Below are 57,671 nucleotides of genomic sequence, written 5' to 3'. Positions count from 1 at the left end.
GGGTCAGCGCCGGCAGCGGCTGGCCGTAGACCGGATCATAGAGGTCGATCGGGAAGTCGCTGGTCGCACCACCCGAGCGATCGATCTGGGAGTCGTAGTTGAAGTCGTCGAATTCCACACCGAGCAGCAGTGTGTGGGCCAGACCCGCGGCATCGAAGCGACCTTTCAGATTGGCCTGCACAGCCAGGTCGTTCCAGTTCAGCCAGCGCTCGCTGTAGTTGCGTCCGACCGTGCGGCCATCGGCGGCCAGGCCATTGTTCTCCACCGCGCCGCCGTCCAGGCTACCGTCGAGGTACTGGATGCCGCCGCGCAGCATCCACTGGCTATCCAGCTGGTGCTCCAGGCGCAGTTGCGTGGTGGCGTTCTGGTTGGTCAGCTTGCCGGCACTTTCCTCCCCGAGGAAGCGATCGCGCGACAGGTCGCCGGCCTGGTTGGGGTAGCGGGTAAGACCACGGTCCATGGGGTGGCGGTTGTGCAGATAGTCGCCTTCGAGGATCAGCGCGGTGTCGTCGCTGAGCTGCCAGCGCAGCACTGGCGCGATGTTGTAGCGCTCACTTTCGACGTGATCGCGGAAGCTGTCGCTGCCTTCGGCGACCAGGTTGAGGCGATAGGTAAACGCGGCGCTCTCGTCCAGTGCGCCGGTGGTGTCCAGTGTGCCGCGGCGCAGGCCGTCGGTGTTCACCTGACTGCCGAGTACCGTGCGCCGCTCCGCCTGCGGCTGCTTGCTGACGATGTTGAAGGTGCCACCCGGATCGCCGCGACCGTACAGCATCGAGGCCGGGCCGCGTAGCACTTCGATGCGTTCCAGCGTGTTGGCGTCGGGCATGTTGGGGTAGCCACGGTTCACCGCGAAGCCGTTGCGGTAGAACTCCCGGGTGCTGAAGCCGCGCACCAGGAATTCGGTCAGGCCCTGGCCGCCGAAGTTGTTGCCGCGCTCCACGCCGCCGGCGTAGTCGAGCGCATCTTCCAGGCGCGTTGCGCCGATGTCTTCGACGACCTGCGCTGGGACCACGCTGATCGACTGCGGGGTTTCGTGGATCGCGGTGTCGGTGCGGGTGGCGCTGGCCGAGCGGGTTGCCCGGTAGCCCTGCACAGGCCCGTCGGCGCGCTCGGCCGATGCGGTGACCTGCATCTCCTCCAGTGCCAGCGGTTCAGCAGGCGGTTCGTCGTTGGCTGAAACCACGGCAGGGCAAGTGAGGGCGGGAATCGCGAGCATCGGGAGGAGAAGGCGCCGCATCGAATGATCCTTGAGGGAAGGGAGCGAGGGCGGGCATCCTAATCTCAACGAAAACTATTATCAAATAGAAGGTAATCTCAACTGCTGTGCGCTACGGCTGGTTGCGACAGGGCGCAGTGGGCGCAGATCGAGCGCGTGGCGACAGGCACCCAGCGTGCCGCGCAGCGCAGGTGAGCGGCGGCTGCCAAGCGGCTCGGGGGTCACATCTGGCGGCTGCTCGGCGCTCAGTTGGAAGCGAGGACGACGCGGTCGCGGCCGGCTCTCTTCGCTTGGTACAGCGCTTCGTCCGCGGCTTTGAACGTCGCGTCGGGCGACGCATAGCGGTCACTGCAGGCGATGCCGATGGAGGCCGTCACCGGTACGCCAGTCGGGCTTGCGGTTTGCCGCAGGCGGGCGAGCAGGCGTTCTGCCGCAATGCTGGCGCCGGCGGCGTCCGTCTCGGGCAGCAGCATGAGGAATTCTTCACCACCCATGCGGCACAGCACGTCAGTGGGGCGCGAGCATTCCTTCATGATCTCGGCAAGAAAACGCAGCACCGCATCGCCCACGTCATGGCCGTGCTGGTCGTTGACCTGTTTGAAGTGATCGATATCCAGCGTCACTGCCGCGTAGTGCTGGTCGAGCAGGTCGAACTGCTTGAGTGCCAGCTCGAGGCCGCGGCGGTTACGCAGGCCGGTCAGCGGGTCAGTCATGGACGCCGCTTCCAGCGCGCCCATCTTCTGCTGCAATAGCGACACGCCTGCGAGCATCGCGACCTTCAATCGCGAGACCTCGAAGTACCAGGAATTGACTGTCGAGATACGGGCGGCGGCTTCCGGTGCACCCCAGTGTTCGGCGGTGTCGGCCAGGGCGCGAATGGGCCTGGAGATGAGTCTGGACAGCCACCAGAACACCGCGAGCGAGATAAGCGTGAACGGCACTGCGTTGAGCAGCGTGGTCCGTGCCAGCTGTTCGAGCTTCGCGGTGATGGCAGCGGTCGGGCGCTGGGCGATGATGCCCCAGCCGGTGCTCTGCATGGGCGCGAAGCCGGCGAGCATGTCCACGCCGAGCGTATTGATGACGCGCTGGCTGCCCTCCTGGCCCGACAGCACCTGCCGGACCACCACATTGCTCGATACGTTCTGGCCGACCCGCTTGCCGTCTTCGTGGAAGATCAGTCTGCCCTGGGTGTCGACCACGTACAGGTAGGAGCCGTCGCGGTAGTAATGCACACCTAGCAGGCCGTGCAGTGCGTTGCGCTCGCGCAGGAACAGCGAGGCGCTGATATAGCCGAGGTAGCTGCCATCGGGGGCGAAGATGGGATGGGTTACCGCGATAAGGTAGGTGCCGTCGGTGGCGACGTAAGGATCGCTGATCAGCGGCTTGCGCTCTTGCAGCGCACGCATCGCGCCTGTGCTGTTGACCTTGAGCCCGACCAGGCCGGCGCTTTCCGGTGACGCCGAGACGATCTCCCCGGCGGCGCTGACGATTACAGTCCGGCTGAACTGCTCGCTCTTGAGCTTGAGTCGTTCGGTCTCGTTGTCACGCGCGATCGGGTCGGCGAAGCGCGTCGACAGCTCTTCTGCGGCATAGGCGAGCTCGCGACGGCTATTAAGGAAGAACTGATCGGTGGTGTCGGCGAGCTTGCGCGCATAGGCTCGGTTTGCTTCGAGCGTCTGCTCGAACAGTTGGTCGCGCTGTGAGCTGTAGCCGGCAAAGAAGCTGTTACCGAAGGTCAGCAACCCCGCGACGAGCGCTAGCAGCAGCGTGAGTTTCTGTAGATCCAGCCGGGGCATGAAACGCGATTCTCCGATGCGTGCTTGGCATGCGCCAATGGAGGTTGCTGTCGGGCTTCAGGGCAAGCGGAAGCCAAAGGGCCAGGAATGATACAGGCAGCGTGCGGCGGCGAGTGGCTTCTCATACACATAGTGCTGGCGGCCTGCTCTGGGTCAATCGCCTGTTGCCGTTACAACTATCGCAGTGTGGCAAATGAGAGGTGCGGGTGTTCTTCCTGATCTGGGCGGCAGCTCGGGCCCCATGTGCTGTGACGGCCAGCGCAGCTTGGCGGAGCCGATAACTGGCGCTGCCTTGCCTGGCTCTGCCTGTGCTGAACATGATGGTTGTTGCTCTGGGCGGTGGTGAGCTGACTACGAAACAGGCCCGCTGATGCGGGCCTGTTTCATTCGAGCTGGCCGATGTGGCTTCAGCCCTGGTGATAGCTCGGCGCAAGCTTGTAGACCGAGGTATCCAGCCCCTCGAAACGCGCTTTCAGTTGCAGTGCCAGGTAAAGCGAGTAGTGCCGTGACTGGTGCAGGTTACCGCCGTGGAACCAGAGGTTCTGCTGCTGGGTGGGCTTCCACATGTTGCGCAGCTCGCCTTCGTACGGGCCCGGGTCCTTGGTGGTGCCGGAGCCGAGGCCCCAGCAGCGCCCGACCTTGTCCGCGACGTCCTGGGAGATCAGCCGCGCCGCCCAGCCGTTCATGGAACCGTAGCCGGTGGCGTAGACGATCAGGTCGGCCGGCAGGCGGCTGCCATCGTTGAGTACCACGGCATCCGGCTCGATGTGATCGACGCCGAGGCCGGGTCCGCTTTTCAGCTTGATGGTGCCGTCGGCGATCAGCTCGCAGGCGCCGACGTCGATGTAGTACCCCGACCCGCGGCGCACGTACTTGAGGAACAGACCGGATTCGTCATCGCCGAAGTCGAGCATGAAGCCCGCCGCGGCCAGGCGATCGTAGAAGGCCTTGTCGCGTTCCTTGACCTGCTCGAAGGCCTGGCGATGGAACTGCGGCAGCACCTTGTAGGGGATCGAGGCGAACAGCATGTCGGCCTTGTCGGTGGTCAGTCCGCTCTCGAGCGCATCCTCCGAATAGAGTGGGCCGAAGACCACCTCCATCAAGGTGTCGGAGCGCACGATATGGGTGCTGGAGCGCTGCACCATGGTGACGTCCGCGCCGTTTTCCACCAGGTCTGCACAGATGTCGTGAGCCGAATTGTTGGCACCGATGACCACCGCGCGCTTGCCGCGCCAGGCGTCGCCGCCGGGATGCTGGCTGGAATGGTGCTGCTGGCCGGCAAAGGTTTCCGCACCCGGATAGACCGGCACGTTGGGCACACCGGACATGCCGGTGGCGAGGATCAGCTGCGCGGGCCTGAGGGTCATCGGTTTGCCATCGCGCAGCACTTCGACCGTCCAGCGGCCCTCGGCTTCGTCGAAGCTGGCCTTCACGCATTCGGTTTTCGCCCAGTAATTCAGCTCCATGACCTTGGCGTACATCTCCAGCCAGTCGCCGATCTGGTCTTTGGGTGTGAAGATTGGCCAATGGTCGGGGAAGGGCAGGTAGGGCATGTGGTCGTACCAGACCGGGTCGTGCAGGCACAGCGACTTGTAGCGTCCGCGCCATTGATCGCCGGGGCGCTCGGCCTTGTCGACGATCAGCGTCGGCACGCCGAGGCACTTGAGCCGCGCGCCGAGGCCGAGGCCGCCCTGGCCGCCGCCGATGACCAGGCAATAGGGCTGTTCCGTGATGCCCAGCGCGGCTTCCTCGTCGCGGCGCTTTTCCAGCCAGTTGCGCTTGTCGGCCAGGCCGTGGCCGTGTTCGGCGCCCAGTGGCCGGCGGCGTCCGAGCGGTTCCTCGTGCCCCTTCAGCTCGCGCATGGTGGTCAGCAGCGTCCAGCACAGGCCGTCCTTCAGACGCACATAACCTTTGCCGCGGGCGACGTCGGTTTCCAGGCTGATCCAGCCTTCGAGCACGCCGTCGGTCAGGCTCGCCTCGCCTTCGAGCTTCCAGTTGTCCGGCTGGGTGGCTTGCAGGCGGCTTTCCAGCATGTCGCGAATGTCGGTCTTGCCTTCGAGGGTGATCAGGTTCCAGCTGAACAGCACTAGGTCACGCCAGTGGCAGTCGTCGGCGAATAGCTCAAGCGTGCCATCGACGTCGCGTTGCGCCAGGCGCTGGCCGAGGCGTTCGACCCAGGCGGCCAGTTGTTCGGTAGGTGAGCGGGTGTCGGTGGTCTGGCGGTCACCGCCGAGGTCGCTGCCGTTATCGGTTTTCAGATCGAAGGGAACGTCGTTGCTGGGACGCATGGTGGTTCTCCTGGTCATTGTTGTTATTCACGGGGATACCGTGCTTGCAGCAGAGCAAGCGGCGGGCCAGTAAGCGGCGCGCCGCGTCGTATCTGGCTTGGAGTCGTATCGGGACTGCCCGGTCGAGGCTGCGCTGTGCCATCCCTGGCGCGGCGGGGGTGACACTCTGTACCAGTCGTGGCACAGCATGCGGCGGCCGGGCGATTGGCCTATGCTGGGCGCGAAACCGCCTCGAAACATCGCGGAGAACAACAAGAATGACCTCTCGCCTCAGTCAGCACGCGCATCAGGTCTTGAGCTTCGGTGACGGCACGTCCGCCAGCCAGGGCCCGGCTGCCGATCCCGCCATTGCGCGTTCCTGGCGTCGCTGCCTGGAGCAGCATCAGCTCGACCCCACCAGCCCGCGCGCGCCCTGCGTGATCGAGAGTCCGCGGCTCAATGAGCATCGCGAGCGGCTGGACCGAGTTATCGCCGTCGCCCACTGGCAAATGAACAGCCTGCACCAGCAGCTGGGCAGCAGCGGCCACGCGGTACTGCTGACCGACGCCAGCGGCGTGGTGATCGACAGCGTGGCGGATCAGGCCGAGCGCGCGGAATTCCAGCGCGCCGGGCTCTGGCTCGGGGCGGTGTGGAACGAGGCGACCGAGGGCACCAATGGCGTCGGCCTGTGCCTGCTGGAGCGCCAGGCGCTGACCATTCGGCGTGACGAGCACTTCCGTGGCCGGCACGCAGCGCTGACCTGTTCGGCGAGCCCGGTGTTCGATGCCGAAGGCGGTTTGCTTGCCGTACTCAATGTGTCGTCGGCGCGCGAAGACCTGTCGCGCCAGCGGCGCTTTCACACCATGGCGCTGACCAACCTGTCGGCCAAGCTCATCGAAAGCTGTTTCTTCCTGCAGCACTGCGAGGGCAACTACCTGCTGCGCTTCCATGCCCAGCCCGAATACATCGGCCTGCTCAGTGAAGGCCTGCTGGCGTTCGATGGCGAGGGACGGATCACCGCGATCAACGAAACCGCGCTCAACCTGCTCGCCAGTAGCCGCGAGGCGCTATTAGGCCGGCCCTTGGAAACTGTGCTCGATGTGCGTCTGGATCAGTTGCTGGAGCGTGCGCGACCGCAGCCGGGGGCTTGCTGGCCCTTGCATACCCATGACGGTCAGCGGCTGTTCTGCCAGCTGCGCGGGCCGCAGCTGCGCGTGGTTGCTGCGCCGCGCCAGGAGCCGGCCGATGTGCCGGGCCTGTGTCTGCTCGATCCGTCAATTCGCACCGGTTTCAGCCGTGCGCTGAAGGTGCTCGAGCGGGACGTGCCGGTGTTGCTGCAAGGTGAGACCGGCACCGGCAAGGAGGCATTCGCCTGCGCACTGCATCGCGCCAGCAGCCGCGCCGGTCGGCCGTTCGTGGCACTCAATTGCGCGGCGATTCCCGAGACGCTGATCGAAAGCGAACTGTTCGGCTATCGCGGCGGCAGTTTCACCGGCGCGCGGCGCGAGGGCATGGTCGGCAAGCTGGAGCAGGCCAACGGCGGGATTCTCTTTCTCGACGAGATTGGCGACATGCCGCTGGCGCTGCAGACGCGCTTGTTGCGGGTGCTGGAGGAACGCGCGGTCACTGCGCTGGGGGCTGCCGCGTCGACCGAACTGAATATCCGCCTGATCAGCGCCAGTCATCACGACCTGCGCGCGCTGGTTGCCAGCGGCGCGTTCCGCGAAGACCTGTATTACCGCCTTGGCGGGCTGATGATTGCGTTGCCACCGTTGCGCGAGCGCAGCGACAAGGCTGCGCTGCTCGATCACCTACTGGCGGAAGAAGCGCAAGGCGAATCGATCTGTCTCGAGCCGGCCGCGCGGCAAGCCTTGCTGCGCTACAGCTGGCCGGGCAACGTGCGGCAGCTGCGCAATCTGCTGCGCACGTTGGTCGCGCTGAGCGAGCAGGGGCGCATTGGGCTGGACGACGTGCTTGCCGTGCTGCCGGCCGAAATGGGCGAGGTCGAGGCACCTCGTGACCCGTTGCAGTCGGCCGAGCGCGAGGCCCTGCTCACGGTGCTACGCGAGCGGCACTGGCAGGTCAGTCGGGTGGCGGAACAGCTGGGGATCAGTCGCAATACGCTATATCGCAAGCTGCGCAAGCACGGCATCTCGCGTAACTGAACCGGCGGGCGCGATGCCCGCCGTCAGTGGGTCAGAGCGCGGTGGAGAGGGTGATCGAACCGAACTGGTCGTGTTCCTGCTGGCCTTGGAATTCGCGAGTGCGCCAGACGCTGGCGAGCGCCAGCTGCCAGCGGCTCCAGGTCAGTGCCACGCCGAGCTTGGCGTCGCCGACCCACTCGCGGCGGTCCACCGAATGGCTGTCCTCGAAGGTGTTGCCGTCCAGCAGCATGTTGTGCGCCATATAGCGGCCTTCGAGATTGGCGAAGCCGTACCAGGCGAAGTCGCCGCCGGGGCGGAAGAACTGGCTGCCGCTTTGCGCCGGCGTCACCGCGGGGATGCTGAAGCTGCGCTGCAGGTTCTGACCCAGGCGCAGACCCAGCCCGGCCGAGCCATAGCTGTATAGGTTGCCGAGGGCGAAACCGAGACTCGGGCCGTATTCCAGCTCCAGCCCGGCGAAGCGCTCCTGCAGCCACCAGCGATGCTGATAGCCCAGATTGACGAAGGGTTCGTTCTCCAGCTGGTTATCCCAGCCGTTGGGCTCGTCGCTGTCGGTTGCCTTGTGCACGGCGCGCTGCAAACGCTTGCCGCCCGCGGCCGGGCCAACGATGCCGACATCCAGGTGCAGCCCTTGCGCGGCGCGCCAGCCTTCGTACTGGGTGTCGGAAAACATCGACATGCCGGCGAACAGCAGGCCGGCGTAAGGGCGGTCGTCTTCGATCAGATTTCGGGTTTCTATTTCCTCCGGCGTGTAGATCTGATGGCCGAAGCGATAGGCGACGTTGTCGATTGCCGCTCCCGACCAGCCGGGCAGCAGATCGGCGAAGCGCCGCGTCCAGCTCTGGTCGTCCGGTTCGAAACCCCAGATGACTTCCAGGCCGTTGGTGTAGTGACCATCGCTGCCCGAGGCGATGATGTCGTTCTCCGCCTTGATGGCGAGGATGTCCGCATGGCTGACGGCGGGGGCGGTGACGGATGCGGCGAGCAGGCACAAGCACGGCAAAGAACGAGAATGCATGATTCAACTCCTGGCTTACGTTCTTGTTTGTATGTTCTTTCTCGGACCATCACCGCTTCCAGCGGTTCGCTTGTCGATCAGGGCGCGTCGTACCCGCCGTTTCTGGCCAGTCCCGCCTTGCTGACCATCTCCTGCCTGGCTTCCTGTAGCTGCTCGGCCAGCGCCACGGAAAAGCCCTGCACGGCCGACCAGCGCAGGTGGATGGCATCGACGAAGGCGGCCGGTGGGGCAACCCATTCGCGATCGGCGTTCCAGTACTGCGCTCCGGCATTCCCGGCGATGGCGGCGTTCAGCTTGGCGTCGAAGCGGCCGAGAAAGCTGCCATCGGCATCGACCTTGGCTTTCCACTGCGGGTGCAGGGGCGTGGAAACCACCAGCAGCTGGCGTTGCTCGTTCTTCAGGCGTTTCGACAGTTCGCCCAGGGCGACAAAGCAGCTGTCATCCAGCGCATCCGGTTTGTCGTAGAACAGGCCGCGATCACCCTGCGGCTCCAGCGGCCCGTCGCCGTGGCGGGTGAACACCAACGGGTCCCATTCGATTTCGTTGGCCCGCTGCGCCTTGACCGTCTGCGCATTGCGCAACAGTGAACGCGGCGAGAAGTAGCGCATGTAGTAACCCCAGCGTGAGGCCTGCTGATAAACGTAGTGATCGGCATCCTCGCGGTCGAATACCGCATCCGGCACTTTCCAGCAGCCGGCGAAGTCCAGCGGATCGACGATCATCACCACCTGGCGGACGCTCGGTTCACGATCCAGCAGCCAGTTGGCGACATAGGTCGACTGGTTGGCGTGCAGGCCGCAGAACGCACCGTTGAGCGGACGCAAGCCGGGCGTCTGCTCGATCAGCACGTCACCATCGACATGGCGCCAGGCGACCGAGGAACCGACGATCAGCAGGTTCGGATCGGCGATGGGGTTGTGCCGCAGAAAGTGCAGCTTTTCGTCCACACACAGGCTGTTGGAGAAGGCCGGTGGCGGCAGGTTGTCGGTGTGATTGAGCCAGGCGAGCAGGGCGGCAAAGCCGCCGAGCATCCCGAACAGCCCGGCGAACATGCCCAGCAGGTAGCCGGCACGTATCCGCCGCTGGTCTGCTTCGGCCCGGGCGGCAACGCCGCCCGGGCATGTATCGACGGATCTGGCCATGACTCAACGCCCTCCGAGTTTGGTCTGGATCAGTTGCGCGAAGTGGCCAACGTTCTTCAGCGATTCCAGTTCGGCGGTGCGGAACTTGATGCCGAAGCGTTGCTCGGCGGCCACGATCAGCAGCACATGGGTCTGGCTGTCCCAGCCATCGATGTCGTCGGCGGTGGTTTCGGAGGTGAGGACGATATCGTCATCGTCGAACACGTCTTGGAAGACCTGGGTCAGCGCCTGGAGAATTTCCTTTTCGTTCATGCTTGCACCTGGATGTGATGGTTGATGGGAGCGCGCGAGGCCAGCTCGTAGCGCCAGAAACTTGCATCGGCGATGGCGTTGGCAGGGGCGGGACGCTGCTCGAAGCCCAACCGCGGATAGTGTTCGGCAACCATGCCGTTGCGTTCGGTGGGGCGATATTCGCCGACCAGTGCACCCCAGCCGGCAGCCGCGGCCGCATCGGCCAGCACCTCCAGCACGGCCATCTCGACTTCACGCCCCAGCACGCGGCAGCTCATCAGCCAGCTGTCGATCAGCAGTTCGTCAGCCTCGATGGCTGCATCCGGTCGCGCCAGCACCACGCTGATCAGGCCGTTATCACCGAACTTGTCTTCCAGCCGCAGGGCCAACGCGATGGTTTGCGGATCGCTGGCCATGCGTTCGACTTCGGCTTCGGTATAGCGGCGGGTGGTGAGATTGAACTGGTTGGTCTTGTTGATCAGCTGGGTGGCGCGCGCCAGCTCGGCGGCGCCGATGCGGCTGACGTGCAGCACCATTTGCAGCCCGCGCAGGTAGCCTTCCATGTCCGTGGCCTGGTTCAGCGCGGCCTTGCGTTCGGCATTCAGCGCATAGCTGCGGCCACGCTCGGCGTCATCGGAGGTAAAGGAAACGGCCTCGAAGTAACCCGCCGCGGCGATGCGCGCGGCGTAATCGGCGACATCGTCGGGCAGTTCCGGTACGGCGACTTCCGGCAGCTCGCGGCGCACGATGTCGCGCTCGGCGGGGTTGTCGTCGACGAACACCAGGCTGTCCAGACCGATATCGAGCATGCTCGCGATGCGCCGCAGGTTGCCGGCCTTGTCTTCCCAGTTGGCGACGAAAGCTGCGATATCGCTGCGCTTGAGCGCCATTTCCGGATGTGCGAATGCCGCCTCGGCAACGTGCAGGTCGTTTTTGCTGCACACCGCGAGAATCACCCCGCGGCGCGCCAATTGCGCGGCATAACGCTGGAAGGCGAGAAACGCCTCGCCGCTGGGGCTGCCCTGGCCGAGCTGGATACCGTCGATGCCGTCATCGCCGATCACTCCGCCCCAGAGGGTGTTGTCCAGATCCAGTACCAGGCATTTGCGCGACAGCCCGGCAGTGGCCGCTGCGATACGCGCAAAGTCCTCGCCATATAGCGGTGCCAGAGTCGGGCTGATCAGCTGCTTGGCCTGGTGCCAGCGCACCGGCTCGGCCAGGCCGTCGCCATAGGCGGCTGCGTGCCAGGCCAGATCGAGCAGCAGCACGCCTTCCTCGCGGGCAGCGGCTCGGATGGCGCCATTCAACCGTTCGATGACTGCCCGTGGCGAAGCCGGCACCAGTGCTTCGTAAGAGCCGAACAATGGCGGCGTGACCGGCACCAGCGTTTGCTGCACCACCTGCGCGGCATATCGCTCGCGGGCCCGGCGCCAGAGCATGCGCAGCTCATCGACGCGTTCCGCCACGGCGGCATCCACCTCCGCCTGGCTTGTCTGCAAGGGCAGTTGCAGCGGCGCGTCATGGGCGTCTAGCGCCAGCAGTACCAGTTGTGGGGCGAAGGCGTTCAGCGCCGGGTCATCGGCCAGCAGCGCCTGGCGATACATGCCGTAGGGCGCAACATGCAGCGACAGCGCCAGGCGCCGTTGCAGTCCGGCCACGCGAATGGCCGGCAACAGGTGATCGACCGTATGCGAGGACAGCAATGCCACCCGCAGTGGCGTCAGGCGTGCCGCCGCGGCGTGCTGCGCGATGCCGACGGCAGCCAGCTTGTCCAGTCGCGTGGTGAGGGTGAAATCCCGTTGATGAGCGGCCAGCTTGACGGCTTCATGCAGCCGCTGCAGCGGATCTTCGATGCGTTTGGCTTGGCCGATGGCACCGGATAGGTCCGGGTGTGTCGGCAGCCAGGAGAGCTGTTGCATACCTGGGACTCCTTGTCGTGGTCAGAACTGGAAGTAGAGGAACTCCGTCGGTGCCATGGAGAAGGCGATCGCCAGGGCGAAGAAACCAAGCACGCCTACTGCCATGCCGTGGATCGCCGTCGGCCGCCAGGCGCTGACCGGCAGCAGCCGTTCGGTCCAGTGCGGCTGGGGCTGGAAGTTGAGCGCGGTGCGGAAGTGGCCCATCCACTGCTGCACGTTGGGCATGCCCCAGACGAACACCAGCAGCGCCGCGATATAGACGAAGTCGGAGCGATCCATCGCCGTGCTGGTCGGGCTCAGGCCGAGCATGCCGGCAAGGATCGCCATGGCGGTCGGCACGTCGCTGGCGCGGAAGAACACCATCGCCACCACCACGCAGCCAAAGGTCAGCGCGACGGCCGCGGCCTTGTGCCACCAGATTTCGCTGTCCAGCTTCCAGCCCTGACGGGCCTTCCAGGCACGCCAGCCGTGGGCGACCACAAGATAGAAGCCGTGCAGCAGGCCGAAGGCGACGAAGCGCCAGCCGGCGCCGTGCCAGATGCCGGAAATGAACATGGTGAAGACGGTGGGGTAGGCGACCAGCGCAAAGAAAGTGCCGGCGGTCATCTTGCCCCGCCGCGGCTGCGGCTTGCCGGCCGCCATGCGCGCGCGGGTCACGCGCAGCACGATGGGGTTGTAGATGTAGGCGGTGAGAAAACGCGTCAGCGTCATGTGCCAGCGCGCCCAGTAGTCGATGACGTTGCGCGCCTTGAACGGGCTGTTGAAGTTGGCGGGTAGGCTGATGCCGAACAGCAGCGCCAGCCCGATGGCCATGTCGCTGTAGCCGGAGAAGTCGAAATAGATCTGCAGCGTGTAGGTCAGCGCGCCGGTCCAGGCATCGTAGAACGCCGGGATGGTGCCGTCGGCGGCCAGGCTGAAGACCGGCGTGGCTTTCAGCGCGAGGGTGTCGGCGATCACCACCTTCTTGAACAGACCGAGCAGAAACACCGTGGCACCCAGCGACAGGTTGTCGATGCGCGCGCGGAAGCTGTCGCGGTCGTTGAACTGCGCAAGCATTTCAGCGTGGTGGGTGATCGGTCCGGCGATCAGCTGCGGAAAGAAGCTGATGAACAGGCAGTAGTTGGCGAAGTCGTGTTCTTCCACCACGCCGTCATGGGCATCGACCAGGTAGGCGATCTGCTGGAAGGTGAAGAAGGAGATCGCCAGCGGCAGGATGATGTCTTCCACCCGCCAACCGAGATCCAGCGCCGCGTCCAGCGTGCCGAGCAGGAAGCCGGTGTATTTGTAGTAGACCAGCAGCAACACGTTGGCCGCGACCGCCAGCCCGAGCACCAGACGTGAGGGGTGCCGGCGCAGGTAGCCACCGAGCAGATAGTTGACCAGCATGCTGCCGACCAGCAGCGGTACGTAGACCGGGTTCCACCAGCCGTAGAACACCAACGAGACGACGGTCAGCCAGATCACCGCGAGCCGCTGTCGGCCCGATCCGGTCAGCACAAAGAATCCAATCAGCACCACCGGAAGAAAGCCGGCGATGAATTCCACCGAATTGAAAAGCATCTTCCCTATTCCCTGCTCAGCGTTCGTGCATTGCTGCTCAGGCCGCCGGCGAGGCGGGGCGAGTCATCCATTCAGTCCTGGCGCCACGCGACCGACGATCCATCCTGGTCGGCGTTGCGACACCTTCGGTCCATCAGTGGCTGCTCGCTCGGGTCTCGGCCACCTTGGCCGGCTTCCCCTGAGCTCCTATGGCTCGGACGTGAAGGTGTAAAAAAAGTTTCAGCGCTTGTTGCACCGCCGAGCGCTTTATTGCCGCAGGTCAAAAGGTCCCCGGCAGGCGTGGCCTGCAGCCCCTTTCCGTCGGTCGGGAAGGTTCCCGGAATTCTTTAAAGGCTCTGAAGGTTCGAGCGCGAACGAGCTGCTGGCGTAGTTGACCGAGCGTGGACAGGTGCCGGCCCGCTTAGCGGACGCTGCTCAACCCTGCGCTGCTGCGCGCGCGCTGAACGCTTCTCGACGCGGCGGCAGGCGGTTCGACCTTGCGTTGCAGGTGGCGCACGGTGCGCTTGAGGCGCTGCACCTTGTCTTCCAGCTGGAAGACCTTGCGGTTGTTATAGAACATGCCCAGCACGAACCCCACCGAAGTGAAGACCAGGCCATAGATGAGTGCGGCTTCATAGAGATAGCTGGAAAACATCCTGTCGTCCTCTGCGGGTAGTGGCCTACGCTCGTCGAGCGAATCAACCCGGAATGGGCTGATGCCAATCTGCCTTTATGTGACAGGGCGCACATTGAAAACGTTCCCGCTGCGATGGCTGCGTCAGATGTCTAGCAGCGAACTCTCCAGCAGAGCGGTCGTCCCATTTTCTAGACCGCACATTTCACTGATTGGGGAAACATCGATGGCCATGCTGGACACCCGCGGTATCGGGGCCGTGACCTTGCTCAAGCGTACGTTCAAGGAATTCGGCAACGACGACATGTCGACCTATGCCTCGGCGCTGGCATACCGCGGCCTGTTCTCGATGTTTCCGTTCCTGCTGTTTCTTATCGCCTTGCTCGGCTTTCTCGATCTGCAGAATTTCTTCGACTGGTTGCGCATGCAGGCCGAGCTGGCCTTGCCGCCGATGGCGATGGAGCAGATCAATCCGGTCATTGACCAGTTGCAGGAACAGAAGGCGGGGCTGCTGTCGTTCGGTATCGTCGTGGCGCTGTGGACGGCCTCGGTCGGTTTTCGCTCGCTGATGAATGCGATGAACCGCGCCTACGACGTGGAGGAGGGGCGACCGAGCTGGAAGCTGATCCTGCTTTCGTTGGCCTATACCGTGGGCATCGCCGTGCTGCTGCTGTTGTCGGCCGGGCTGATGATCGTCGGGCCGCAGGTGATGGAGTGGCTGGCTTCGCAGGTCGGCCTGAAGGACGTCGTCGTGCTGCTCTGGACCTGGCTGCGCTGGCCGGTGATTGTGCTCATGCTGATGCTGGTGGTGGCGCTGCTGTACTACGTGGCGCCGGATGTGAAGCAGGAGTTTCGCTTCATCACGCCGGGCTCGGTGCTAGCCGTGCTGGTGTGGATTCTGGCCTCGATCGCGTTCGGCATCTATGTGCAGAACTTCGCCGACTACAACGCGACCTACGGCAGCATCGGCGCCATCATCGTCTTGCTGCTTTATCTGTACATCTCATCGGCAGTGCTGCTGTTCGGTGCCGAACTCAATGCGGTGATCGAACACGCTTCGGTCGAAGGCAAGGACCCGGGCGAGAAGGCGCCGGACGCCTGAGACGCCGTCTGGCGCTCCGCTGCGAACAACCCTTCTACGTAACGGTCATCTATTTCATTACAGAATTATTCCGCAGGGATTGCGGAGCATGCCGCTGACGCGCGACGTGCCCGGCGAGGCCGGAGTTCTGCTATGGGACCGACGGAGAAGTACCTTGCATATCGCGGATATGACCATGTTCTACGCGCCCGCCAGTGGTGGCGTGCGCACCTACCTCGAGGCGAAGCATCGCAGGCTGCAGCTTTACTCCGGCGTGCGGCACAGCATTCTGGTGCCGGGCGGTGACTACAGTCACAACGACGGCCTCTATGAGGTGCCGGCGCCGATCCTGCCTTTCGGCAAGGGCTACCGCTTTCCGATCCGCCGCGCGCCCTGGCGCAATCTGCTGCGTTCGCTGCGTCCCGATCTGATCGAGGTCGGCGATCCCTACATGACCGCATGGGCGGCACTGGATGCGGGGCGTCGGCTCAATGTTCCGGTCATTGGTTTCTATCACTCCGACCTGCCACTGCTGGTCAGCAACCGCATTGGCAGCTGGCTGGGCACCAACCTCAATGGCTACGTTTCAAAGCTGTACGGCAGCTTCGATCGGGTGTTGGCACCCAGCGAAGTGATGGCCGACAAGCTCTTGCACCTCGGCGTGAAGAACGTCTTCGTGCAGCCCCTGGGGGTTGATCTGGACACCTTCTGCCCCGAGCGCCGCGACCCCGATCTGCGCCGCGAGCTGGGCCTGGCCGACGACACCCGGCTGATGATCTTTGCCGGGCGCGGTTCGCGGGAGAAGAACCTGCACGTTCTGCTGGAAACCGCGCGCCAGCTCGGCAAGCCGTACCACCTGTTGCTGGTGGGTTCGAGCATGCCGCAGCGGGTGCCGGACAACGTCACGGTGATCGACCGCTTCTGTTGTGCCAGCGAAGTGGCGCGCTACATGGCCAGTAGCGATGTGCTGTTGCATGCCGGTAATCAGGAGACCTTCGGCCTGGTGGCGCTCGAAGCCATGGCCAGCGGTATTCCGGTGATCGCCGCGCGTGCCGGTGCGTTGCCGGAGCTGGTGCCGTTCTACACCGGGCGCCTGTGTCGGCCGCTCGACCCGAGGGCCATGGCGCATGCCGTGCGCGAGCTGTTCGAAGACGATCCGCGACTGCTCGGACAGCAGGCGCGCCAGCATGTCGAGGCGCATCATGCCTGGGATGCCGTGGTGGCGGGGTTACTCGCCCATTATCACGCGGTGCTCGGCACAGCGGACCTGCCGGTAGCCGTACATGGCTGAGGCTGCTCTGACGCTGGTACTGCACGACGTGGCCGCGGAAACCTGGCCGGCCTACCGGCCCTTCGTCGAGGCGGTGGACGCCATCGGCGGTGTACCGATTACCTGGCTGGTGGTCCCGGACTTTCATCAGCGCAATCCGCTGGAGCGACAGCCGGAGTTTTGCCGGCTGCTGGACCAGCGTGTGCAGCGCGGTGACGAACTGGTGCTGCACGGCTGCTACCACGCCGATCTCGAGCCCGCGCCGAAGACGCCGCGGGACTGGTTCATGCGCCGGGTGTACACCCATGAAGGCGAGTTCTATGGCCTTGACGAACGGGCTGCTGGTGAACGGCTGGCGCATGGCCTGGAGCTGTTCCGGCGCCAGCGATGGCCGCTGAATGGCTTCGTCGCACCCGCCTGGCTGATGAGCGAGGGCACGCGGCGTGTACTGGCCGACAGCGGGCTGACCTATACCAGTGATCCAGGCCATCTTTACCTGTTGCCGGATTTCACTCCAATCGTCGCTCCTGGCTTGGTCTGGAGCGCTCGCAGCGCCTGGCGGCGCGGTGTGTCCTGGCTGGTCAGCGAACGTCAGTTGCGCCAGAGTCGACAGGCGCCATTGCTGCGATTGGGCCTGCATCCGGTGGATATGCGCCACGAGTTCTCCCGCCGCTATTGGCTCGATGTGCTCGAACGGATGCTGCGGGACGGCAGGACACCGCTGACCAAGATCGACTGGCTGCGCCAGTACCGCCAGACGAGCGCCGTGGCATGAACCGCCGCTGGTGGTTGCTGGGCGGTGCCTTGCTCGCGGCGGCCATGGTGCCGCTTCTGCTTGGCGGTACCGGCCTGTTCGAACGACTGCGCCACTTTCCGGGTAGCCTGTTGGCCACCATGCTCGGCATGGTGCTGGTCGGCTGGAATCTGAATGCGCTGCGCCTACGCCTGTTGCTCGGGCGTCGAAAGCTGGGCCAGCGCCGCGCATTCGGCATCGTCGTCGCCACCGAATTCGCCATCTGCGCGACCCCTGGTGGTGCCGGTGGGCCGCTGACCCTGATGGCGCTGCTCATGCGCCAGGGCGTGGCGCCGGCCAAGGGCACGGCGACCTATGCCGTGGAGCAGCTGAGCGATCTGCTGTTCTTCGCCTGCGCCCTGGTCGGCGTGCTGTTCTATGCACTGACCCACAAGCTCAACACGCATATCGCCAGCCTGCTGGGCTTCAGCGTCGCGCTATTGATCGGTGTGATGGTGCTGCTGGCGCTGCTCGGGCGTTTCCACCGGCAGGTATTTCTGCTCAATGGCTGGCTGGTTGGCCGGCTCGGCATGAAGCCGTCACGCAAGCGCCGTTGGGCACGCAAGGTGCTGGGCTTCCGTAATGCGCTGGTCGACTGTTTTCGCCTGCCGCGTCGTCTTCTGTTGGCGGTGTTCGGGTTGACCACACTGCACTGGCTGCTGCGCTTCAGCGTGCTCTATCTGACGCTGCGTGGTCTGGGCGGCGAGCTGGCGTGGGCCTGGACCTTTCTCGTCCAGCTGCTGGCGCTGACTGCGGGGCAGCTGAGCCTGCTGCCTGGGGGGGCGGGTAGTGCCGAACTGGCGTCGGCCGCGCTGCTGACGCCGATGGTGGGCAAGTCGACGACGGCAGCGGCGATTCTGATCTGGCGCTTCGTGACCTATTACTTCTACCTCATCGTGGGCGCGCCGGTGTTCCTGCACCTGGCAGGGCGACCGTTGCTGCGCCGCCTGGTCCCTTCGCGCCATGCGTGAGCCGCTCTGTTCCGATGGCCGGGGAAACTAACGCTTCGCGCGGGCGGTCCACCCTATGTCACCAATGAGAAGCCAGGAGTTCGCCATGAGCAGTACTGAAGACAAGGTCAAGGGCAACACCAACGAAGCCGTCGGCAAGATCAAGCAAGGCGTGGGTGAGGCGACCGATAACGAGCGCATGAAGGGCGAAGGCCAGCGCCAGGAAGTCAAGGGCGAGGCCCAGCAGGTCAAGGGTGATGTGAAAGACACCCTGAAGAAAGGCGTCGACAAGGCCTGATCTGCCGACGTTCTTGCGGCAGTACAAATGAAAATGCCCGCATCGCTGCGGGCATTTTTTTGTCTGGCTTCGGCTGGCGATCAGCGCTCCAGATACTGCAGTTTGTCCTTCACGCCGTCCCACTCTTCGGCATCGGCCAGGGCGTCTTTCTTCTCGGTGATGTTCGGCCAGACTTCCGCCAGATCTGCATTGAGCTCGATGAACTCCTGCTGATCCTCCGGTACCTCGTCTTCAGAGAAGATCGCCTGGGCCGGGCACTCCGGCTCGCACAGTGCGCAGTCGATGCACTCGTCCGGGTGAATCACCAGAAAGTTCGGGCCTTCGTAGAAGCAGTCCACCGGGCAGACTTCCACGCAATCGGTGTATTTGCACTTGATGCAGTTGTCGGTGACGACGAAGGTCATGTCTAGCTATCTCCTCAGGCGTGTCAGGTAGGCGTTACGGTGACGCCCCTGCGAGTAGGCGGCACAGGCAAATGCCGCTTATCAAAAAAATGCGCGCGATTCTAGCAGCTTTCGCGGCGTATCAAATGCGAGTTTTCAAGCTGTATAGCAGGTCCAGCGCCTGGCGCGGCGTCACATCATCGGGATTGATCCGTGCCAATTCCTCGAGCACCGGATGCGGCAGGCTGGCGAACAGGTCGCTCTGCATTGGCGGTGCCGGCTGGCCGGGCGCTATTCTCGGCGCTTCGTGGGGCAGGCTGGTGGTTTCCAGCCGCGACAGATGGTCGCGTGCACGCTGGATGACCTCGCCCGGCACGCCGGCCAGTTGCGCCACCGCCAGGCCGTAGCTCTGACTCGCCGGCCCTGGCAGCACATGGTGCAGGAAGACGATGCGCTCGTTGTGCTCGGTAGCGGAAAGGTGGACGTTGGCCACGACCGGCTCGCTTTCCGGCAGCACGGTCAGTTCGAAGTAGTGGGTGGCGAACAGGGTAAAGGCGCGCAGCTTGGCGAGGTGCTCGGCTGCCGCCCAGGCCAGCGAGAGGCCGTCGAAGGTGCTGGTGCCGCGACCGACTTCGTCCATCAGTACCAGACTGCGATCACTGGCGTTGTGCAGGATATTCGCGGTTTCGCTCATTTCCACCATGAAGGTGGAGCGCCCGCCGGCGAGATCGTCCGATGAGCCGATGCGGGTGAAGATGCGGTCCACCAGCGACAGCTCGCAAGCCGCGGCCGGGACGAAGCTGCCGATCTGTGCCAGCAGCACGATCAGCGCGGTCTGGCGCATGTAGGTCGATTTACCGCCCATGTTCGGCCCGGTGATGACCAGCATGCGGGTAGCGTCGTCGAGGCCCAGGTCGTTGGCGACGAAAGGCGTCTCCAATACCTGCTCGACCACCGGGTGGCGACCCTGCTCGATGCGCATGCACGGCTGCTCGACGAAGCGCGGGCGATTCAGATCGAGATTCAGCGCCCGCTCGGCGAGGTTGCTCAGCACGTCCAGTTCGGCCAGTGCGGCGGCGCTTTCCTGCAGCGGCGCCAGGTGGCCGATGAGCATTTCCAGCAGCTCGTCGTAGAGCAGTTTTTCGCGGGCGAGGGCGCGGCTCTTGGCCGACAGCGCCTTGTCCTCGAACTCCTTGAGCTCAGGGGTGATGAAGCGCTCGGCGCCCTTGAGCGTCTGCCGGCGGATGTAGTCGGCTGGCGCCGATTCGGCCTGTTTGCTCGGCAGCTCGATGAAGTAGCCGTGCACGCGGTTGTAGCCGACCTTGAGGTTGGCCAGTCCGGTACGGGCCTTCTCGCGGGTTTCCAGGTCCATCAGGTACTGTCCGGCGTTCTCGGAAAGCGACTGCAGCTCATCCAGCTCGGCGTCGTAGCCGGTCTTCAGTACGCCGCCGTCGCGGATCACCGCCGGCGGGTTGTCGATGATGGCGCGGGCCAGCAGTTCGGCCAGCTCCGGGTAGGTGCTGATGCTTTTCGCCAGTTCCAGCAGATGCGGTGCCACCAGGTCCTGCATGCCGGCCTGCAGCTGCGGCAGTGCGGCCAAGGCATCGCGCAGGCGCGCCAGGTCGCGCGGGCGGGCGTTGCGCAGGCCGATCCGGGCGAGGATGCGTTCCAGGTCGCCGATGTCCTTGAGCTGCGGCTGTAGCTGCTCGAAGCGGTAATGCTCGAGCAGGCAGGTGATCGAGTCCTGGCGCGCTTCGAGAGTCTCGCGGTTGCGCAGCGGGCGGTTCAGCCAGCGGGTCAGCAGGCGCGAGCCCATGGCGGTCTGGCAGCGGTCCATGACCGATTGCAGCGTGTTCTCGCGGCCGCCGGCCAGATTGACGTCTAGCTCCAGGTTGCGCCGGCTGGCGCCGTCGAGGATCACCGTGTCGTCGAGGCGCTCGTGACGCAGGCTGCGCAGGTGGGGCAGGGCGGTGCGCTGGGTTTCCTTAGCGTAGGCAAGCAGGCAGCCGGCGGCGCCGATGGCCAGCGTCAGGTTCTCGCAGCCGAAGCCCTTGAGGTCCTGGGTGGAGAACTGCTGGCAGAGGCTCTTGAATGCCGAATCGCGATCGAAATCCCAGGGCGCGCGACGGCGCACACCGCGGCGTTTTTCCAGTGGCAGACCCTGCGGCCAATCGTCGGGGATCAGCAGTTCCGCCGGGCTTAGGCGCTCCAGTTCCGCGAGCAGGGTTTCCCAGCCCTTGAGTTCCTGCACGCTGAAGCGGCCGCTGGCGATGTCCAGCACCGACAGGCCGAACAGGCGCTCATCACCGACCACCGCAGCCAGCAGGTTGTCGCGACGCTCGTCGAGCAATGCCTCGTCGCTCACCGTGCCAGGGGTGATGATGCGCACCACCTGGCGCTCCACCGGCCCTTTGCTGGTGGCCGGATCGCCGATCTGCTCGCAGATCACCACCGACTCGCCAAGCTTCACCAGCCGCGCCAGATAACCCTCGGCGGAATGGAACGGAATGCCTGCCATCGGGATCGCCGTGCCCGCCGACTGCCCACGCGCGGTCAGGGTGATGTCGAGCAGCGCGGCGGCTTTCTTGGCATCGTCGTAGAACAGCTCATAGAAGTCGCCCATGCGGTAGAACATCAGCTGGTCCGGATGCTCGCGCTTGAGTCTCCAATATTGCTGCATCATCGGCGTGTGCTTGGAGAGGTCAGAAATTTCTTTATTCATCAAAGACTTATGGCGGTACGGCAAAAGTAATGGGGCAAATTTGGGGCATGTCACGCTGCTTTTTGCATGCCTGCCCAGATGTGTTGAAGCTCGAACGGGGACTCGTCGTCCATCCATTTGGCGTACACCTGGACCAGCATTGTGAAGTCCTTGTGCCCCATCTGCTTGGCGATGAACGCAAGGTTACCACGCGCTACCAGGCACCAGCAGGCGTAGGTGTGGCGCGTCTGGTAGGGGCGGCGTGGGCGGATCTTGGCGCGACGCTGGATGTTGGTCCACTTCGAGTTCCAAGACGTCGGAATGAACCAAGGGTTTACGTTCTTCTTGCGTGCCTGCACAACGGGAGAAATCAGCGGCGTGACGGTTTCCCGTATCGATTCGTGGCGGGTGAGTTGCACAGTGATGGTCCGTGGCTCGATGCCGTGCTCGATAGCCAGCAGTTCCTTACACGCGTCCAGTGCTGGCGGAAATAACAGTACGACGCGTTTCTTGCCGGTCTTAGGCAGCTTGAACGTGCCCCTGCTTGTAATGGCTCGGTTTACATGGATCTGGCCTTTGATCAGGTCGATGTCTTCCCTGGCTAATGCGCCGAGTTCTCCAGGGCGCAGGCCGGTGTAAACGGCCAGTGTCACCGCAGCTCGATCCATTGGGTGCAAGCAACCTTTGGTCAGGAGGGCGTCCAGCTCGGCTTTGGTAAGCGGGTCTGGGTCACGCTCGGTCATCTCAAAGCGCGTGCAGGCATTGGCTAGGCCAGAACGGCAATAGCCGTTGGCCTCACACCATCCAAGAAATCCTGCGAGCGTGGCGAGGTAATGATTCACCGTCGAGGTGGCGCGCGTCTCGATCAGACTCACACGCAGCTTCTGAATGTCTTCGGGCAGCAGGACGCTGCCAAGACGGTCTCGACCTAGCATGTCAGTGCAGATGTCGAGCGCGATTCCGTATCGGCTCTCGGTTTCCTTGGTGATGTCGACCGCCTTAAGGGGCTTATACCTAGCCAACAGCGCATGCAGCCGCTCGTCGCGGGTGTTGCTGTAGTTTCCTGCCTGCTTGCTGTCCGGGAAGTGCTCGGCATAGTCGAACTTGCCCATCTTGATGTCATGAAGCACCGCCGCCCGGAGCTGGGCGGCGTGCTTGATGTTCGCCTTGGTCACCGGGAGGCCGAGCGTCTCCCGATAGCGGCGTTTGCGCCACATAAACACGATACGGATGCTGCTGCCGTGGATCTCGATGCCAGAGTGCCTGGCCAGCTCGGCTTCTAGACCGCATCCTGCGGCGCGCTCTCGACCCACTGGTTCACTTCCTCAATGTTGATAAAGATCCGTCCGTCCTGTGCCTTACGCCAGATGCGACCCTGCGCCCACGTTCCGTTTTTAACTTTGTGTTCGATGGCCGTCCGGCTGTAGCCGAACAGGTCGGCGGCTTTAGGGATAAGTACCCAACGAGGCGCGATCATGTGAGCTGCGCCTCGCGCTTGGTCTGGGGCATAGCTCGCCGGCGGAGAGAGCAGACGCTGATGAGGTGCTTGCGGTGCAACGCCTTGAGATGGCGCGACGGCAGTTCCCCCTTGCGTTCTGTATACGCACGGGGCCCGCTGTACATCTGGAGAAATGCGAGAGCGGGGGTGCTATACCGCACCATCAACAGGGCTTCTATAGGTGTTCGAGTGCTTGAGTTTGGTGTCGGCATGACTTGTCCTCCTGCTCATACCCGACACCCATTAGATAGCACCGCAAGCACATTTTGGGGCGCTATCTGACCAGATTCTGGTCAGCATTAAGATTTGGGGCCGCCTCGGTTATCGTTCTCCTCATCGTCCCCCATAAACCAACAAACCCAAGTTCTGCGGAAGCTCTGCTAGACCAAGATCTTTGCTTACCAAAATCTGGTCGAATTAGACTGCGGAATTGGATGGAAGCCAGACACGACGCGGATTTCCATCTCCTTCCGGCCGTTACGCGTAGTGAGCGATTTACCACCACTAACATGCCGGACGATTGGATGCCGGACCTCGGCGCTTCAACGTCGATTTGGATCATCGTCCTGGGCACAGCGCCGGCCATCCGCAGGCGCGCCATCAGAACGCTTTCTTGCACCCTTGCCGTCCGCACTCTGCGCCACTACCAGGCCAATCACCGTGGCAACCGCAATCACCGCCAGCGTCAGGCCGATGAAAAAGAGGATCGTGTAGGTTTTTGTATCCATGGTTATTCCTGTTGGTCCGTTGCCGTTGCCGCAGTGGAGGCAACACGGCAACGGTGACATCAGTCTGAGGATAAGGCAAAGCTGGTTGGTTATTATTTTAACGTTGCCAGTACTGTGAGGCTGTCTGCTGGAAAAGATCGCCGGAATAAAAATTTTCGGGCTCTATCTGGGGAGAAGTTTATTCCCATGGTGAAAGCTTTTTCCATGCGCGGGTTGCTGTCAAAGCTAATGTAATAACAGGGTCGGGCCCAATGCCTTGCTTGCGCTGTTTATTCAGTGTGAGCAAGGTTTTTTTATTTTAGCTGCCGGAAATCTCTAATGATTATAGTAAAAGATTTTACCGATTAACCACATATCGTTAATTGTGATCGGTGGTTAAAAAGCCAACCTCCAGGGAAGGCTTTACTAATCAGTTCTCTTCTTGGAGGTTGTGCATGAGCAGCAGAAATTCATATGCTGATTTGATGAGCATTGTTTGAGTGAAATCGGCGTTTCTCGGCCCACAGCGCTGCGTGTCGGGCTGAAAAATGGATGCCGGGAGTCGGTAGGATTGATGCTGTGGCCCCTGGTTGGGGTTCTCTCCAGTCTGTGATCCCATGTTCGCAGCCAGGGACTTTCCCCTGGCAGGGAACAGTTGTGGGAGCACACAATGCAAAAAGCAATTCTGGTAGCCGTCGTCGCGGTAGGCGCGCTGGTAGCCTTCAGCGGAAGGGTGTAAGCCTTACCGGCAATGCCTGTCTCGGCCAGAACAACGACTCGCTGGTTGAGTTCATAGGTCAGCATTGCAAGGCTGGCGATACCATTGCCACCAAGCATCCGGCCTAATTCTGCGACTTTAATTACGCGGTTGCCTACAACGGTTACAACTCAGCGGTTGAATCTACACCGGCAAGCAAGCCGGGGAGCGCATGCCTGCGAGCGATAAGGCACCAAGTGCCGGCAGCTGATTTACAAATCGTTGTGCCAATCTGAGTGCCGTTTACGAGTGCTTCCGGAGGTCCGTCGTCGCTCGTCAGGCCCTTTCCCTTCCAGGAGAAGCGGTACTCAATGCGTTCGAGGGCGGCTTCCGGGTGCGCTCCTTCGGTACTCACCCTCCGTGAAGCTCTGGAACATCTCCACGTGGCATGCGCCAGGAGGAAGCCGTTGGCAGCACGGCGGGCTGCGGCGCTTCAAGGTCGATCATCGTCCTGGGCAGAGCGCCCGCCGTGGGCAGGCGCGCCATCAGAGCGCCTTCTTGCACCCTTGCCGTCCGCACTCTGCGCCACTACCAGGCCAATCACCGTAGCAACCGCAATCACTGCCAGCGTCAGGCCGATGAAAAAGAGGATTGTGTAGGTTGTTGTATCCACGACTTTTCCTGTTGGTCCTTTGCCGTAGTGGATGTCCGATGGCAACGCGATGGTGCTGCCCGACTGCCAGAGTCCGCTAAAGCACGATCCCGTTGCCGCAGTGGCGGCCACACGGCAACGGTGGCATCAACCTTTGTCGCTGCCGAGGCCGACGCGGATGCAGTATGTTCCGGGTACGGCCAGTACGACGCAGACGATGGGTCCGGCGCCCATGATCTGGCCCCAGAGGTTTTTCAACAGCGGATAAGCGATGAATACCGCCGCCGCTTCAGCCGGCTGCATGGTGGCGAGTCGGCCGAGTATGGCTGCCCCGATACCGGCAAGCAGCACGAGCAAACTGCCTGTCATCGCCATCACTGGCCGGAGCCCGCGCGGTGATCGGCGATGGTGGTCCAGCGGTAAGGGGATCTGCCGAATCAACCGGCCGCGCGCCATGCGGGCGTCTACCGCCAAGGCCAGCCAGGAGATGCCGATGGCGAAGACGAGGATGAAGCTAACGAGCAGCGAAAGTGGCGACATGGTCAATTTCCTCGGGGGCAGTGGCGTCTGCGTTCAATCGAAACCGAACGACGAAAAGCTACTTTCGAAACTGCTTACGCCGTGATCAAACGACAGGCTATCGCTCAGCATGTCCGTACCGAACGCGTTCCCCATGACATCAAAACAATTGTCGAGCATGGGCATACCGTTGGCCGGATTGACCCAGCAGGTTTCAATTGGCTCGAAGGGCAAGGAGAAAATCGAGGAAATTTCCTCGGTCTGGATCGGCTGAACCGGATCGAATGAATCAGTCCAAGTGGTGTGAGCGTGCAGCAGGCTGTCGAAGGTCTCACCCGTGTCCAGGTCCTCGTCCAGCCAGGGGACCTGATACCACGGGCGCTCATGGCGAATGCCGAGGCCGTCATGCACCACGACTGCTTTTCCCTGGCTGGGATAAATGATGGTGGTGTACGCCGTGCTGGCGGGTTTGTAGAAGTGGGTCAGCAGTTGGGCGATGTTTTGGATCAGCTTCATGACGGGCTCCTTGAATGCAGGTGCCTTCAGCGTCTCCCGACTTCATAGAAACCCAACTCGATTTGCCCGGTTGCAGGTCGCACCTTGCCGGAACCAGCGGCATCATAAGCAGGTTTCGGGCGCCACCATGGTGGGAGAGCGGTTTGCGCAGCGGCGTTAGCGATGCAGTTTTTTCAGTACGCGCTCACCACCCTGGCCTGGGTACGGCAAGCGAGGACGATGATTTGGTGTTCAAAGAAGTTTTTCCCGGTGAGTATTTTCCGGCGATTCTTCGCAACGGTCGGTTTTTCGCTCAGCCGGTCGGCGGGACGCAGACGCAGGAAATCCTGACGGTCACGGACGCCGGGTTGGAGTGCGGCGGCGTCAGTTTCATGTGGTCGGACATCAAAGGGTTATCGATCCAGGGAGAGACAGCGCACCTGCTGAGCGACAAGTACCCCTCGGGCGGTCTGAGGTTTTATGTAGGCACGTGTTATTTCGTGGGAAGCAACTTGTTGCGTGACAAGCACCAACAGGGCTACCCGGTGGAATACTGCCTGATGAACCGGATCACGTTCGAGCAACAGCGGCTGTCGATGCCCGTCAGCTGAATGAATGCGGTAATAGGCCGGACTCGCCACTGCTCCTGGTAGGGGTTTGGCCTGCTCGTATGGCGACTGACTGCAAGCGGGCCGGTGCGCCCACCTTGCGTCTCCCTTGGCCGCGTTTCTGCTGCTCAAGGCCTTTTCCCTTCCAGGAGAAGCGGTATAGCTGCGACGGCTACCGCGCGGAAACCTTCCACAATTGATCCACCCGCGTCGTGAAGCTCTGGCTGTGTTCGGCAAGGAGGACTGGATGGCGCCGCCGGCGGTGAGGAAGGGACGCATACCCCGTCAGATGGGGTATGCGTCAATCAGGCTCGGGCGTTGGCGACCGGCGCAACCTGCTCCAGCAGGCTGACGATTTCTTCCAGCTCCCGTTTCGAGGCGCAGCGCCTGCCGTTGTGCCTGAGTTCCTCGGCCAGCATCTGCAGGGCTTGCGGGTTTTCGATCAGGTACTCGACCCGCTCCAGGGGCGTCATTCCCTGGGAGTTGCGCTGCCAGGCAAGCTCGGGGGCCAGCTGTAGCAGACGCCGGGTCGCATGCAGGTTCCCGGTCCAGGCCGCGGTATGGAGTGGCGACTGGCCGTCGAAGGTGAGTTTGTCCAGGCGGCAGGGATGATCGAGCAGGGCATCGACACAACTATCAACGCGGGACTTGATTGCGGAGTGCAGGGCAGTCATGGCCTGCCAGTCCTGCATTTCCGGGTCGGCTCCAGCCTGCAGCATGATCCTGACCAGCTCGGTATCCCCGGCCTCGGCCATCAGCATAAGTGGTGTCTGGCTCTTGAAGTCGGCAATGTTCAGCTGTTTCGGTGCTTGCTGTGCCAGCAGGCCGAAGAATTGTCTCCAGTGCTCCAGCATGACCTCGAAGCTCTGTTGCTCCCCCTCAAGCATGGCGGCGGGAAGCTTGTGCAGTCCTTGCGCAAAGCTCGTGCGCATCTTGATCAGGAGCATCAATACCGAATTGCCGTCGACGTCCGGCAGGCTTGATTTCAGCAGCTGGCGATTGGCCTTGATCCAGGCCAGCAGGCCGTCCTGATCGCCGGTAAATAGCAGCGGCGGCAGTTCATCGAATATTTTTTTGGCCGCGTCTCTGGCGCGGCGCTTCTGGGGCGGGACTCCTGGGTAGGGCTTGTACAGAGTGTCCCAGAAGTATTCGGAAGCCCAACGAGCCGTTTCCTCGATGCTGGGTATTTCCTCGCACTCGGCCATCATGCCGCCAGCCAGCATCTCCCTGTAGTACTTCTCGTGGTTGTTCAATATCAGCTTCTGGTTGGCGACCTCTACAGCGAGGCAGTCCCGCGCCACTTCTCCGCGCAGTGAGCCGTAGCAGCGCTTGCGCCCCGCTTCCAAGGCTTCCTTGAACAGCTTGCCGGCACCCTCGAAGTCATTGCAGGCCAGCAGGTGTTTGGCCTTGTATTGCAGGATGGCGGCTTCCCAAAGCTCGTAGGCAGGACTGGACTCTGCCTCCTCGAGCAGTACCTGTACGAGGTCACGGGCATCCTTCGGCCTGTTGCTGCGTTCGTTATTCAGGTAGCCGTCCAGTTCGTAGAGAGCGGCTTGCAGGGTTTCTGAAGGAGTGGCCGCCAGTTCACGCAGGCGCTGGATGGCCGCCTGACTGACCTTGGAGCCAAGATCCCTCCGCTGGGCAATCTGGCTGACTACCCAGTAGCGGTTTTCTCCCTGCAGAGTCCGCCAAGGCGATGCGGTTTTCAGGCGCTCGGTCAGTTCCAGCTCTGCCTTGAACTCCTCGGCAGTCGCTTTCATCCGTTCGATATTGCGCTGGATGATCGGGGCGGCTGATTCCGCGTCCAGCCCGACATGATCTTCGAGGGTTGCGCCGGGTTGCATCTCGGCGAAGTGACGGGTCAAAAGCTCTGCCAGCGCGGAGTTGGCAGTCTTCCGTTGTGAGGGCAAAATCGAAAGGAACAACCCGTGCCTGTCCCATGGCGGCAGGTGTTCCTCGAACCAGGCATTTTCAGCTGCCTCGCCCTGATCCCTGCCGTTGCGCCAACCACCAATGGTCATGTTGTAGGCAAACTTGTAGATGGCGAACAGCTGCAGCAGCTTGTTCTGCTGGGCATCGGCACATTGTGAGTCAACACCCGGGCACAGGAGCTTGAGCAAGCGCTCATAGCCACCCTGTACTGTGCGGGCAAACAGCAGGCGTTGGCGGATGGTATGCGGTGAGGGGGCGGCGTAACGCCTGGCCAGACACGCCACGAAAGCAGCCTTTTCGTCTTCATCCGCACTGCCATCCAGAATCGCCTCAAGGCGGCCTGGCTGGGTCATCGGGATTTCCAGGCGCAGTTGGTCAGCGGTCAGTTGCTTGCGCGTCACGAACTTCAGGGCATCAGCGAATTGCTCGGCAGGCGAGCGGTTGCTGTCGAGAACGAATGCCCCCTTGAAGTCCAGCACCGTGTTGTCCGAGAAGTACTTGCGGAAGGTGTCGGGGCGGATATTGGTGTCCTTGCGCCAGTTGTACAGCGAACGCCGCAGGCCATCATGTCCACCTCGCGTGATCTCGCTGCGCACGTCGGCAAACTCCTCCAGCGGCATCCCCAGCAGGTCCAGCAGCCAGTCCACTACCTGGGCCACCGGCAGATACAGGCTCGGCTTGCCGTCCACCTCGCGAGGCTCGGGCAGATACCAGAACCGTCCACCCGGCATACCCTTGTCCAGTGCTTCCTCGAGGTTCCAGAAAGCTGCGCGGCGAGCAATGCCGGGAACATAGAAGTACCCCAGCAACTGCCAGAGCACTTGGCGCTGGTCGGCGGCGAAGGTCCAGATATTCAGCTCGAGATATTTGTAAGCATCCCCGAACTCCATAAGGTTCTTCAGCACATCCGCTCGCGCCAGTGGATCCATATCCAGCGCATCGAAAATGGCGTCGAAGACTTCTTCAGCCATTTCCCTGTGATGGGACAGCTGCATTTGCCCAGTGGCAAAGTTGCGCTTCGGCTTGGTTTGGTAGGGTGTGCATCCCAGGCTCTGATGAACCTGCAGCAGGATGGACTCGATCGAGGGTAGGGTGCTCATGGCGCCTGTCCTTGGTGTTGTTGACGGTGCGTTAATCCTTGCAAAGCCCGGTCACCTTACCACTGAAAAATCCCGTACCCCCCCCTCGCAGGCCAGCGATGGAGGAGGGGGTACGCGGTTCTTCATACCGGGCAATCCGGCCGCCTGACACCCTGCGCGGACACCAACCCACGGAGTCCGCGTCATGCACAACCCCACCCCGCTGGTCCTCAACTGGCACCTCACCGAAGCCTGCAACTACCGTTGCCAGTACTGCTACGCCACCTGGAACGACTCCGCCTGCCCGCGCGAGCTGATCCACGACCCCGAACGAAGCGCGGCGCTGTTGAGCGAGCTGTACCGATTCTTCCGGCCGGGCAACCGCGCCAACCCGCTGGCCAGCCGAATGTCCTGGAGTTCCGTCCGCCTCAACCTGGCCGGCGGCGAGCCATTGCTGCACACCGGCAAGCTCCCGGCCATCGTCAGCCAGGCCCGGGCACTCGGCTTTGAAGTCTCGATGATCAGCAACGGTTCTCGCCTGCCCCGGAAGCTGCTGGACCAGCTGGCGCCGCAGCTGACCTGGCTTGGCATCAGTATCGATTCGGCCAGCCCAGAGACCAACCGCGCCATCGGCCGAATCGATCGTCGTGGCCGGCTGCTCGACCTGGATGATCTGGCGACCGGCCTGGCCAGCGTTCGCCAGTCCAACCCCAGCTTGCGCCTCAAGCTCAACACCGTGGTCAACCAGCTCAACCACGGCGAAGACCTCAGCGCCGTGATCCAGCGCTTTGCCCCGCAGAAGTGGAAAGTCCTGCGCATGCTGCCGGTGGTGAACCAGCATCTGGCCGTCAGCGACCAGCAGTTCGCCGCCTTCGTCGCTCGCCACCGCACCTTCGCCAATATCCTCTGTGCCGAGGACAACCAGGACATGCGCGAGTCCTACCTGATGGTCGATCCGCACGGGCGCTTCTTCCAGAACAGCCCGCTGATCGCCGGGCAGGGCTATGCCTACAGCCGCCCGATCCTCGAGGCTGGCGCCGAGGCCGCCTTTGCCGAGATGGCCTTCGACCCCGAGCGCTTCAGTGCGCGCTACATCCCGGCCGGGGCAGGAGAGCGCGCATGAAGTACTGCTCGAACAAGGAGATCGATCAACTGATCCGCCAACTGGTCAGCCAGGGCTGGGGCTTCCGTCGCGGCAGCAAGCATGGCCGGCTCACCCACCCGAGCGGTTGGCCGACGCTGACCGTGGCCAAGTCGCCCAGCGACTGTCGCAGCCTGCAGAACTTCCGCCGCGACCTGCGCAGCGCCGAGAGCTTCCGGGCTGCGAACATGTTCGCAGGCCCGGACGCGACACAAACTGTCGCGCTCGTCGGGCAATATCACATCAGGACAAGACGTGCCCCTTAATGGTTCACTTCCCCGTTCCGCTAAGTGAATACTGAGGCGATAATGCCAGCCTTTGGGCATCAGTCGGGGCGGCTCTAGTCCGCGGTTCCAGGCCCGTGAAAGTAGATATCGAGACGCAATGACCAGCCAGCAGTCCCTGATCAAGTTCGGCTTCAAATTCGGCAAGAACGGCGCACATGCCGCCCGCACCATGATGCTTGCCGAGTTGCAGGAGCTGTTCGCCTACACGCCGGTGGACGCCGGCCGCGACCAGTACCGCGAGCAGATTGTCGACTTCAACCGCCTCGACAAGCCGACCAGCAATGCCCGCGTGCTGACCTGGGGTCACCTGCTAGACCTCTATGGCCTGAGTCCCGACATCCCACTGTTCCGCATCTTCTGCACCCTCTGGGAGCAGGACAGCGCCGCCCGCCCGGTGCTGGCGCTGCAGCTGGCCATGGCCCGCGACCCCATCCTGCGCCTGTCGGTGGCGACCATCCTCGAGCGCCAGCCGGGTCAGCCGCTGACCCGCGAGGAAACCGAAGCCGCACTGGCCGCCCCCGATCCCCAGCGCTTCAAGGCGACCACCCTCAAGTCCGTCGCCCAGTGCGTCAACGGCAGCTGGACCCAGGCCGGCTACCTCAAGGGGCGCGTGAAGAAGCACCGCGACCAGCCGGTCATCACTGCCAGCAATGTCGCCTTCGCCCTGTTCCAGGGCTACCTGCACGGTCTCAGTGGCCAGCGCCTGTTCGCCAGCGAATGGTGCAAGCTGCTCGACTGCCGTCTGGAGCGCCTGCTCGAGCTGGCGCGCACAGCCTCCCAGCGCGGCCTGATCACCTTCAAGCATTCCAGCGAAGTCATCGAAGTCGACTTCCCCGACTTCCTCACGGACGAAGAGAGAACCTGGCTCAATGAGTAACCGCCTCGACAAGCTGATCAACAACTACACCAGCCACATCAGCATCCCCTGGCAGCACGGCCTGGCCAACGCCCAGCGCGTCCTGTTCGCCGTCTACCACAAGGAGGACGAGCTCAAGCTGCGCGCCCGCCTGGAAGACTTCCGCGTCGCCGCCGAGGCGGCCGGGCACATCTGGCTGCCGCTCGACATCACCCACGCCTTCCCCGAGTGGATGGCCGGGCAGAAATACCGCGACGACTACTTCGAAGACCCGGAGCTGCTCGCCAGCAAATACAAGCGCTTCGCCCAGGATCTGCTCGAGCGCCTGCAACAGCAGATCGCCGCCCAACAGGTGGACGAGCACAGCGTCGTCGCTCTGATCGGCTGCGGCACGCTGTTCGGCTTCACCTCCGTGGCCGGCTTCGTCGAGGCGCTGGCACCCCACGTGCCCGGTCGCCTGCTGGTGTTCTTCCCCGGCGAACACATCGAGAACACCTACCGCCTGCTCGATGCTCGTGATGGCTGGGGTTACCACGCCACGCCGCTGACCTCCGACAACTAGCTGCCGTACCGCCGGCACGGACATCCGACGTAAACGAATCAGGGAACAGACTCATGCTCAACCGCGACATCTACCAGCTCGACCCGCTGCAGAACCGCCTGGCCAACAACGGCGTCGCCGAAGTGAAGGACGACCTCTCGGTCCAGGCCCTCAATACCCTGCGCTACGAGCTGGAAACCTTCGTCTGCGATGGCGAATACGCCAAGGGCATGGATCTGATCCTCGGCAGCTACCTGCGCAACCTGACCACCGATCACGAGCAGCCCGGCGTGTGGATCAGCGGCTTCTTCGGCTCCGGCAAGTCGCACCTGGCCAAGATGCTGCGCACCCTGTGGGTCGACCAGCAGTTCCCCGACGGCGTCAGCGCCCGCCATATCGCCCGCCTGCCGGAAAGCGTCAGCGACCACCTCAAGGAACTCAGCAACCAGGCCCAGCGCTACGGCGGCCTGCATGCCGCGTCCGGCACCCTCGGCGCTGGCGCCAACAACAACGTGCGCCTGGCTCTGCTCGGCATCCTCTTCAAGTCCGCCGGCCTGCCCGAGCAATATCACTTGGCGCGCTTCGTCCTCTGGCTCAAGCACAAGGGCTATCTCGACCTGGTGCGCCAGCGCGTGGAAGAGGAGGGTGAGAACTGGGAACGGGAACTCGACGACCTGTTCGTCTCGCCGATCATCGCCCGTGCCCTGCTGGAGTCCGACCCGACCCTGGCCGGCGATGTGAAGGGTGTGCGTGTCCTGCTCAAGGAGCAGTTCCCCCAGGTTACTGACGTCACCAATGACCAGATGGTCAAGGCCATCTACGACGCCCTGCAGCGCGACGGCAAGTTCCCCCTCAGCCTGATCGTCCTCGACGAGGTGCAGCAGTACGTCGGTAGTGACGCTGAACGTGCCTATCTGGTCCAGGAAGTCGTGGAAACCTGCTGCAAGCACAAGGCCTTCGGCAACCGCCTGCTGTTCGTCGCCACTGGCCAGAACGCCCTGTCCGGCATGCCAAACCTGCAGCGCCTGATGGGCCGCTTCCAGGTCACCGTAATGCTCAAGGACACTGACGTCGAATCGGTGATCCGCAAGGTCATCCTGCAGAAGAAGGAATCCGCCCGCGCTGAACTGCAGGCCGCACTCACCCGTCACCTGGGCGAGATCTCCCGCCACCTGCGCGGCACCAAGGTCGAATACCACCAGGATGACGAACAACTGATGGTTGCCGACTACCCGGTGCTGCCGGTACGCCGGCGCTTCTGGGAGCGTGTGCTGCGCATCGTCGACACCACCGGCACCGTCTCTCAGCTGCGTAACCAGCTCAAGGTCATCCATGAAGCCGCCAAGGCCACCGCCGAGTACGAACTCGGCCACGTGGTGCCCGGCGACTTCATCTACGGGCAGATCGCGCCCAACCTGCTGCAGACAGGGGTCATCTCCCGCGAAAGCTATGACACCATCGCCCACCTGTCTGCCGGCAATGCCGACCAGCAGCTGCAATCGCGCCTGCTTGCGCTTATCCTGCTGATCGGCAAGCTGCCCACCGACCCGGTGGCCGACTGCGGCGTGCGCGCCACCGCCGAGATGCTCGCCGACCTGCTGGTCGAGGACCTCAGTCACGGCAAGGACGAGCTGCGCGCCCGCGTGCCCGGCCAGCTCGAGGCCCTGGCCAGAGATGGCCATGTCATGGCCATGCAGACTGCGGCCGGCGTCGAATACCGCCTGCAGACCCAGGAAAGCGCCCAGTGGTACGACACCTTCCGCCAGCAGGAGGCCGACCTGCGCGGCAACCTGCAGCGCGTTGACAACCAGCGCGTCGATCTGCTGCATGCATTCATCAAAAAACAGCTCGGCCAAGTGCGCCTGAGCCAGGGCGTCAGCAACGTCGCCCGGCCGATCACGCCCTGCTTCGACAGCGAACTACCCAAAGACGCCGCGCAGAAGATCTACCTCTGGGTGCAGGACGGCTGGAGCACCAGCGAGGCCTCCTTCCACGCCGAGGCCCGTGGCGCCAACCCCGACCTGCCAACCATTTACCTGTTCATCCCGGCGCGTAACCGCTCCGAGCTGACCAACGCCATCATTGCCCAGAAAGCCGCTGACCTGACCCTCGAGCTGCGCGGCGTGCCGAGCACCGAAGCCGGTACCGACGCTCGCAAGGCCATGGAAACCCGCCTGCGCGATGCCGACAAGCAGGTCGAGCTGCTGCTCAAGGAGATCCTCGCCGGTGTCCAGGTGCTCCAGGCCGGTGGTGCCGAAGCCCAGGGCAGCAGCGTTGCCGCATGCATCGAAAAAGCCGCGCAGGCCTCCATGGTGCGCCTGTACCGTGAGTTCGACCTTGCCGACAACGTGCACTGGGGTAAGGCCTACGACCGCGCCCGCAAGGACGGCGGCCAGAACGCTCTCGAGGCTCTCGGCTACAACGGCGAGGTCGAGAAGCAGCCGGTCTGCGCGGCCATCCTTAAATTCATCGGTGCGTCGAAAAAAGGCAGCGAGGTGCGCGACACTTTTAGCGCCGCGCCTTACGGCTGGCCACAGGACGCCATCGATGGCGCCCTGTTCGCCCTGGTCGCCGCCGGCGTGCTCAAGGCCAGCGATGCGGCCGACAAGCCGCTGACCGCCCAGGCCCTCGACCGCCAGAAGCTCACTCAGACCACCTTCCGCCCCGAGTCGGTGACCATCCGCCAGGTGGACCTGATCAAGGTGCGCGGGCTGCTCAATGCCATCGGCATCACTTGCCAGCCCAACGAGGAACTCCAGAAGCTCCCCGAACTGATCAGTCTCGCCCGTACCCTGCACAACGCCGCCGGCGGCGACGCCCCGGCTCCGGCGCGTCCGGATGCCAGCCTGATCGACGCCATTGCCAAGGAGAGCGGAAACAGCCAGCTCAAGCTGGTGATCGACCACAAGGATGGGTTGAAGCCGTTGCTCGACGCCTGGCGTGCCCAAGGCGACAAGCTGCAGCAGCGCCGCAACGACTGGCAACTGCTGCAAACCTTGCTGCGCCTCAGCAAGGGCCTGGCCTTCCACGACAAGCTTAACACCGAGGTCGAGGCCATCAAGGCCAACCGCAGTCTGCTCGCCGAGCCCAGCCCGCTGGACAGCCTGATTGACGGCACCGTCGGCCAGCTGCGCGAAGCCATCAACCACCACGTCAAGGCCTGCCAGACCGAGTACGGCCAGCGCATGGCCGAACTCGAAGCCGACAGCCACTGGCAGCAGCTCGACACCGTCCGCCGTCAGGTCATCCTCGACCGCCGCCAGCTCGGTGAAGCGCCAGCCGTCAGCCTGGCCAGCCGCGAGGATGTCATCGACAGCCTGGAAAGCTGCAGTCTCGAGCAGTGGAGCGACCGCACCGCCTCTCTGGCGGCCAGGTTCGAAAGCGCCCGCCAGGATGCGGTCAAGCTGCTGCAGCCGCAGGTCCAGCACGTCGCCTTGCCCAAGCGCACCTTCGAGAACGAAACCCAGCTGCGCCAGTGGCTGGCCGAGGTCGAAGCCAGCCTGCTCGCCAAACTGGCCGAAGGCCCGGTGATGGTCTGACCGCACACTTCCGCCCAAGCCGAACCCGTAGGGTGGACAACGCCGCACCGCGGCTTGTCCACCACCGAATCCGTAGGTCGGGTTAGCCGCGCAGCGGCGTAACCCGACGGCAACGCCGCCGTGCCAAGGAACCGTCCATGCGCCAAGCCCTCGACAAGAAGCTCCGCAAGCAACTGGAAACCACCGTTATCAAGGCCCGCGAGATCGCCGAACAGGCGGCCGCTGAAGCCCTGACCCGCTTCAGCGTCGGCGACGCCAGCGCGGCCAGCTACCTCGACGCTGATCAGCGCGCCCTGCGCAACCGTCTGCGCGCCCACGGCCGCCAGCTCGGCGACGTGCGCAGCAGCAACGGCCAGCAGGAAACCCGCCGCCTGTGCATCGAGGTCGCCTACGAACATTGGCACCGCATGCTGTTCGCCCGCTTCCTCGAGCAGAACCACCTGCTGATGTACGACGAGCACACCGCGCTGACCCTCGACGAATGCCAGGAGCTGGCCGCCGACGAAGGCTGCGCCGATGGCTGGGAACTGGCCGGCAAGCTGGCCTCGAGGATGCTGCCCCAGGTGTTTCGCGCTGATTCACCGGTGCTGGCTGTGCCGCTGGCCTTCAACCACGTCCGTGATCTGGAAAAGCTGATCGCCGCTCTCGAACCGCAGACCTTCCAGGCCAGCGACAGCCTCGGCTGGGTCTACCAATACTGGCAGGCCAAACAGAAGGACGCAGTGAACGCCGCCGGGGTGAAGATCGGCGCCGACGAACTCTCCCCGGTCACCCAGCTGTTCACCGAGCCGTACATGGTGCAGTTCCTCCTCGACAACAGCCTCGGTGCCTGGTGGGTTACCCATTACCCCGAGCAGCGCCATATCCTGCCGCTCACCTACCTGCGCACCTTCCCCGCCCAAGAGCCTGTAGGGGCGGATGTATCCGCGACCGACGCAGTGTCCGAAACTCCCGCCGCCGGCACCTTCTCCGGCTGGCCGGATAACCTCGCCGACTTCCGTATGCTCGATCCCTGCTGCGGCTCCGGCCATTTTCTGGTCGCCATCCTGCTGATGCTGGTGCCGATGCGCATGGCCGCTGAAGGACTCAGCGCCCGCGAGGCCATCGACGCCGTGCTGCGCCAGAACCTGCACGGCCTGGAGCTGGACCAGCGCTGTGTCGAGCTGGCCGCCTTCACCGTGGCACTGGAGGCCTGGCGCTACCCGGCTGCCGGCGGCTACCGCAGCCTGCCGGCGCTGAACATCGCCTGCGTCGGCCAGCGCATCGAGACCCCGCGCGAGCAGTGGCTGGCGCTGGCTGGTGACAACCCGGAACTCAAGGCCGGCATGGCCCGCCTGTATGACACCTTTAGCGATGCGCCGATCCTCGGCTCGCTGATCGACCCAGCGCGCAGCCTCCGGGGCGACCTGATTACCGCCGACTGGAGTGATGTACAGCCGCTGCTGGCCAAGGCACTGGTGGTGGGCGAGGCGGGGGAGGACGACCTGCACGAAGCGGCGATCATCGCCCAGGGCCTGGCGAGGGCAGCCGAGCTGCTCGGGCAGCGCTATCAGTTGGTGATCACCAACGTGCCCTATCTGACTCGAAACAAACAGTGCGACACCCTCAAGGACTTCTGCGAGAGCTACTACGAGCTGGCCAAGAACGATCTGGCCAACGTCTTCCTGGAGCGCTGCCTAGAGCTGACCACGGGCAAGGGCGTGGTGCAGATTGTCATGCCGCAGAACTGGCTGTTTCTGGGTAGCTACAAGAAGCAGCGCGAGCATCTGCTCAAGACGGTGAGCTGGAATCTGCTGGCACGCTTGGGCTCGGGAGCTTTCGATACGATCAGCGGTGAGGTAGTCAACGTCATTTTGCTGACCCAGAGCAGAGCTAGTCCTGGCGATGAGTGCCAGTTGAGCGGGGTAGATGCCAGTACGCCTCGCTCGACGCTAGAAAAGGCCGAGGTGTTACGTGCTGGAAAGTTGGTGACGATCAGCCAGAAGGGACAGCTGACGAATCCCGATGCTCGCATAGCTCTAGAGATAGGATCAGCGCTGCCTCTTCTTGAGCGCTATGCAGCTTCGTACCAAGGGATCACAACAGGTGATAACCCTCGATTCATTTGCTTCTTCTGGGAGCAGGGAGGGTGGGGGGGGGCGTGGAAGAGTTTTCAGTCCACAGGAGATGAGAGCACCCATTTCGCTGGCAAGGAGCAAATATTCCTGTGGGAGGGTGGGAAAGGAACACTAGCCTCATCAAGTGCAGCACGCATTCAAGGACAATCTGCGTGGACTAGTGCTGGTGTTGCCGTTCGACAGATGGGGGGGCTCTCAGCCACTTTGAACGGCGGGAGTCCTTGGGATATGAACAGTGCGACTATCGTACCGCGAGATATTGGCCATTTACCCGCAGTCTGGTGTTTCTGCTCCTCAACTGAATTCAATGAAGCTGTACGCAGCATTGATCAAAAGGTGAACGTTACAAGCGCGACCTTGGTCAAGGTTCCCTTCGACCTTTCCCAATGGCAACAAGTCGCTGCCGAACGCTACCCCAATGGCCTGCCCAAGCCGTACTCCGACGATCCCACTCAATGGATCTTCCACGGCCACCCGCAGCCCTCTACCGAGCCACTGCAGGTCGCCGTCGCTCGCCTGCTCGGCTACCACTGGCCAGCCGAGTCGGATGCCAAAATGGAGCTGTCCGCCGAAGCTCGCGCCTGGATCGCTCGCAGCGCCAGCCTGAACGCCCTGGCCGATGACGACGGCATCGTCTGCCTGCCGCCGGTGCGCGGCGAAAAGGCCGCTGCCGACCGCCTGGAAAACCTGCTGCAGGCCGCCTTCGGCAGCGACTGGACGCCGCCGCGTCGTAACCAGCTGTTGGAGCAGGTTGGCGCCAGGAGCCTCGACGCCTGGCTGCGCGACAAGTTCTTCGAGCAGCACTGCAAGCTGTTCCACCACCGTCCGTTCGTCTGGCACGTCTGGCACGTCTGGGACGGCCTCAAGGACGGCTTCAGCGCCCTAGTCAACTACCACAAGCTCACCCGCGCCAACCTTGAGCGGCTGATCTACACCTACCTCGGCGACTGGATCCGCATCCAGCAGCACGGCGTCGAGCAGAACCTCGACGGCGCCGACATCCGCCTCAGCGCCGCCCAGAACCTCAAGGCCCGCCTTGAAGCCATCCTCGTCGGCGAAACCCCGTACGACATCTTCGTGCGCTGGAAACCCCTGGCCGAACAACCCATGGGCTGGGAACCCAACCTCAACGATGGCGTGCGCCTCAACATCCGCCCGTTCATGACCGCCGGAGTCCTGCGCCACAACAAGAAACCCAAGCTCAACATCGAGTGGAAAAAGGACCGCGGCACCGACGTCCCCAGCGCTCCCTGGTACACCCTGGGCCTGCAATACGGCGAAAAGGAAGGCGCCCGGATCAACGACCATCATCTGACCCTGGCCGCCAAGAAAGCCGCCCGCACCTGAACACCACCCCGGCCCGCCCCAGGGCCTGGCCGGGCACACCCTGTCAGCGTTGCCAACAAGGAGCAGTTGTCATGAAGCAACAATGGGAAAGGCTCGAAGCCTGGCTCAAGGCCAACAACCCCGCACTACTGGCCGACCTCAACCCCCCGGCCATCGACGCCGAAATCCGTGAACTGGAGCAGAAGCTCGGCGTGACCCTGCCTGCCGATTTTGTCGCGTGTCTGAAGGTGCATAACGGGCAGAGGGGGAGAGCCGGCAGTTTGTTTAGTAAGGGGCGGTATCTGAGTGTGGATCAGATACTGTCCGAGTGGACTGTCTGGCGTGACTTGCTGGAACAGGGTGAGTTTGATGAGCGGTCCAGTGCGCCTGATCGAGGGGTAGGGGAAGGCTGGTGGCGTACCGGTTGGATTCCTTTCGTTTCCAATGGCCGTGGTGACCATCTGTGCCTGGATCTTGACCCCGCCCTTGGCGGTTATGTCGGGCAAGTGATTGAGGTTTCACATGATTTTGAATCACGATGCGTGGTCAGTAACGGTTTCAGCGAATGGCTTGGTGGCGAAGTAAAGGACAAGTGTCATGGATGAGCAAATGATTTCTTTGAAAGAGCAGCGTCTCCAGAAGCTGTTTGATGACTGTCAGCATCAGGTTCTGTCACAGATCATTGGGCCGTTTGGACTCTCGATGGCCATGTTCGAGGATAAGAATGGCGGTAATGTAACCACGCTGCACAATTTTTCTCGAGATTATGATGAAGGTGAGCAGCCGTATGTTGCTACCGAGGATGATCGCAAGTTGTATGCTCACTCACGTGAGGAATACAGCAAGGAAGTTCGTGATAAGTATGAGTTGACTCAGGCAGAGTGGGATGCGAAGCGGGATGCCAAGATAGCTGCGGGTGTGGATGAGTATACAGGCTACAAGGTGGATGCGGATGGACGGGTCCAGATGCCTGATGGTGGGAGTACTCCTGCTGAGCTGGATCATGTCGTTGCGGTGAAGGCTGTTCATGGAAACAAGAAAGCCCAGTTGGGGCTTGCGAAAGTTGTAGATGGCGAGGTTAATGTCGATGCCATCAAGGAGGTCGTTAATGATGACCGTAATCTGGCGCTTACAAATAAACCTCTGAATGCCTCTAAATGGAGTCATGACCTCAAGGAGTGGGAGGAGAGGCCTAAGTCAGAAGGTGATGGTAAAAGTAATGCGGAGCATTTTGGTGTCGACAAAGAAAAAAGCGATGCCAAGTATGAAACGGCTACAGAGCATGTCGACAGCGTAGCAAGTAATGCCTTGCTCAAGAAACAAGCCACTGAGCTGCTACAAACTGGCGGCAAGCAGGCCGCGCTGATGGGCATGCGCCAGGCCCTCGGTCTGCTGCTGACCGAGCTGGTAAACGGCCTGTTCAACGAGTTCAAGGTGCTGATCAAGCAGGGCGTCGAGGCCGGCAAGACCCTGTTCGAGGAGATTCGCCAGCGCCTGGCGCGCGTCATCGAGTCGGTCGTCAAGAAGATCCCCGACGCGGTGGGGCAGATGTTCCAGGGCGGCGTCAGCGGCTTCATGAGCAACCTGCTGACCTTCCTGATCAACAACTTCCTCTCCACCGCCAAGCGCTTCGTTACCGTGATCCGCGAGGGCCTGCTCGGCCTGTTCCGCGCCTTCAAGATGATCTTCTTACCGCCCAAGCACATGACCGGCGACCAGGCTCTGCAGGAAGGGCTGAAGATCCTGACCACCGTGGTGGTCACCGCGGTCGGCCTGCTGCTCAACGAGACGGTGGCCACCTTCATGGCGACCGTGCCCTTCCTCAAGCCCTTCGCGGACCTGATCACACCGGTGCTGATCGGCATCATGACCGGCCTGCTGTCGGCCTTCCTTGCCTACCAGATCGATTGCCTGTTTGATCGCTACCGGCACTCCCTGAGTGAAAAATTCATGGACGAGCTGCTGGCCGACGCCAAGCGTCGCGACGAGTTCGCCAATGAGCTGGTGACCCTGTCCGAGAGTTCGCTGGGCAATATCGAGAACTACTCGAAATCGATCACCTTGTATCAAAGCATCGGTGTCACCCTGGGTTCGGCAGGCCTTGCCGCGAGCGCGACCTTGGCCAGCCTGGAGAAGACCGTTGCCGAAACCGGTGAACAGGTCGCCAAGAGCTTTGCGATGATCGAATTCATCAATGAAAGTCAGTCGGAAATCGAAGATTTCCTGAAAACCCTTTGAAAGGACAATGGATATGACCGCGTTGAACAAGCAGGAACTTCAGATCATCCAGGCCTTTTCGTCTGTGGATGTACCAGAACGCATCATTCGCGACAGCAACATCAAGGAGCTGCTCCACGGCATGACCGCCGAGCAGGATGCGGTTCAGTCCGATGCCCAGCGCCTGGAGCGTCTGCGGCAGGAAAAGAAAGATGGGAACTTCATCGGCAACTGGTGGAACGACCGCGACGACAAGGTTCAGGACGCCCAGATCGACCTGAACAAATCCATCGGGCGCCTGACCCAGAAATCCTCGCAACTGCTGATCGTCAACACGGCAATCTCCAAGGTGCTGAACGACCAGCAGCGCATCCTGCTGGATCAGCAGCAGACCCTCAAGCGCCAGACTGACACGTTGGAGGAGCAGAACCGCAAGATATTCGCGCAGCAGAAGTTGCTGGAGAAGCAGCAGCAGGATATCAACCAGGCCAACCAGGGGTTGATGGAGGCCAAGGGGCTGACCCAGGAGCAGGCGCAGCAACTGGTCGGATGCGTCAAGCTGGTCAAGGAAGCGGAAAGCCGTATCAGCGTGGCCAACCAGGCCTTGAGATCGGGCGTTGAGCACTACCTGAATGACTCTGTCGCGCAATGCCTGGGGCGTCTGAACACCGGCTTTGCCGAGCAGGAGCAGCGCCATGCTGATTTCGAGCAGCAAATCATCAGTGCATTTTCGACGCAATCCCAGCAGGCCCAGGCTGAGCTGGAGCACATCGCTGCCGAGAGTGCTCAGCTCAAATCAGCGCTCGAAGCGCAGCTGGAGTCGACCATCGCTGCTCTCGGGCAGCATCGCGAAGCATTCGAACAACAGCTGACCAGCGCCTTCTCCACCCAATCGCAACACGCCCAGGCTGAGCTGGAACGTTTCGCCAGCGACACGGCCGAGTTCAAAACCAGCATCGGTCAGCAGCTGCAGGCGCATATCCAGACCGTTCTGGAGAAAGCAGCTGCTCAGGATGCCGCTGCCCAGCAACTGCGCGAAGCCATCTCTGCCCAACTGAAAAAGTTCCAGCAGGACATGGTTGCGACCGTGGAGCAGAAGGTGCTGGCGCTGCGCGAGACGGTCAAGGGCGTCGAGCAGAAGCAGGAAACCGCCCAGCAGGAGCAGACCCAGGCACTGCAGGCACTGCAGGCACAGCGCGAATCGCTGGAACGTAGTCTTCAGCACCTGGAGGCCAACCTGAGCGGCAAGGCCGAAGCACTGAAGGCCGCCGAGGAACAGCTGGCAGCCCTGCAGGCTGAACAGCAGAAGAGCGCCAGCAGCAATCGCCTGGCCATTGCGGCGGTAGCCATCCTAGCGCTGGGCTCGCTCGGCTGGCAGGTGGCGCAGCACTTTGCGCTGATTTGATGGAAAAGGCCGGGGGATGAATCACAAACTCCGGCCCCGAGCTCCTGCGTGCATGTGCAGTACAACGCCCGCGAGCGCGTTGCGATGATGGTTGAGGGAAAAGGATGGCCTGGTATCTGAGCTTTATCGACCCGGGGAATGCTGGTGGCAGCGTCAGGATCCCGGAGTCGCCCCCGGTAGTGTTGCAGCCGATTGTTTACGAGTGCCCGCGTTGCTCGGCGCGCTTCGACAGTGTGCAGGCGCGGCGCGAGCACTTTTTCGCGGCCCACCCGTACCGCAAGCCGGAACTCCTGTTGCGCGGGCAGCCGTTGGGTAACGGCGTGACGACCATCCATGCGCCGCTCCAGGCTGCGGACTGGCTGCTGGGCAGCTGTGAGTGGATTGTACTGAACGGACAGGCGATGACGGCGGATGCGCTGTTTCAGACACTGGCCGAGTGCCGTCAGGGCTTCCATGTTCTGGAGCTCGGCAATCAGGACGCCACGGAGCGATTCGAGCTGCGCTTCTGTATTCCGGAGCTTGCCGAGCTGCAGCGGCTTGAAGATGTATTCGCCACGTTGTTCATCGATAACGCGCTGAATGTCGATGATATCCGGCGTTTTGCCGAGGCCTGTACATCGTTGAAGACAGCCAGTGAATACCTGGAAGGGGTTTGCCAGTATCTCTACGGTGTGCTCGCCAAGGATCAGCGGGGTGATACGCAGCTCGATCACGCTCAGTACAAGGAGCGTTTCAATCGCGCGCTGGAGGCCTTGCGTCATGTCGACAGGCCGATGGCCCGCACCATGCGCGGCATCATCAACTTTTCCCTAAACAGCTTCGCCCAGGCGGCAAGCCAGCCTGATGCGCCGGCGCTGGCTGTGGCAGCCACTCGTTTTGCCGGTTGGGCTGGCAGGTCTGCAAAAGGTTGCGTAGTAGCGCCGCAGAAGGCCCAGGCACGGTTGCCGATTGATCACGCTACCGATCGGATTCTGAGCTGGATGGCATTGCCTGAAAAGCGTCAGGCCCAGGCGCTGGATGACCTGCAGCAGGCCATTGCCAGTCCACTCTGGACGGCAGAGGACCGAGCCAAGGTTGCTGTGCTCTGGCTGGAGTGGGGATCCGCCTGTCGGTCGCCAGACGAGCCGCGGCGGATGGCGCGCCGCTTGCTGAATGATGCGATCTTTGCCGGCTATGCCGAGCGGATGTTGGAGAGAATGAATCCATGAGTGACAAGAAGAGCAAGCCTGCCAGCGTTCCAGTGATGAACCGGAAAACCGGGGCGCAAGAAATGCTGCAGCCTGCCAAGCGCCAGGAAGCGCCGGCTGAGGGACCGGTACAGGTTTCCGTCGAGACAGTGGCCGAGTCCGGCGACGCTGTGCGTGAGCAGGTTCCAGGGGCTACCGGCAAGTCGAAAGACCAGGAGCAGCAGAAGATCGAGAGCCTGGGTGACTTCCTCGCGCATTTCTACGCTGGCAGGACGAAATCGCTGAATGATGCAACGTTGCGCAAAGTGATGAAGAACGCTCGCATCGAAGAGGTCCGTCGTTACGAGTTGCTGGCGCTTGCACAAGAGAAAGATCAGACCCTGGAGAAAAGCCTCAACCTGATGCTGCTGGCTGCAGACCTGAATGGGTATCGGGGTGTCGAGGAGCAGTTGCGCTTCTTCGCTGCCGAGGTCGGTCGGCGGGTGAATGGGCAGGGAAAATACTCGCTGGAGTCCTGGCTGCCCCGCACGGTGGATGACGGACTGAGCCTAGAAGCCATGGCTAACGAGGTGCGGGAGGCCATGCAGACGGTTGCTGCCTCCGAGGCGCCAGCTGCGGACAAGAAGAAGGCGCAGAAGCGTCTGGAGTGCGGTTTTTATCTGGCCTGCCAGTGGCGCCTCTATCAGGGTGCCGCGCCTCGCGAGCTGGTCGGCGTGCTGCGTCGTTCGCTCCTTGCGCCCAGTCTGCTGCAGCGTGAGCGAAGCGATGGGTTGGTTCGTCTGCTCGCCACTCAGCCGTTCGCGGATGTACCGGGTCTGACCTGGTTGCTGGATGATCAGGCGCGCCTGGTCCAGCAGGCCGATGCCCGGGCGGATCAGCTTGAGCGGGAGATGCGCCAGTTGGCTGCGGCCAAAGGTCAGGCCGAAGAGCGGCTGAAGGCATGCGAGGCTGAACTTGCCGGGCAGGCTGCCCTGCTGCATGAGCTCCAGGCGCAGTTGGATGCCGTTCAGGAACAGTCTCGTATCCAGGAAGTGCACTCCAATGATGACCTGTCGCGTTTGCGTGGGCAGGTTCTGCGTGTGCTGACCAGCGAGCTGCTCATCCTTCAGGATGTGCTGATTGCGCTGGACAGGGATCCGCCCAAGGTGGCTGTGGCTCGAGAGTACCTGGGGAGCGTGGTCGAAAAGTTGAACAAGGAAATCAGTCGGATCAAGGACAGGTAAGCATGGCGATCTACGGGTTTGATTTTGGCACGACTAACAGCCTGATCTCGGTGGTCGAGGGTGATCGCTGTATCGCCTATGTGGATGAGGATCATGGTGGTTTGCCTCATCCGTCGGTGGTTTGCTATGACGGCGATGAGGTAATCGTCGGGCACGATGCCAAGAGCCGCTTGTCCCGCTCCGGGCTGGGGGTTATCGGCAACGTGGTGCGCTCGCCGAAAACCGAGCTCGGCAAGCATTCGGTGCATGTGGATGGGGTGAGCCGCAGTCCGCGACAGATGGTGGCTGACATCGTCCGCTATGTGACTGGACATGCCCGTGATGAGCGGCCGGGTGATTACAGCCGCGCGGTGGTGACCATTCCGGTCGACATGAATGGCGAGCGTCGCCGTGATCTGCGCGAAGCGTTTCGCCTGGCGGGGGTAACGATCGATCAATTCGTTCATGAGCCGCTGGCGGCACTGTATGGCCATCTGCGCGGTTTGCCTGATTTTGCCAGCGAGATCCGTCGCCTGGATCGCCAGTACATGCTGGTGTTCGACTGGGGCGGCGGCACGCTCGACCTGACCCTGTGTCAGCTGGTCGATGGTTATCTGGTACAGATTGCCAACCATGGCTGCAGCCACCTGGGCGGTGACGTGATCGATGAGTCGATCATGAATGAGGTGGTACGTCGTCACCGTGCAGAGCATGCGGCTCTCGAGAGCGTGGCTGTTGCGGCAGATGCCGAGAAAAAGCTGCTGGCACGTGCCGAGCGGGCCAAGATCGACCTGTCGAGCCTGAGCCAGGCACAGATCTATGTGCCCGATTACTTCCGTACCAGCGAGGCCGATCCCGACCTTGATTACCGGCTGTCTCGCGAAGTGCTCGAGGAAATCGTCAGCGGCAAGTTGGCCGAGGGGCTGGAGATGATCGGTACTCTGCTGGGATCGGTGGGGTTCGAGGCTGCGGATATCAGTCTGTGCCTGGCTACCGGCGGTATGGTCAACATGCCACTGGTCAAGACCCGGCTGCTGGAGATGTTTGGTCCGCAGCGGCTCTGTGTTTCGAAAGAGGGGCAACTGATCATTTCCAAGGGAGCCGCCTGGATTGCCCATGACCGGGCCAATCTTCTGCTCGCCAAGAACATCGAGCTGGCACTGGCGCGTGATACCCGCCATGTGGCGATCAAGGCGGGATCGGAAATGCCGCGTGAGGGCTCGATTCAGCAAGCCGAACGACTCAATCTCTACTGCACCGATCCACGAGATGGCGTGGCAAAGATCCAGCTGGAGGTGCCTTCACGCCGCCATGGCCGGCATGTGCAGGCCAGCGACCCGCGGACCAATCTGGCCAGCCTCAGCGTCAAGGTGGACGACAAGAGCAGCCGCTTGTTCGAGCGCGTCGAGCTGGACATGCGGATAGATGAAAATCTGATCCTGCAGGTCGAGGCATGCTCGACTGTTTTCAACGATCGGGACGCAACTGAGGTCCATAACCTCGAGTTTGGTCTGAGTCTCGGCGGCCTGGCGGGTAATGATTGGCAGCCGGGAGAGGGCGCAACATTAAAAAAGCCGGAAGGCCGGAGCTTCAGCGACCGTAAGGGTGCGGTGTTGCTTCGGTCGAATCTGGCGCTGCGCGAGGACAAGTCCTTAGTTCCGGGTGAGTATCTGTATGAAGTGCAGCAGATGACATCCTACACGTTGGTTGCTCTCACGCACTTGCAGGTACGGGAGAAGCTCTACTACACCCCCTGTAGCGGCTGTGGGCGGCGCAGCAACGACCTCTTGTGCCAGTGTGCCTCTGGCGCAACCGGTAATGTCCGCCGCGTGGTATTCGATTTCTGATTTGGCTTCCGCAGGTTGCGGAACGTGAGAAGTGAGCAGTTAGGATGAGTAAGAAGATCAGTGGTGCCGAGTACCCGCTGGCGAAGATTTTCAGTTCCGAGTTCGACTATGTGATCCCACCGTAGCAGCGGCCGTATGCCTGGACGCGTGATCAGGCCGGCGAGCTGTTCGATGATCTGTACGACTTCTTCGAGAAGGAGCGCGAGGACAGTTATTTCCTCGGCTCCATTGTGTTGATCAAGGACGAGGGCAAGCCGCTGGCTGAGGTGATCGATGGCCAGCAGCGTCTGACCACGCTGACCATTCTGCTGGCAGCGCTGACTCTCTGCTGACCGGGGATGATCGTACGGACTTCTATGGTTTCATTCGTGAACCGGGAAGTGTGGCCCGGCAGCTGGCGCCCAAGCCACGTCTTGCCCTGCGTGAGCGTGACTGTGCCTTCTTTGCCGAGTATGTGCAGGGGCTCAAGTTCGATGGTCTGGTGCAGGTTGATCCGGCCCGTCTGGACAACGAGTCACAGCGCAACATTCAGGCCAACGCTCGCCTGCTGCTGGAGCGTTTGGCGGAAAAGTTCTCCGCTAATGCGCGGCTGATTGCATTCGGCTCCTTCCTGGTAATGCGCTGTTTCCTGGTGGCGGTGACCACTCCCAGCCAGCAGTCGGCGTTCCGGGTGTTCTCTGTGCTGAACAATCGCGGGCTGGAACTGCTGCCCACCGACATCATCAAGGCCTAGGTGATCGGCAAGCTGCCTGAGGTGCAGCGCGACGATTTCAACGAGCGCTGGGAGGAGCTGGAGGTTGCCACCGGGCGCGATGGCTTCACCGAGCTGTTCAGCCATATCCGCATGATCTACGCCCGCTTCAAGGCGCGGCGCATGTTGCTGGAGGAGTTCCGTGAGCATGTGCTGAGTCGCATCACCTCATCGGCGGCGTTGATCGATAAGGTGGTAGAGCCTTACGCCAAGGCGTATCTGATCGCCAGAATGCGCAGCACGTATCCACCAGCAGCGCCGAGGGGATCAACGAGCTGTTCACCTGGCTGAATCGGATCGACAACTCCGACTGGCTGCCGGTGGCGATTGCTTTCCTTGCGAACCATGGCAGCGATACGCAGCAGGTGCTGGATTTCGTCACTCGCCTGGAGCGCCTTGCGGCCTACCTGCACGTGACCGCAAAGAACGTGAATCAGCGGATCGAGCGTTACGCGCTGGTGCTGGAGGATCTCGAGCGGAGGATTCTCGGCGACCGTATCGAGCTGGCCCCGGCCGAGTGCGAGGAGATGCTGCGGGCGCTGAACGGCAACGTCTATGAAATGACGGCGCGTCGGCGCAATTCTCTGATCCTGCGCCTGGACTCTTTCGTCTCGGCGATGGTAGCCAACTACACGCCGAACGTGCTGACCATTGAGCACGTGCTGCCGCAGACCGTCGATCCGAGCAGTGAATGGGCCGAGACCTGGCCGGATGCTGACGAGCGTGCGCGCTGGCTGCATCGCCTGGCCAACCTGGTGCCTCTGACCCGTGCGCGCAACTCCCGAGCGCTGAACTATGACTTCGACCGGAAGAAGACGGCCTATTTCGCCGGAAGCAGCGGAGTTACGACCTATGCGCTGACCAGCCAGGTGCTGCATGCCAGCAGCTGGACGCCGGAGGTGGTGGCGGGGCGGCAGGAGGAGTTGCTGGAGGTGTTGTGGCGGAGCTGGCGGCTGTCCTGAAGGATCGCTGACGAGACTCCCGGGGCAATATCCCATGTGCTCAGGGTGCTGCAGGGTAGAGTCTCTCCGTGTGACTTTCTGGCATGAAATCAGCGCGCTAACGCTCGTAATGTTAGTGTTCGGAGGTCTTGTTAGCGATGCAATTTCTTGTATGGGAAACCTCAAAAGCTCAAGCTTAATGAGGCCTTTGGAGGTCTAGAGGATTAAGGTAAAAAGTTTTATATTAGGTGTCTTGCGGGTTTTGGCTGTGTCTGTTCAAGTGCTTTGAGCTGTTCCTGTCATAGCCTAAAAATTTTTACCTTACACAAGGTTCCGATTCGATGACGCAGTCCAAGCCTTGGTCTTTCTACGGCCGCCGCGATGAGTTGCTGCAGATGCAGCAGATTCTAGGGCGCAAGCGTTGGTTCTTTCTGCAGATTTCTGGGCGGCGGCGCATCGGCAAGACAACGCTCATCCAGCAGGCTCTTCAGGCTGCGGGCGTCGACCAGACGCTGTATATACAGATTCCTGACTCCGATCCAACGGGGGTGGTGGCAGCCTGCAACGGCTACTTGAGCACCTTCGGAATCTCCGAGCGGGTTCACAGCTTGGGTGAGCTAGCCCAACTTATCGGTCGCTTGGCCGAGGCCGGGTATGTAATTGCTCTGGATGAGTTCCAGTATTTTCATCGCAAGCGCCTGTTCGACTTCTGTTCTTTGCTGCAGGCAGAGGTGGACCGACTGGCAGCCAAAGCTGATAGCGTGCCAGGGGGGCTGATCGTTCTGGGATCTCTGCATGCCGAGATGACAGCCCTTCTCGAGGATCGTGATGCTCCACTGTTCAATCGAACTACCGACTCCCTTGAGTTGGGACACTTGGACATCAGCTCAATTCTTGAAATCCTCCAGGCCCATGCAGACGTAGAGCCAGAGCGGTTATTGTTCCTGTGGAGCCTGTTCGAGGGCGTCCCCAAGTTCTATCGTGATGCTTATGAGCAGAGCGTACTATCCGCTGGCCGAAGCGAAGTTTTGCGCCGGCTGTTTTTCTCTAGCTCATCCCCTCTACGCAACGAAGCGGATAATTGGTTCCTACGCGAGCTACGTGGTCGCTATGACATGCTGTTGCAATACCTGGCTCAGCATCCTGGGTGTACCAACGCCAATATTGAAGCGGCCATGGCTGAAGTCTCCGGCCCTGGCGAGGTCAAGCAAGTGGGTGGCTATCTGAAAATTCTTTCTGAGCGCTATCAGATGATAGAACGCCGGTTGCCGATTTTCGCTCCACCCAAGGCCCGCTCAGGTCGCTATTACATCCGAGATAATTTCTTGCGAGCCTGGCTGTCGGCATTGCAGCAGCCTGTCTCGGCAGTTGCATTTCGTCCGCTGGAGGCATTGCTGAAGCAGGCAGATGAGCGACTGATGCAGGTCGAAGGATTTGCGCTTGAAGATATGGCCGGTCAGCTTTATGAAGAGCGTAGCCGCCGTGGCCTTGGGGATTTCCCTCTCTCTGAGCGAATCCAGGGTTACTGGGACCGCAGTGATGTCGAGATTGATTTGGTTGCAATTGCCGCTGATGAAAAGCGGATCCGCTTTGGGACTTGCAAGCGCAATGAGTCGAGGCTTTTAGGCTCGATTGCGGATCTCAAGATGGCTGCGGAGCGGTTTTTGAATGCGCAGCCGCGCTTCAAATCGTGGACTGCAGAGTATGTAGCGATAGCTCCAGCGATCAGTCCGGAGCTGGCACAGCGTCTTATTGCTGAAGGGGTTATTCCCCAGGACTTAGTCATGCTGACAGCTGGCCTTTAAGCAAATTGATGAGCATCTGATGAAAGTGATCGAGGCCTTGAGCAAAAGTCTGCGTCGTACTGCGCAGTACAACGCAAGCGCACAGGCCGCCCCTGCGGCGATTCTGTGGCCAGACAAGGAGCGCGAGTGGCTACCGGTATTGGGACAGTTACAGGCTGTGATGCCTGAGCTGTTCTGTCTGGGCGACTACGCCCCTGAGCGGCACCAGGGGCCAGCGGTATGGCTCAAGTGCGTGATTGCCCAGACCTTGCCGGAGATTGTCTTGCCGGAGGGTGTCACGCCGATTCTCTATCTGCCAGGTGTCAGCCGTCAGGATCTGCGAGCGATTGCGTCCTGCCCGATCGAGCTGCAACCGCTGGCCGAGTTGCAGTACCGCGGTACGTTGTGGAGTCAGATCAACGCGCGTGACTGGACAGCCAATGCCTTTCTGGTAACTGCCAAGGGTGGCTTGGCGCTGGATGTGGCGCAGGATGCCAAAACCCAGCAGGCCTTGTTGCGTGCTTTGGAAGCCATTCTCGACTGCGAGATCAGTCAGCTGCAGGGGCGTCGGCTGGAGGCGAGCGATTTCAATCAGTTGCTAACCACTGATCCCGTGCGCGACCTGCTGACCTGGTTGAGCAATGCGAAGTTCGTGCGGGGCGATTGGGCGGGGCCGCGCTGGGAGGCCTTCTGTGGCGTTTGCCAGAGCGAGTTTGGCTTCCATCCCGAGTGCGACGGTGAGCTGGTGGCGGCTGAGCGCCTGTGTGCTCGTCATGGGGCATGGACGAAGGTGTGGCAACGCTTTGTCGAGAATCCACAGCCCTATGCGCGTTTGGTCAGTGTGCTGGCGTTAGCGCAGCCGGATCTTGCTGCGGACGTCGAGGGCTATCCGAGCTTTAATCAGCAGGATGAGGAACGCTTGGAAAATGCCTTGCAGGCAGGCTGTGCCATGGCACCGGCGGAATTGCGCAAGCATCTGCTGGCTCTGGAGGAGCAGCATGGGCTCAGGCGCACCTGGGTCTGGGCGGAACTGGGCATGGCTCCTATGGCTCAGCTGCTGGAGTACCTAGCGCGGATAGCGCATCTGGCTGGGTCGCCTTTGTCCGGTGCTACGGTGGAGGAGATGGCCAGGCATTATCGTGAACAGTACTGGCAGGTGGATGACGCGGCTTTGCGTGCCTTGGCGCAAGCGCGAGAGGCAAAGATCCAGACGCTGGTGCAGTCGCTGCTCGACATAATCTATACCCCCTGGCTGCACGAGACGGCACTCAACTTCCAGAATCTGGTGCGCAATCAGGGGTATCCAGGCAGTCAAGGGGTCAACGAGGCCGTAAGCGGCTATCAGCCAAGCGGCGAAGTGGTCTTCTTTGTTGATGGTCTGCGCTTCGATATAGCCCAGCGCCTGCTGCAGCGTCTGCAACCCTACGGTGAGGTGCGCCAGACGTTCAACTGGTCGGCTTTGCCCTCGGTGACTGCTACGGCCAAGGCGGCAGTGATGCCGATTCATGCCCAGGTAACCGGACGCAGCAGCGATACCGATTTCCAGCCCAGCCTGCTTACAGAAGACAAGCCGCTGTCGGGCCACTATGCCCGCAAGCTGATGGAGGAGGCCGGTTGGCAGGTATTGGATGCGGCCGATACGGGGAGTCCCGCGGGCAAGGCTTGGGTGCAGACCGGCGATATCGATGGTGAGGGCCATACACGGCAGATCAAGCTGGCCGGACGTATCGATGCACTGCTGGACGAGGTTGTTGCGCGTGTCGAGGAGCTGCTGCAGGCAGACTGGCGCAAGGTGCGTCTGGTAACCGACCACGGCTGGTTGTTGACGCCGCAGCCAATGAGCAAGGTGGAGCTGGCCAAGCATCAGACCGACAGCCGCTGGGCTCGTTGTGCCGAGATCAAGGAGAGCGGGCAGGTAGGCCTGCCGACAGTGAACTGGCACTGGAATCCCGAGGTGACCATCGCGGTTCCTCCAGGTGCCAGCGCGTTCCAAGCTGGAAATCATTATGGCCATGGTGGTTTGAGCCTGCAGGAGTGTCTGACTCCGGTGATCGATGTGATCAACACGCGCCAACCTCAGAAGGCCTTGGCCAAGGTCTGCATCACAAAGTCGCGTTGGGTGGGGTTGACCTGCAAAGTTGAAATCGAAAGCGAGGCATCTGGCTTGTCTGCTGACTTGCGTATCAGTCCTGCGGATGTTGATAGCTCGATTGTGCGAGCCAAGCCGTTGAAAGACGGCAAGTGCAGCTTGATGGTGGAGGACGAAGATCTGCAAGGTTCTGCAGCGGTTCTGGTGGTGGTTGATGATGCCGGTACTGTGCTGGCCAAGCAGGCGACAGTGGTAGGAGAGGATGCGTGATGGAGCTTGATGCCCTGGATGTGAAGGCGGCCGAGGTTCTCGAAGGCTATATCGTGCGCAAGGATCTGGTGCGTACCTTTGCCCGCCAGTTTCCGGTACCGACCTATGTGGTGGAGTTCATGCTCGGGCGTTATTGCGCCAGCACCGATCCTGCCGAGATAGAGGAGGGCATTGAGATCGTCGAGCGCCAGCTCTCCTCACGCACCGTGCGTGCCGGCGAGGAGGAGCTGTTCAAGGCTCGAGCCTACAAGAATGGAACGGTCAAGCTGATCGATCTGGTCAGTGCCCGCTTCAGCCAGAAGGACAATGGCTATCTGGCCACGCTGCCTAGCATCCAGCTCAGCAATGTGCGAATCGCCGACAAGCTGGTGGACGACAACGAGCGTCTGCTGACCGGGGGCTTCTATGCGGAGGTCACCCTCGAGTACGACGCTGCCATCGCCGAAGAGCGTGGTAACCCGTTTGGCATCCAGGATATCCGTCCCATACAGCTCTCCAAGCGCGATGTGCTGGACAGCCTGGGAGCCGCCCGGCAGGCCTTCACCACCGAGCAGTGGAAGGAATTCCTGCTGCGCTCGATCGGCCTGGAGCCGGAGCGACTGGACAACCGCGCCAAGGATGCCCTGCTACTGCGCATGGTTCCCTTCGTCGAGCGCAACTACAACCTGGTTGAGCTGGGACCCCGCGGCACCGGCAAGAGTCACCTGTTTCAGCAGATCTCCCCGTATGCGCACCTGATTTCTGGCGGCAAGGCGACCATCGCCAAGATGTTCGTCAACAATGCCAGCGGCCAGCGTGGCCTGGTATGTCAATACGACGTGGTGTGTTTCGACGAGATCAGCGGCATCTCCTTCGATACCAAGGAGGGGATCAACATCATGAAGGGCTACATGGAGTCCGGCGAGTTCAGTCGCGGCAAGGAAAGCATTCGTGCCGATGGCTCGCTGGTGTTCGTGGGCAACTTTGATGTCGATGTCGAGCACCAGCAGCGCGTAGGGCATCTGTTCGGCCCGCTGCCGGCCGAAATGCGTGACGATACTGCCTGGATGGATCGCATCCATTGCTACCTGCCGGGCTGGGATGTGCCAAAGATGAATCGCGAGCTGACTACCGACCACTTCGGCCTGGTCAGCGACTTCTTCTCCGAGTGCCTAAGCCGTCTGCGTTACCAGAGCCGGATCAGCGTTCTGCAGAATCGCGTACATCTGGGCGGAGCCCTCAGTGGTCGCGATACCAACGCGGTGAACAAAACGGTGTCCGGCCTTCTCAAGCTGCTATATCCAGATGCCTCGACTCCGGTCAGCGATGAGGATTTGGAATGGGCTGTGCGCCTGGCTCTGGAAGTGCGGCGCCGGGTCAAGGAGCAGCAGAAGCGCATCGGCTCGGCCGAGTTCCGCAATACCCACTTCAGCTATTTTATCGGCGACGATGGCGTGGAGAAGTTCGTGGCCACCCCGGAGCTGCGTGCCGACAACGAGATTGGCGACGACCCGCTTGAACCTGGGCAGATCTGGACAATCAGCGAGGGGGGCGGCGATATCGATGACAACGCAGGCCTATACCGGATCGAGGTCAATGAAGGTCCCGGATCGGGGGTCAAGATCCTCAACAATCCGGCGCCGGCCGCGTTCAAGGAATCGGTTCGTTACGCCGAGCAGAACCTCTATGCCCGTGCGGGCCAACTGATCGGAGACCGCGATCCGCGAGCCCACGAGTTCACGATCCAGTTGCGCGCCTTCGATGCCGCCAAGCGTGGCTCCAAGCTGGGCATTGCGGCGCTGATTTCCATGTGCAGCGCGCTACTGAAAAAATCGGTGCGTGGCGGTCTGATCGTAGTGGGTGAAATCAACCTGGGCGGCTCCATCGAGCCGATACGCAACCCAGTCAGCATTGCCGAGCTGGCGGTGGAGAAGGGTGCTATTACGCTGCTGATGCCGGTGACGGCGCGTCGTCAACTCTATGACCTATCTGATGAAATGGCCACTAAGATCGATATCCAGTTCTATCAAGATGCGCGGGATGCGTTTTTAAAGGCAATTGTTGAGTGATGAGCTTGAGTGGTCGTATGGTGTGGCTGGATAGGGGGCGATTTATCACCAATGGCAACGTAAGTTTCGTCGATCTCGACAAACGGACGCCGGGTTGGAGTGCGGCGGCGTCAGCTTCATGTGGTCGGACATCAAAGGGTTTTCGATCCAGGGAGAGACAGCGCACCTGCTGAGCGACAAGTACCCCTCGGGCGGTCTGAGGTTTTATGTAGGCACGTGTTATTTCGTGGGAAGCAACTTGTTGCGTGACAAGCACCAACAGGGCTACCCGGTGGAATACTGCCTGATGAACCGGATCACGTTCGAGCAACAGCGGCTGTCGATGCCCGTCAGCTGAATGAATGCGGTAATAGGCCGGACTCGCCACTGCTCCTGGTAGGGATTTGGCCTGCTCGGATGGTGATTGACTGCAAGCGTGCCGGTGCGCCACTGGGAGTATCCCTTGGCCGCGCTTCTGCTGCTCAAGGCCTTTTCCCTTCCAGGAGAAGCGGTATAGCTGCGGCGGTTACCGCACGGAAACCTTCCACAATTGATCCACCCGCGTCGTGAAGCTCTGGCTCATCAGCTCGCGGCGCATGCTCCAGGCGGGAGTCGCCGGTACCACGCCGGGCCGCAGCGTACCGCGTCCCCACTTGGCATTGATCGAATCCAGCACGGCCATCACGCGCTGCGAGTGCGCCGGCTGAATGGGTGCGAATAGGTCGTCTGTGAATTCGCCGCGCCCGCAGAGCTCCATCAGCAGCACCTCGGCTTTCGAAAACGCAAAACCTGGGCGATACAAGTCATCGAGGCCGGCGAGTGTGGCCTGGGTGATTAGCCGGGTGTCGTCGGTGGGGTAGGGCAGCTCGCACAACATGCCCTTGGCGAATTTTGGTTCGTCCGGGTTGAACATGCCGGTGCGGATGCTGACCCGAACCCGCTTGCACACCGAGCCCTGAGCGCGCAGCTTCTCGCAGGCCCGAGCGGCATAGCTGGCGACCGCCTCGCGGATGGGCGCCAAGTCGTGCAGACGTTGCCCAAACATGCGGCTGCAGCAGATCTCCTGCTTGGGCGGTGCCACGCTGTCCAGTTCCAGGCAGGGCGTACCCCGCAGCTCGCGTGCGGTTTTCTCCAGCACCACACTGAATGTTTTCCGCAGGGTCCAGGCATCCGCCTCGGCCAGTTGCCAGGCCGTGCGTATACCCATCTCGCCGAGGCGCTCGGTGAGCCGCCGACCGACTCCCCAGACTTCATTGACGGCCACAGCCTTAAGCAGCTTGTCTCGGCGCTGCGGGTCAGTGATATCCACTACACCCCCGGTCTGCTTCTGCCAGCGTTTCGCCGCTAAATTGGCAAGCTTCGCCAGTGTTTTGGTACGTGCGATGCCGACCCCGGTGGGAATACCCGTGGCGGCGAGCACTTGAGCACGGATCTCTCGGCCCGTGTGCACCAGATCCGTTTGGATGCCCGTGAGCTCCGCGAAGGCCTCGTCAATGCTGTAGACCTCCAGTTGCGGAACCAGGCCCTCAATGACGGTCATCACGCGTTCGCTGATGTCGCCGTACAGCGCGTAGTTGGAGCTAAACGCCACGCCCCCGGCTGCCTCAAAGCGCCGGCGAATCTGAAACCACGACTCGCCCATCTTGATCCCGAGCGCCTTCGCTTCCGGCGTGCGGCTGACCACGCAGCCGTCGTTGTTCGGCAGCACCACGATAGGCGTGCGGATCAGGTCGGTGTGAAAAACTCTCTCACAACTGCAGTAGAAGCTGTTGCAGTCAATTAGCGCGATAACCTGCTCAGCCACAATTTCGTCCCTGCCGGCACAGGTCGATGTAGACGCCCCAGATGTGCAGCTCCTCGCCCTCAAGTACATAACGCGGTGGGTAGGCCGGGTTGGCCGAGCGCAACACAACCTGCTGCTGCTCGATGTCGAAAATCTTGATCAACGGATCGCCGTTGAGGCAGGCAATCACCACGTCCTCGCGGCGTGGTTGCAGCGCCTTGTCGATCAGCACCAAGTCCCCGTCGAGAATGCAGAGCCCCGTCAGGCTATGGTCGGAAACCTGAGCGAGATAAATCTGTGGGCGGTGCAGTTTGAAAAGCTCGTCGAGCTAGATTCGCTGCTCCAGGTGATCCTGGGCAGGGCTGGGAAACCCGGCGGGCACGGTTGGTAGAAAAAATGGGATGGCCGTCGGCGACAGCGCGACAGGACCGAGGAGCGAAATGCTGTCCACGGGGTATACTTGGATACTGGATGTTTAGACAGTATTTGCGAAGCGTGGGTGAGGCGTCAATCGTGCGTGACGGGAGGTGATACTTGTGGTCGCTTCCTTTCGTAAAAAAAAGCCTTGCTGGCTAGCTGATGAGCTGAGCCGCGAACATTGCCCTGGTAGGGTGGGAGACGTCACGGCGCCGGGTTGTTGAAGCAGGGCACCGAGCGCTAATAGTCTTCCGGCAGGCTTTCGCTTCGCCAGTACGTCAAAGATGGGCTAGCCCCAGTGACTGCTCGCGAACGTCAGCAAGCGGCCGATTCTGTTGAAAAAGTAGCGACCTCCCC

At 62.0% G+C, this 57,671-nt stretch carries 46 protein-coding genes and 1 pseudogene (1 of these 47 running past the window's edge); 27 read left to right on the top strand and 20 right to left on the bottom strand.

The genetic code is table 11. The annotated features are described in order from the left end of the window. The 3 genes from RT582_RS04515 to RT582_RS04505 all read right to left on the bottom strand — a co-directional run. On the bottom strand, positions 1–1,237 hold the 5' portion of the coding sequence (locus RT582_RS04515; protein WP_313476711.1) for a TonB-dependent siderophore receptor. The gene continues 893 nt to the left of window position 1, outside the view; only the first 1,237 of its 2,130 coding nucleotides appear in the window; it begins with the start codon at positions 1,235–1,237; its stop codon lies off the left edge, out of view. Between the two features lie 224 nt (positions 1,238–1,461). After that, positions 1,462–3,012: a sensor domain-containing diguanylate cyclase gene (locus RT582_RS04510; protein ID WP_278400233.1), complete on the bottom strand. Its 1,551-nt coding sequence runs from the start codon at positions 3,010–3,012 to the stop codon at positions 1,462–1,464. Positions 3,013–3,419: 407 nt separating this feature from the next. Next, positions 3,420–5,300, bottom strand: a complete 1,881-nt coding sequence (locus tag RT582_RS04505) for an NAD(P)/FAD-dependent oxidoreductase (RefSeq protein WP_313476708.1) — start codon at positions 5,298–5,300, stop codon at positions 3,420–3,422. Positions 5,301–5,557: 257 nt separating this feature from the next. On the opposite strand from RT582_RS04505, the gene RT582_RS04500 reads away from it, so the two are divergent. After that, positions 5,558–7,444 carry a sigma-54-dependent Fis family transcriptional regulator gene (locus RT582_RS04500; protein WP_313476706.1) on the top strand — a complete coding sequence of 629 codons (1,887 nt, stop codon included), beginning with the start codon at positions 5,558–5,560 and terminating at the stop codon, positions 7,442–7,444. A 31-nt stretch (positions 7,445–7,475) separates the two neighbouring features. Here the strand turns inward: RT582_RS04500 and RT582_RS04495 are convergent, their stop codons facing one another. The 6 genes from RT582_RS04495 to RT582_RS04470 form a co-directional block, all read right to left on the bottom strand. After that, positions 7,476–8,459 carry a lipid A deacylase LpxR family protein gene (locus tag RT582_RS04495; protein WP_313476703.1) on the bottom strand — a complete coding sequence of 328 codons (984 nt, stop codon included), beginning with the start codon at positions 8,457–8,459 and terminating at the stop codon, positions 7,476–7,478. Positions 8,460–8,536: 77 nt separating this feature from the next. Further along, positions 8,537–9,601, bottom strand: coding sequence for a hypothetical protein (locus tag RT582_RS04490; protein WP_313476700.1), 1,065 nt, complete (start codon positions 9,599–9,601; stop codon positions 8,537–8,539). Between the two features lie 3 nt (positions 9,602–9,604). Beyond that, a complete protein-coding gene (locus RT582_RS04485) occupies positions 9,605–9,853 on the bottom strand; it encodes an acyl carrier protein (protein WP_014819840.1) in 249 nt (82 codons plus the stop codon). Further along, positions 9,850–11,751 carry an HAD-IIIC family phosphatase gene (locus RT582_RS04480; protein WP_313476697.1) on the bottom strand — a complete coding sequence of 634 codons (1,902 nt, stop codon included), beginning with the start codon at positions 11,749–11,751 and terminating at the stop codon, positions 9,850–9,852. Before RT582_RS04480 ends, RT582_RS04485 begins: the two co-directional genes overlap by 4 nt. 21 nt (positions 11,752–11,772) lie before the next feature. Beyond that, complete coding sequence (locus RT582_RS04475) at positions 11,773–13,311, bottom strand: MBOAT family O-acyltransferase (protein WP_313476695.1); 1,539 nt, start codon at positions 13,309–13,311, stop codon at positions 11,773–11,775. Between the two features lie 400 nt (positions 13,312–13,711). After that, on the bottom strand, positions 13,712–13,945 hold the full coding sequence (locus RT582_RS04470) for a hypothetical protein (RefSeq protein WP_015277635.1): 234 nt from the start codon (positions 13,943–13,945) through the stop codon (positions 13,712–13,714). Positions 13,946–14,150: 205 nt separating this feature from the next. On the opposite strand from RT582_RS04470, the gene RT582_RS04465 reads away from it, so the two are divergent. From RT582_RS04465 to RT582_RS04445, 5 genes are all read left to right on the top strand, one after another. Next, complete coding sequence (locus tag RT582_RS04465) at positions 14,151–15,026, top strand: YihY/virulence factor BrkB family protein (protein ID WP_090519019.1); 876 nt, start codon at positions 14,151–14,153, stop codon at positions 15,024–15,026. 154 nt (positions 15,027–15,180) lie between these two features. Beyond that, positions 15,181–16,296 (top strand): glycosyltransferase family 4 protein, encoded by a 1,116-nt coding sequence (locus tag RT582_RS04460; RefSeq protein WP_041013530.1) that lies wholly within the window; start codon positions 15,181–15,183, stop codon positions 16,294–16,296. Then, a complete protein-coding gene (locus RT582_RS04455) occupies positions 16,289–17,050 on the top strand; it encodes a DUF2334 domain-containing protein (protein ID WP_313476693.1) in 762 nt (253 codons plus the stop codon). Before RT582_RS04460 ends, RT582_RS04455 begins: the two co-directional genes overlap by 8 nt. Beyond that, the gene (locus RT582_RS04450) at positions 17,047–18,039 is read left to right on the top strand and encodes a lysylphosphatidylglycerol synthase transmembrane domain-containing protein (RefSeq protein ID WP_046622285.1); all 993 of its coding nucleotides are present in this window, start codon (positions 17,047–17,049) and stop codon (positions 18,037–18,039) included. Before RT582_RS04455 ends, RT582_RS04450 begins: the two co-directional genes overlap by 4 nt. Before the next feature lie 85 nt (positions 18,040–18,124). Then, on the top strand, positions 18,125–18,316 hold the full coding sequence (locus tag RT582_RS04445) for a CsbD family protein (RefSeq protein WP_179484524.1): 192 nt from the start codon (positions 18,125–18,127) through the stop codon (positions 18,314–18,316). A gap of 80 nt (positions 18,317–18,396) precedes the next feature. Here RT582_RS04445 and fdxA read toward each other — a convergent pair whose 3' ends face one another. The 8 genes from fdxA to RT582_RS04405 all read right to left on the bottom strand — a co-directional run bounded on the left by fdxA (position 18,397) and on the right by RT582_RS04405 (position 25,989). After that, the gene (gene fdxA, locus RT582_RS04440) at positions 18,397–18,720 is read right to left on the bottom strand and encodes a ferredoxin FdxA (protein WP_003285709.1); all 324 of its coding nucleotides are present in this window, start codon (positions 18,718–18,720) and stop codon (positions 18,397–18,399) included. A gap of 121 nt (positions 18,721–18,841) precedes the next feature. Next, positions 18,842–21,421 (bottom strand): DNA mismatch repair protein MutS, encoded by a 2,580-nt coding sequence (gene mutS, locus RT582_RS04435; protein ID WP_313476689.1) that lies wholly within the window; start codon positions 21,419–21,421, stop codon positions 18,842–18,844. A 50-nt stretch (positions 21,422–21,471) separates the two neighbouring features. Further along, entirely contained in the window at positions 21,472–22,713 is a 1,242-nt protein-coding gene (locus tag RT582_RS04430) for a site-specific integrase (protein WP_312728042.1), read from the bottom strand. Further along, positions 22,680–22,877: a hypothetical protein gene (locus RT582_RS04425; RefSeq protein ID WP_014819862.1), complete on the bottom strand. Its 198-nt coding sequence runs from the start codon at positions 22,875–22,877 to the stop codon at positions 22,680–22,682. Before RT582_RS04425 ends, RT582_RS04430 begins: the two co-directional genes overlap by 34 nt. 563 nt (positions 22,878–23,440) lie before the next feature. Beyond that, positions 23,441–23,626 carry a hypothetical protein gene (locus tag RT582_RS04420; protein WP_014819863.1) on the bottom strand — a complete coding sequence of 62 codons (186 nt, stop codon included), beginning with the start codon at positions 23,624–23,626 and terminating at the stop codon, positions 23,441–23,443. 1,169 nt (positions 23,627–24,795) lie between these two features. Then, the gene (locus RT582_RS04415) at positions 24,796–24,975 is read right to left on the bottom strand and encodes a hypothetical protein (protein WP_221103059.1); all 180 of its coding nucleotides are present in this window, start codon (positions 24,973–24,975) and stop codon (positions 24,796–24,798) included. A gap of 126 nt (positions 24,976–25,101) precedes the next feature. Then, positions 25,102–25,494, bottom strand: a complete 393-nt coding sequence (locus RT582_RS04410) for a hypothetical protein (RefSeq protein WP_221103060.1) — start codon at positions 25,492–25,494, stop codon at positions 25,102–25,104. A gap of 33 nt (positions 25,495–25,527) precedes the next feature. Then, positions 25,528–25,989: a hypothetical protein gene (locus RT582_RS04405; protein WP_230355504.1), complete on the bottom strand. Its 462-nt coding sequence runs from the start codon at positions 25,987–25,989 to the stop codon at positions 25,528–25,530. A gap of 143 nt (positions 25,990–26,132) precedes the next feature. On the opposite strand from RT582_RS04405, the gene RT582_RS04400 reads away from it, so the two are divergent. After that, on the top strand, positions 26,133–26,579 hold the full coding sequence (locus RT582_RS04400; RefSeq protein WP_237730196.1) for a hypothetical protein: 447 nt from the start codon (positions 26,133–26,135) through the stop codon (positions 26,577–26,579). A gap of 302 nt (positions 26,580–26,881) precedes the next feature. On the opposite strand, the gene RT582_RS04395 is transcribed toward RT582_RS04400, so the two are convergent. Further along, on the bottom strand, positions 26,882–29,608 hold the full coding sequence (locus RT582_RS04395; RefSeq protein WP_312726667.1) for an ankyrin repeat domain-containing protein: 2,727 nt from the start codon (positions 29,606–29,608) through the stop codon (positions 26,882–26,884). 184 nt (positions 29,609–29,792) lie between these two features. On the opposite strand from RT582_RS04395, the gene RT582_RS04390 reads away from it, so the two are divergent. The 20 genes and pseudogenes from RT582_RS04390 (at position 29,793) to RT582_RS04295 (ending at position 55,472) form a co-directional block, all read left to right on the top strand. Further along, positions 29,793–30,710 (top strand): viperin family antiviral radical SAM protein, encoded by a 918-nt coding sequence (locus RT582_RS04390; protein ID WP_312726666.1) that lies wholly within the window; start codon positions 29,793–29,795, stop codon positions 30,708–30,710. Then, positions 30,707–30,994 (top strand): hypothetical protein, encoded by a 288-nt coding sequence (locus RT582_RS04385; protein ID WP_312726665.1) that lies wholly within the window; start codon positions 30,707–30,709, stop codon positions 30,992–30,994. Before RT582_RS04390 ends, RT582_RS04385 begins: the two co-directional genes overlap by 4 nt. 118 nt (positions 30,995–31,112) lie before the next feature. Beyond that, the gene (locus RT582_RS04380) at positions 31,113–31,892 is read left to right on the top strand and encodes a hypothetical protein (protein WP_313476687.1); all 780 of its coding nucleotides are present in this window, start codon (positions 31,113–31,115) and stop codon (positions 31,890–31,892) included. Next, positions 31,885–32,433 (top strand): DUF1788 domain-containing protein, encoded by a 549-nt coding sequence (locus RT582_RS04375; protein WP_312726662.1) that lies wholly within the window; start codon positions 31,885–31,887, stop codon positions 32,431–32,433. The genes RT582_RS04380 and RT582_RS04375 overlap by 8 nt, the downstream gene beginning before the upstream one ends. A 53-nt stretch (positions 32,434–32,486) precedes the next feature. Further along, complete coding sequence (brxC, locus tag RT582_RS04370; protein ID WP_313476685.1) at positions 32,487–35,951, top strand: BREX system P-loop protein BrxC; 3,465 nt, start codon at positions 32,487–32,489, stop codon at positions 35,949–35,951. A 137-nt stretch (positions 35,952–36,088) separates the two neighbouring features. Continuing rightward, entirely contained in the window at positions 36,089–39,415 is a 3,327-nt protein-coding gene (locus RT582_RS04365; RefSeq protein WP_313476682.1) for an Eco57I restriction-modification methylase domain-containing protein, read from the top strand. 71 nt (positions 39,416–39,486) lie between these two features. Further along, positions 39,487–39,999 (top strand): SMI1/KNR4 family protein, encoded by a 513-nt coding sequence (locus tag RT582_RS04360; RefSeq protein WP_279648542.1) that lies wholly within the window; start codon positions 39,487–39,489, stop codon positions 39,997–39,999. Continuing rightward, the gene (locus RT582_RS04355; RefSeq protein WP_279648541.1) at positions 39,992–41,632 is read left to right on the top strand and encodes a hypothetical protein; all 1,641 of its coding nucleotides are present in this window, start codon (positions 39,992–39,994) and stop codon (positions 41,630–41,632) included. Before RT582_RS04360 ends, RT582_RS04355 begins: the two co-directional genes overlap by 8 nt. Positions 41,633–41,645: 13 nt before the next feature. Then, entirely contained in the window at positions 41,646–43,016 is a 1,371-nt protein-coding gene (locus tag RT582_RS04350) for a hypothetical protein (protein WP_313476678.1), read from the top strand. Between the two features lie 104 nt (positions 43,017–43,120). Then, positions 43,121–44,224 carry a hypothetical protein gene (locus RT582_RS04345; RefSeq protein WP_218422420.1) on the top strand — a complete coding sequence of 368 codons (1,104 nt, stop codon included), beginning with the start codon at positions 43,121–43,123 and terminating at the stop codon, positions 44,222–44,224. Next, positions 44,221–45,426 (top strand): hypothetical protein, encoded by a 1,206-nt coding sequence (locus RT582_RS04340; protein WP_312726645.1) that lies wholly within the window; start codon positions 44,221–44,223, stop codon positions 45,424–45,426. Before RT582_RS04345 ends, RT582_RS04340 begins: the two co-directional genes overlap by 4 nt. A gap of 2 nt (positions 45,427–45,428) precedes the next feature. Continuing rightward, positions 45,429–47,252, top strand: a complete 1,824-nt coding sequence (locus RT582_RS04335) for an Hsp70 family protein (RefSeq protein ID WP_312726643.1) — start codon at positions 45,429–45,431, stop codon at positions 47,250–47,252. A gap of 137 nt (positions 47,253–47,389) precedes the next feature. Further along, positions 47,390–47,584, top strand: a pseudogene (locus RT582_RS04330) (GmrSD restriction endonuclease domain-containing protein); the annotation flags it as partial. A gap of 50 nt (positions 47,585–47,634) precedes the next feature. After that, complete coding sequence (locus RT582_RS04325; protein WP_313476675.1) at positions 47,635–47,985, top strand: hypothetical protein; 351 nt, start codon at positions 47,635–47,637, stop codon at positions 47,983–47,985. After that, entirely contained in the window at positions 47,986–48,294 is a 309-nt protein-coding gene (locus tag RT582_RS04320; protein ID WP_237730194.1) for a hypothetical protein, read from the top strand. A 29-nt stretch (positions 48,295–48,323) separates the two neighbouring features. Then, positions 48,324–48,965: an HNH endonuclease family protein gene (locus RT582_RS04315; protein WP_313476673.1), complete on the top strand. Its 642-nt coding sequence runs from the start codon at positions 48,324–48,326 to the stop codon at positions 48,963–48,965. 320 nt (positions 48,966–49,285) lie between these two features. Then, complete coding sequence (locus RT582_RS04310) at positions 49,286–50,749, top strand: ATP-binding protein (RefSeq protein ID WP_202634005.1); 1,464 nt, start codon at positions 49,286–49,288, stop codon at positions 50,747–50,749. Positions 50,750–50,768: 19 nt separating this feature from the next. Then, the gene (gene pglZ / locus RT582_RS04305; protein ID WP_313476669.1) at positions 50,769–53,087 is read left to right on the top strand and encodes a BREX-1 system phosphatase PglZ type B; all 2,319 of its coding nucleotides are present in this window, start codon (positions 50,769–50,771) and stop codon (positions 53,085–53,087) included. Next, positions 53,087–55,135 (top strand): protease Lon-related BREX system protein BrxL, encoded by a 2,049-nt coding sequence (gene brxL, locus RT582_RS04300; RefSeq protein WP_313476667.1) that lies wholly within the window; start codon positions 53,087–53,089, stop codon positions 55,133–55,135. The genes pglZ and brxL overlap by 1 nt, the downstream gene beginning before the upstream one ends. Positions 55,136–55,253: 118 nt before the next feature. Next, positions 55,254–55,472: a hypothetical protein gene (locus RT582_RS04295; RefSeq protein WP_313476665.1), complete on the top strand. Its 219-nt coding sequence runs from the start codon at positions 55,254–55,256 to the stop codon at positions 55,470–55,472. A 168-nt stretch (positions 55,473–55,640) separates the two neighbouring features. Here RT582_RS04295 and umuC read toward each other — a convergent pair whose 3' ends face one another. Beyond that, the gene (gene umuC / locus RT582_RS04290) at positions 55,641–56,918 is read right to left on the bottom strand and encodes a translesion error-prone DNA polymerase V subunit UmuC (protein WP_313476663.1); all 1,278 of its coding nucleotides are present in this window, start codon (positions 56,916–56,918) and stop codon (positions 55,641–55,643) included. Next, positions 56,911–57,207, bottom strand: a complete 297-nt coding sequence (locus RT582_RS04285) for a LexA family protein (protein ID WP_376785666.1) — start codon at positions 57,205–57,207, stop codon at positions 56,911–56,913. Before RT582_RS04285 ends, umuC begins: the two co-directional genes overlap by 8 nt. Between the last annotated feature and the right edge of the window lie 464 nt (positions 57,208–57,671).

Source organism: Stutzerimonas kunmingensis, assembly GCF_032106285.1.
GTDB classification, from domain to species: domain Bacteria; phylum Pseudomonadota; class Gammaproteobacteria; order Pseudomonadales; family Pseudomonadaceae; genus Stutzerimonas; species Stutzerimonas kunmingensis_B.
The sequence above is the reverse complement of the archived record's forward strand: the minus strand, read 5'-3'. Positions and strand labels throughout refer to the sequence as shown.

What these genes read in the sequence shown, in the direction of transcription:
- pglZ (WP_313476669.1), top strand. Translation starts at nt 50,769, where the DNA reads ATGAAAGTGATCGAGGCCTTGAGCAAAAGTCTGCGTCGTACTGCGCAG.
- fdxA (WP_003285709.1), bottom strand. Translation starts at nt 18,720, where the DNA reads ATGACCTTCGTCGTCACCGACAACTGCATCAAGTGCAAATACACCGAT.
- RT582_RS04425 (WP_014819862.1), bottom strand. Translation starts at nt 22,877, where the DNA reads ATGATCGCGCCTCGTTGGGTACTTATCCCTAAAGCCGCCGACCTGTTC.
- RT582_RS04385 (WP_312726665.1), top strand. Translation starts at nt 30,707, where the DNA reads ATGAAGTACTGCTCGAACAAGGAGATCGATCAACTGATCCGCCAACTG.
- RT582_RS04470 (WP_015277635.1), bottom strand. Translation starts at nt 13,945, where the DNA reads ATGTTTTCCAGCTATCTCTATGAAGCCGCACTCATCTATGGCCTGGTC.
- RT582_RS04335 (WP_312726643.1), top strand. Translation starts at nt 45,429, where the DNA reads ATGGCGATCTACGGGTTTGATTTTGGCACGACTAACAGCCTGATCTCG.
- RT582_RS04490 (WP_313476700.1), bottom strand. Translation starts at nt 9,601, where the DNA reads ATGGCCAGATCCGTCGATACATGCCCGGGCGGCGTTGCCGCCCGGGCC.
- RT582_RS04355 (WP_279648541.1), top strand. Translation starts at nt 39,992, where the DNA reads ATGGATGAGCAAATGATTTCTTTGAAAGAGCAGCGTCTCCAGAAGCTG.
- RT582_RS04410 (WP_221103060.1), bottom strand. Translation starts at nt 25,494, where the DNA reads ATGTCGCCACTTTCGCTGCTCGTTAGCTTCATCCTCGTCTTCGCCATC.
- RT582_RS04360 (WP_279648542.1), top strand. Translation starts at nt 39,487, where the DNA reads ATGAAGCAACAATGGGAAAGGCTCGAAGCCTGGCTCAAGGCCAACAAC.
- RT582_RS04365 (WP_313476682.1), top strand. Translation starts at nt 36,089, where the DNA reads ATGCGCCAAGCCCTCGACAAGAAGCTCCGCAAGCAACTGGAAACCACC.
- RT582_RS04375 (WP_312726662.1), top strand. Translation starts at nt 31,885, where the DNA reads ATGAGTAACCGCCTCGACAAGCTGATCAACAACTACACCAGCCACATC.
- RT582_RS04340 (WP_312726645.1), top strand. Translation starts at nt 44,221, where the DNA reads ATGAGTGACAAGAAGAGCAAGCCTGCCAGCGTTCCAGTGATGAACCGG.
- RT582_RS04450 (WP_046622285.1), top strand. Translation starts at nt 17,047, where the DNA reads ATGAACCGCCGCTGGTGGTTGCTGGGCGGTGCCTTGCTCGCGGCGGCC.
- brxL (WP_313476667.1), top strand. Translation starts at nt 53,087, where the DNA reads ATGGAGCTTGATGCCCTGGATGTGAAGGCGGCCGAGGTTCTCGAAGGC.
- RT582_RS04380 (WP_313476687.1), top strand. Translation starts at nt 31,113, where the DNA reads ATGACCAGCCAGCAGTCCCTGATCAAGTTCGGCTTCAAATTCGGCAAG.
- RT582_RS04420 (WP_014819863.1), bottom strand. Translation starts at nt 23,626, where the DNA reads ATGGATACAAAAACCTACACGATCCTCTTTTTCATCGGCCTGACGCTG.
- RT582_RS04455 (WP_313476693.1), top strand. Translation starts at nt 16,289, where the DNA reads ATGGCTGAGGCTGCTCTGACGCTGGTACTGCACGACGTGGCCGCGGAA.
- RT582_RS04465 (WP_090519019.1), top strand. Translation starts at nt 14,151, where the DNA reads ATGGCCATGCTGGACACCCGCGGTATCGGGGCCGTGACCTTGCTCAAG.
- RT582_RS04485 (WP_014819840.1), bottom strand. Translation starts at nt 9,853, where the DNA reads ATGAACGAAAAGGAAATTCTCCAGGCGCTGACCCAGGTCTTCCAAGAC.
- RT582_RS04500 (WP_313476706.1), top strand. Translation starts at nt 5,558, where the DNA reads ATGACCTCTCGCCTCAGTCAGCACGCGCATCAGGTCTTGAGCTTCGGT.
- RT582_RS04345 (WP_218422420.1), top strand. Translation starts at nt 43,121, where the DNA reads ATGGCCTGGTATCTGAGCTTTATCGACCCGGGGAATGCTGGTGGCAGC.
- mutS (WP_313476689.1), bottom strand. Translation starts at nt 21,421, where the DNA reads ATGAATAAAGAAATTTCTGACCTCTCCAAGCACACGCCGATGATGCAG.
- RT582_RS04405 (WP_230355504.1), bottom strand. Translation starts at nt 25,989, where the DNA reads ATGAAGCTGATCCAAAACATCGCCCAACTGCTGACCCACTTCTACAAA.
- RT582_RS04505 (WP_313476708.1), bottom strand. Translation starts at nt 5,300, where the DNA reads ATGCGTCCCAGCAACGACGTTCCCTTCGATCTGAAAACCGATAACGGC.
- RT582_RS04395 (WP_312726667.1), bottom strand. Translation starts at nt 29,608, where the DNA reads ATGAGCACCCTACCCTCGATCGAGTCCATCCTGCTGCAGGTTCATCAG.
- RT582_RS04510 (WP_278400233.1), bottom strand. Translation starts at nt 3,012, where the DNA reads ATGCCCCGGCTGGATCTACAGAAACTCACGCTGCTGCTAGCGCTCGTC.
- RT582_RS04480 (WP_313476697.1), bottom strand. Translation starts at nt 11,751, where the DNA reads ATGCAACAGCTCTCCTGGCTGCCGACACACCCGGACCTATCCGGTGCC.
- RT582_RS04390 (WP_312726666.1), top strand. Translation starts at nt 29,793, where the DNA reads ATGCACAACCCCACCCCGCTGGTCCTCAACTGGCACCTCACCGAAGCC.
- RT582_RS04295 (WP_313476665.1), top strand. Translation starts at nt 55,254, where the DNA reads ATGTGGTCGGACATCAAAGGGTTTTCGATCCAGGGAGAGACAGCGCAC.
- brxC (WP_313476685.1), top strand. Translation starts at nt 32,487, where the DNA reads ATGCTCAACCGCGACATCTACCAGCTCGACCCGCTGCAGAACCGCCTG.
- RT582_RS04475 (WP_313476695.1), bottom strand. Translation starts at nt 13,311, where the DNA reads ATGCTTTTCAATTCGGTGGAATTCATCGCCGGCTTTCTTCCGGTGGTG.
- RT582_RS04445 (WP_179484524.1), top strand. Translation starts at nt 18,125, where the DNA reads ATGAGCAGTACTGAAGACAAGGTCAAGGGCAACACCAACGAAGCCGTC.
- RT582_RS04495 (WP_313476703.1), bottom strand. Translation starts at nt 8,459, where the DNA reads ATGCATTCTCGTTCTTTGCCGTGCTTGTGCCTGCTCGCCGCATCCGTC.
- RT582_RS04350 (WP_313476678.1), top strand. Translation starts at nt 41,646, where the DNA reads ATGACCGCGTTGAACAAGCAGGAACTTCAGATCATCCAGGCCTTTTCG.
- RT582_RS04310 (WP_202634005.1), top strand. Translation starts at nt 49,286, where the DNA reads ATGACGCAGTCCAAGCCTTGGTCTTTCTACGGCCGCCGCGATGAGTTG.